The organism is Streptomyces violaceus (genome assembly GCF_036014075.1).
Classification (GTDB): domain Bacteria; phylum Actinomycetota; class Actinomycetes; order Streptomycetales; family Streptomycetaceae; genus Streptomyces; species Streptomyces violaceus.
Map to the genome: position 1 here is coordinate 1,880,143 of NZ_CP107911.1, position 56,932 is coordinate 1,937,074.

Annotated in this window: 53 protein-coding genes (2 of these 53 running past the window's edge); 20 read left to right on the forward strand and 33 right to left on the reverse strand. The window is 71.9% G+C overall.

Features of this window, described 5'->3' with window-relative positions; all coding sequences use genetic code 11:
- The 8 genes from OG542_RS08440 to OG542_RS08475 all read right to left on the reverse strand — a co-directional run.
- A protein-coding gene (locus OG542_RS08440) for a GvpL/GvpF family gas vesicle protein (protein WP_328409562.1) crosses the window boundary here: on the reverse strand, positions 1–86 show its 5' portion. 736 nt of this gene lie to the left of the window's left edge; the window shows 86 of its 822 coding nt (coding positions 1–86); the start codon lies at positions 84–86; its stop codon lies off the left edge, out of view.
- Positions 83–445, reverse strand: coding sequence for a gas vesicle protein (locus tag OG542_RS08445; RefSeq protein WP_184589127.1), 363 nt, complete (start codon positions 443–445; stop codon positions 83–85). Before OG542_RS08445 ends, OG542_RS08440 begins: the two co-directional genes overlap by 4 nt.
- Positions 442–693: a gas vesicle protein GvpG gene (locus OG542_RS08450; protein ID WP_311128363.1), complete on the reverse strand. Its 252-nt coding sequence runs from the start codon at positions 691–693 to the stop codon at positions 442–444. Before OG542_RS08450 ends, OG542_RS08445 begins: the two co-directional genes overlap by 4 nt.
- A gap of 11 nt (positions 694–704) precedes the next feature.
- Positions 705–1,424 carry a GvpL/GvpF family gas vesicle protein gene (locus OG542_RS08455; protein ID WP_311128362.1) on the reverse strand — a complete coding sequence of 240 codons (720 nt, stop codon included), beginning with the start codon at positions 1,422–1,424 and terminating at the stop codon, positions 705–707.
- Positions 1,421–1,816 (reverse strand): gas vesicle structural protein GvpA, encoded by a 396-nt coding sequence (locus tag OG542_RS08460; protein ID WP_385867139.1) that lies wholly within the window; start codon positions 1,814–1,816, stop codon positions 1,421–1,423. Before OG542_RS08460 ends, OG542_RS08455 begins: the two co-directional genes overlap by 4 nt.
- A gap of 125 nt (positions 1,817–1,941) precedes the next feature.
- Positions 1,942–2,238: a gas vesicle protein GvpO gene (locus OG542_RS08465; protein WP_328409565.1), complete on the reverse strand. Its 297-nt coding sequence runs from the start codon at positions 2,236–2,238 to the stop codon at positions 1,942–1,944.
- Between the two features lie 58 nt (positions 2,239–2,296).
- Positions 2,297–2,671, reverse strand: a complete 375-nt coding sequence (locus OG542_RS08470) for a nuclear transport factor 2 family protein (protein WP_328409567.1) — start codon at positions 2,669–2,671, stop codon at positions 2,297–2,299.
- On the reverse strand, positions 2,664–3,212 hold the full coding sequence (locus OG542_RS08475) for a DUF1697 domain-containing protein (RefSeq protein ID WP_328409569.1): 549 nt from the start codon (positions 3,210–3,212) through the stop codon (positions 2,664–2,666). The genes OG542_RS08470 and OG542_RS08475 overlap by 8 nt, the downstream gene beginning before the upstream one ends.
- A gap of 329 nt (positions 3,213–3,541) precedes the next feature.
- Here OG542_RS08475 and OG542_RS08480 point away from each other — a divergent pair, with 329 nt between their 5' ends.
- Positions 3,542–5,794: an MMPL family transporter gene (locus OG542_RS08480; protein WP_328409571.1), complete on the forward strand. Its 2,253-nt coding sequence runs from the start codon at positions 3,542–3,544 to the stop codon at positions 5,792–5,794.
- Between the two features lie 73 nt (positions 5,795–5,867).
- On the opposite strand, the gene OG542_RS08485 is transcribed toward OG542_RS08480, so the two are convergent.
- Positions 5,868–6,188 (reverse strand): hypothetical protein, encoded by a 321-nt coding sequence (locus OG542_RS08485; protein ID WP_328409573.1) that lies wholly within the window; start codon positions 6,186–6,188, stop codon positions 5,868–5,870.
- 200 nt (positions 6,189–6,388) lie between these two features.
- On the opposite strand from OG542_RS08485, the gene OG542_RS08490 reads away from it, so the two are divergent.
- Complete coding sequence (locus tag OG542_RS08490) at positions 6,389–7,339, forward strand: zinc metalloprotease (RefSeq protein ID WP_328409575.1); 951 nt, start codon at positions 6,389–6,391, stop codon at positions 7,337–7,339.
- Positions 7,340–7,364: 25 nt separating this feature from the next.
- Here OG542_RS08490 and mgt read toward each other — a convergent pair whose 3' ends face one another.
- The 4 genes from mgt to OG542_RS08510 form a co-directional block, all read right to left on the reverse strand.
- Positions 7,365–8,564 carry a macrolide-inactivating glycosyltransferase gene (mgt, locus tag OG542_RS08495; RefSeq protein ID WP_328409577.1) on the reverse strand — a complete coding sequence of 400 codons (1,200 nt, stop codon included), beginning with the start codon at positions 8,562–8,564 and terminating at the stop codon, positions 7,365–7,367.
- A 72-nt stretch (positions 8,565–8,636) separates the two neighbouring features.
- The gene (locus OG542_RS08500) at positions 8,637–9,212 is read right to left on the reverse strand and encodes a hypothetical protein (protein WP_328409579.1); all 576 of its coding nucleotides are present in this window, start codon (positions 9,210–9,212) and stop codon (positions 8,637–8,639) included.
- Complete coding sequence (locus tag OG542_RS08505) at positions 9,209–10,657, reverse strand: sensor histidine kinase (protein WP_408057854.1); 1,449 nt, start codon at positions 10,655–10,657, stop codon at positions 9,209–9,211. The genes OG542_RS08500 and OG542_RS08505 overlap by 4 nt, the downstream gene beginning before the upstream one ends.
- Before the next feature lie 56 nt (positions 10,658–10,713).
- Entirely contained in the window at positions 10,714–11,409 is a 696-nt protein-coding gene (locus tag OG542_RS08510) for a response regulator transcription factor (protein ID WP_311128354.1), read from the reverse strand.
- A gap of 133 nt (positions 11,410–11,542) precedes the next feature.
- On the opposite strand from OG542_RS08510, the gene OG542_RS08515 reads away from it, so the two are divergent.
- The gene (locus tag OG542_RS08515) at positions 11,543–12,430 is read left to right on the forward strand and encodes a DUF3152 domain-containing protein (RefSeq protein WP_408057736.1); all 888 of its coding nucleotides are present in this window, start codon (positions 11,543–11,545) and stop codon (positions 12,428–12,430) included.
- A gap of 23 nt (positions 12,431–12,453) precedes the next feature.
- Here the strand turns inward: OG542_RS08515 and OG542_RS08520 are convergent, their stop codons facing one another.
- Genes OG542_RS08520 through OG542_RS08530 form a run of 3 tightly spaced genes read right to left on the reverse strand, consistent with a single transcriptional unit; the run spans position 12,454 to position 15,493 of the window.
- On the reverse strand, positions 12,454–13,728 hold the full coding sequence (locus tag OG542_RS08520) for an ABC transporter substrate-binding protein (RefSeq protein ID WP_328409586.1): 1,275 nt from the start codon (positions 13,726–13,728) through the stop codon (positions 12,454–12,456).
- Entirely contained in the window at positions 13,728–14,561 is an 834-nt protein-coding gene (locus OG542_RS08525; protein ID WP_311128351.1) for a carbohydrate ABC transporter permease, read from the reverse strand. Before OG542_RS08525 ends, OG542_RS08520 begins: the two co-directional genes overlap by 1 nt.
- The gene (locus tag OG542_RS08530; protein ID WP_328409588.1) at positions 14,558–15,493 is read right to left on the reverse strand and encodes a carbohydrate ABC transporter permease; all 936 of its coding nucleotides are present in this window, start codon (positions 15,491–15,493) and stop codon (positions 14,558–14,560) included. The genes OG542_RS08525 and OG542_RS08530 overlap by 4 nt, the downstream gene beginning before the upstream one ends.
- Positions 15,494–15,661: 168 nt before the next feature.
- Between OG542_RS08530 and OG542_RS08535 the strand changes: the two genes are divergently transcribed.
- Positions 15,662–16,525, forward strand: coding sequence for a phosphotransferase enzyme family protein (locus OG542_RS08535; RefSeq protein WP_328409590.1), 864 nt, complete (start codon positions 15,662–15,664; stop codon positions 16,523–16,525).
- A 29-nt stretch (positions 16,526–16,554) separates the two neighbouring features.
- Here the strand turns inward: OG542_RS08535 and OG542_RS08540 are convergent, their stop codons facing one another.
- The 4 genes from OG542_RS08540 to OG542_RS08555 all read right to left on the reverse strand — a co-directional run bounded on the left by OG542_RS08540 (position 16,555) and on the right by OG542_RS08555 (position 20,961).
- Positions 16,555–17,277 (reverse strand): 3'-5' exonuclease, encoded by a 723-nt coding sequence (locus OG542_RS08540; RefSeq protein WP_328409592.1) that lies wholly within the window; start codon positions 17,275–17,277, stop codon positions 16,555–16,557.
- Between the two features lie 152 nt (positions 17,278–17,429).
- Positions 17,430–18,671, reverse strand: coding sequence for an SAV2148 family HEPN domain-containing protein (locus tag OG542_RS08545; protein ID WP_311128348.1), 1,242 nt, complete (start codon positions 18,669–18,671; stop codon positions 17,430–17,432).
- Positions 18,672–18,785: 114 nt separating this feature from the next.
- Positions 18,786–20,108, reverse strand: a complete 1,323-nt coding sequence (locus tag OG542_RS08550) for a copper amine oxidase (RefSeq protein ID WP_328409595.1) — start codon at positions 20,106–20,108, stop codon at positions 18,786–18,788.
- A 46-nt stretch (positions 20,109–20,154) separates the two neighbouring features.
- Complete coding sequence (locus OG542_RS08555) at positions 20,155–20,961, reverse strand: Tat pathway signal sequence domain protein (RefSeq protein WP_328409597.1); 807 nt, start codon at positions 20,959–20,961, stop codon at positions 20,155–20,157.
- 181 nt (positions 20,962–21,142) lie between these two features.
- Between OG542_RS08555 and glgX the strand changes: the two genes are divergently transcribed.
- Both glgX and treY read left to right on the forward strand, forming a co-directional pair.
- Positions 21,143–23,302 (forward strand): glycogen debranching protein GlgX, encoded by a 2,160-nt coding sequence (glgX, locus tag OG542_RS08560; protein WP_328409599.1) that lies wholly within the window; start codon positions 21,143–21,145, stop codon positions 23,300–23,302.
- Between the two features lie 126 nt (positions 23,303–23,428).
- Positions 23,429–25,798: a malto-oligosyltrehalose synthase gene (gene treY / locus OG542_RS08565; RefSeq protein ID WP_328409601.1), complete on the forward strand. Its 2,370-nt coding sequence runs from the start codon at positions 23,429–23,431 to the stop codon at positions 25,796–25,798.
- 147 nt (positions 25,799–25,945) lie between these two features.
- On the opposite strand, the gene OG542_RS08570 is transcribed toward treY, so the two are convergent.
- Positions 25,946–26,896 (reverse strand): LysR family transcriptional regulator, encoded by a 951-nt coding sequence (locus tag OG542_RS08570; protein ID WP_328409603.1) that lies wholly within the window; start codon positions 26,894–26,896, stop codon positions 25,946–25,948.
- Between the two features lie 83 nt (positions 26,897–26,979).
- Between OG542_RS08570 and lpdA the strand changes: the two genes are divergently transcribed.
- Both lpdA and OG542_RS08580 read left to right on the forward strand, forming a co-directional pair.
- The gene (gene lpdA, locus OG542_RS08575) at positions 26,980–28,416 is read left to right on the forward strand and encodes a dihydrolipoyl dehydrogenase (protein ID WP_328409605.1); all 1,437 of its coding nucleotides are present in this window, start codon (positions 26,980–26,982) and stop codon (positions 28,414–28,416) included.
- A 174-nt stretch (positions 28,417–28,590) separates the two neighbouring features.
- Positions 28,591–29,841, forward strand: coding sequence for a M14 family zinc carboxypeptidase (locus OG542_RS08580; protein ID WP_328409607.1), 1,251 nt, complete (start codon positions 28,591–28,593; stop codon positions 29,839–29,841).
- Positions 29,842–29,853: 12 nt separating this feature from the next.
- Here the strand turns inward: OG542_RS08580 and OG542_RS08585 are convergent, their stop codons facing one another.
- A complete protein-coding gene (locus tag OG542_RS08585) occupies positions 29,854–31,251 on the reverse strand; it encodes a M14 family zinc carboxypeptidase (RefSeq protein WP_328409609.1) in 1,398 nt (465 codons plus the stop codon).
- Between the two features lie 161 nt (positions 31,252–31,412).
- On the reverse strand, positions 31,413–31,979 hold the full coding sequence (locus OG542_RS08590; protein WP_328409611.1) for an FHA domain-containing protein: 567 nt from the start codon (positions 31,977–31,979) through the stop codon (positions 31,413–31,415).
- 173 nt (positions 31,980–32,152) lie between these two features.
- Between OG542_RS08590 and treZ the strand changes: the two genes are divergently transcribed.
- Positions 32,153–33,898, forward strand: a complete 1,746-nt coding sequence (gene treZ, locus OG542_RS08595; RefSeq protein ID WP_328409613.1) for a malto-oligosyltrehalose trehalohydrolase — start codon at positions 32,153–32,155, stop codon at positions 33,896–33,898.
- 21 nt (positions 33,899–33,919) lie between these two features.
- Here the strand turns inward: treZ and OG542_RS08600 are convergent, their stop codons facing one another.
- Both OG542_RS08600 and OG542_RS08605 read right to left on the reverse strand, forming a co-directional pair.
- A complete protein-coding gene (locus tag OG542_RS08600; RefSeq protein WP_328417838.1) occupies positions 33,920–34,876 on the reverse strand; it encodes an aminoglycoside phosphotransferase family protein in 957 nt (318 codons plus the stop codon).
- 46 nt (positions 34,877–34,922) lie between these two features.
- Positions 34,923–36,050 carry an aminopeptidase P family protein gene (locus OG542_RS08605; protein ID WP_328409615.1) on the reverse strand — a complete coding sequence of 376 codons (1,128 nt, stop codon included), beginning with the start codon at positions 36,048–36,050 and terminating at the stop codon, positions 34,923–34,925.
- A gap of 199 nt (positions 36,051–36,249) precedes the next feature.
- Here OG542_RS08605 and OG542_RS08610 point away from each other — a divergent pair, with 199 nt between their 5' ends.
- Entirely contained in the window at positions 36,250–37,005 is a 756-nt protein-coding gene (locus OG542_RS08610) for a phosphodiesterase (protein WP_328409617.1), read from the forward strand.
- On the opposite strand, the gene OG542_RS08615 is transcribed toward OG542_RS08610, so the two are convergent.
- From OG542_RS08615 to OG542_RS08635, 5 genes are all read right to left on the reverse strand, one after another.
- Positions 36,998–37,555 carry a PDZ domain-containing protein gene (locus OG542_RS08615; RefSeq protein WP_328409619.1) on the reverse strand — a complete coding sequence of 186 codons (558 nt, stop codon included), beginning with the start codon at positions 37,553–37,555 and terminating at the stop codon, positions 36,998–37,000. The genes OG542_RS08610 and OG542_RS08615 overlap by 8 nt on opposite strands.
- A 515-nt stretch (positions 37,556–38,070) precedes the next feature.
- The gene (gene cyc2 / locus OG542_RS08620; RefSeq protein WP_328409621.1) at positions 38,071–40,233 is read right to left on the reverse strand and encodes a germacradienol/geosmin synthase Cyc2; all 2,163 of its coding nucleotides are present in this window, start codon (positions 40,231–40,233) and stop codon (positions 38,071–38,073) included.
- A 104-nt stretch (positions 40,234–40,337) separates the two neighbouring features.
- On the reverse strand, positions 40,338–41,522 hold the full coding sequence (locus tag OG542_RS08625; protein ID WP_328409623.1) for a damage-control phosphatase ARMT1 family protein: 1,185 nt from the start codon (positions 41,520–41,522) through the stop codon (positions 40,338–40,340).
- A gap of 44 nt (positions 41,523–41,566) precedes the next feature.
- Complete coding sequence (locus OG542_RS08630) at positions 41,567–42,214, reverse strand: ScbR family autoregulator-binding transcription factor (RefSeq protein WP_328409625.1); 648 nt, start codon at positions 42,212–42,214, stop codon at positions 41,567–41,569.
- Positions 42,215–42,472: 258 nt separating this feature from the next.
- Positions 42,473–44,272, reverse strand: a complete 1,800-nt coding sequence (locus tag OG542_RS08635; protein WP_328409627.1) for a S8 family peptidase — start codon at positions 44,270–44,272, stop codon at positions 42,473–42,475.
- Between the two features lie 352 nt (positions 44,273–44,624).
- Here OG542_RS08635 and OG542_RS08640 point away from each other — a divergent pair, with 352 nt between their 5' ends.
- Entirely contained in the window at positions 44,625–45,521 is an 897-nt protein-coding gene (locus OG542_RS08640) for a lytic polysaccharide monooxygenase (RefSeq protein WP_328409629.1), read from the forward strand.
- Positions 45,522–45,539: 18 nt separating this feature from the next.
- Here OG542_RS08640 and OG542_RS08645 read toward each other — a convergent pair whose 3' ends face one another.
- Entirely contained in the window at positions 45,540–46,181 is a 642-nt protein-coding gene (locus tag OG542_RS08645) for a Tat pathway signal sequence domain protein (protein WP_328409631.1), read from the reverse strand.
- A 636-nt stretch (positions 46,182–46,817) separates the two neighbouring features.
- Between OG542_RS08645 and OG542_RS08650 the strand changes: the two genes are divergently transcribed.
- The 9 genes from OG542_RS08650 to OG542_RS08690 all read left to right on the forward strand — a co-directional run bounded on the left by OG542_RS08650 (position 46,818) and on the right by OG542_RS08690 (position 55,765).
- The gene (locus tag OG542_RS08650; protein ID WP_311128329.1) at positions 46,818–47,489 is read left to right on the forward strand and encodes a DUF6230 family protein; all 672 of its coding nucleotides are present in this window, start codon (positions 46,818–46,820) and stop codon (positions 47,487–47,489) included.
- The gene (locus OG542_RS08655) at positions 47,489–47,944 is read left to right on the forward strand and encodes a DUF6114 domain-containing protein (protein ID WP_328409634.1); all 456 of its coding nucleotides are present in this window, start codon (positions 47,489–47,491) and stop codon (positions 47,942–47,944) included. The genes OG542_RS08650 and OG542_RS08655 overlap by 1 nt, the downstream gene beginning before the upstream one ends.
- 143 nt (positions 47,945–48,087) lie before the next feature.
- Complete coding sequence (locus tag OG542_RS08660; protein ID WP_328409636.1) at positions 48,088–49,344, forward strand: cytochrome P450 family protein; 1,257 nt, start codon at positions 48,088–48,090, stop codon at positions 49,342–49,344.
- A gap of 170 nt (positions 49,345–49,514) precedes the next feature.
- Entirely contained in the window at positions 49,515–50,330 is an 816-nt protein-coding gene (locus OG542_RS08665; protein ID WP_328409638.1) for an SAM-dependent methyltransferase, read from the forward strand.
- A gap of 212 nt (positions 50,331–50,542) precedes the next feature.
- The gene (locus tag OG542_RS08670) at positions 50,543–51,547 is read left to right on the forward strand and encodes a substrate-binding domain-containing protein (protein WP_193476640.1); all 1,005 of its coding nucleotides are present in this window, start codon (positions 50,543–50,545) and stop codon (positions 51,545–51,547) included.
- A 191-nt stretch (positions 51,548–51,738) separates the two neighbouring features.
- On the forward strand, positions 51,739–54,387 hold the full coding sequence (locus OG542_RS08675; RefSeq protein ID WP_328409640.1) for a nitrate- and nitrite sensing domain-containing protein: 2,649 nt from the start codon (positions 51,739–51,741) through the stop codon (positions 54,385–54,387).
- Positions 54,388–54,401: 14 nt separating this feature from the next.
- Entirely contained in the window at positions 54,402–54,833 is a 432-nt protein-coding gene (locus tag OG542_RS08680; protein WP_020271575.1) for a roadblock/LC7 domain-containing protein, read from the forward strand.
- 1 nt (position 54,834) lies between these two features.
- Complete coding sequence (locus tag OG542_RS08685) at positions 54,835–55,194, forward strand: DUF742 domain-containing protein (protein ID WP_328409642.1); 360 nt, start codon at positions 54,835–54,837, stop codon at positions 55,192–55,194.
- A complete protein-coding gene (locus tag OG542_RS08690) occupies positions 55,181–55,765 on the forward strand; it encodes a GTP-binding protein (RefSeq protein WP_184589215.1) in 585 nt (194 codons plus the stop codon). The genes OG542_RS08685 and OG542_RS08690 overlap by 14 nt, the downstream gene beginning before the upstream one ends.
- A gap of 55 nt (positions 55,766–55,820) precedes the next feature.
- On the opposite strand, the gene OG542_RS08695 is transcribed toward OG542_RS08690, so the two are convergent.
- On the reverse strand, positions 55,821–56,777 hold the full coding sequence (locus OG542_RS08695; protein WP_328417840.1) for an ABC transporter substrate-binding protein: 957 nt from the start codon (positions 56,775–56,777) through the stop codon (positions 55,821–55,823).
- Positions 56,778–56,840: 63 nt separating this feature from the next.
- On the reverse strand, positions 56,841–56,932 hold the 3' end of the coding sequence (locus OG542_RS08700) for an ABC transporter permease (RefSeq protein WP_328409646.1). The gene runs 574 nt beyond the window's last position; 92 of the gene's 666 nt are visible here — the last part of the coding sequence; its start codon lies off the right edge, out of view; it ends in the stop codon at positions 56,841–56,843.

Below are 56,932 nucleotides of genomic sequence, written 5' to 3' on the forward strand. Positions count from 1 at the left end.
ACTCCGCGCAGGTGCGTCACCGCCGCGGTGGCCTCGGGGGTGCGGCGCAGGACGGCGTACGTGTACACGAGGTTCGGGTCGGTCATGGCTCCGGGCTCCTCTCGGCCGCCTTGAGTGCGGCGATCTCGGCACGCAGTCGTTCGTTCTCGTCGGCCAGGGACCGCTCGGGCCGGGCGGCCCGGGAGGAGAGGGAGGGGTCGTGTTCCCACCAGTCGATGCCCATCTCCTTGGCCTTGTCGACGGAGGCGACGAGCAGGCGCAGCTTGATGGTGAGCAGTTCGATGTCGAGCAGGTTGATCCGGATGTCGCCGGCGATGACCACGCCCTTGTCGAGGACCCGTTCGAGGATGTCGGCGAGGTTGGCGGTCTGGGCGCCGGGCCCCTGGTCGTAGGGGGAGGGAAAGCGGGGCGGTCCGGCGAGTCCGCCTGCTGCCGGGTGGGTCATGCTCTTGGGCCTCGTCTCCGGGCGTTGATCTCGTCGAGCCGGTCCAGCAGTTCGTCCTCGCGGCGGTCGTACTCGGCCTCGTCGATCCGTCCCTCGAGCAGGGCGCGCTCCAGGTCGACGAGGGCCTGCCGGACGGGGGCCGGGTCGTAGTACTGCGCCTCGGCGGCGGCCTGAAGCTGCTCGGCGGCCCAGAGGGTGGTGCGCAGGGGCGCGAGCGGGAGGGTGAGGATGCCGGTGAGCAGGCCCATGGGTGGTCCCGTCAGGCGGCGAAGCTGTAGGGGGGCAGCGGGCCGCGCAGCCGGAAGTCGTAGGCGTCGCCGTAGTCGTGGGCCAAGCCCCGGCCGGCCGCGGTGAACTCGTCGGCGCGGGCGCGTTCGACGAGGAAGGAGACGTTGAGGAAGTCGTCCTTGGACGGGTCGGCCACGACGCTGGCCCGGGCGAGACCGGACAGCCGCCCGACGATCTCGTCGGCCTGCCGCCGCTGCCGGGCTTCGACCTGCCGGGCCACCAGTTCACCGAGGGCGAGGCGGTCCTCGTAGGCGCCGCTGCCGTCGCGGGTGTGCTGGTTGAGCCGGCGGGCCTCCTCCGACTCGTCGAGCACCTCACGCAGCAGGTCGTCCTGGGAGCGGGCGGCCTTGAGGTTGAACTCGGCGGTGCCGTGCAGTTCGCCGAGCCTTCGGGCGTAGTCCTCGCTCTTCTCCTCCAGGGCCGTCCTGACGGCGGTGTCGTCGGGGGCGAGCAGGCCGAACCGCATGGGGAGGACCGATCCGTCGGCCATGAGGCGTTCCTGGAGTTCCTGGTGGGCGGCGAGGTCACGGCGTTTGGGCCGCAGGCCGGGGGGTGCGGCGCTGACCACGGCGGCGAGCGGGCCGTGGACGAGCACGCGCGGGGAGTCGTCGGTCCCGCCGACCGTGCGCAGGCCGTCGAGCCGCAAAGGGTGGTCGGAGCGGGTGACGGCGTAGACGTAGACGCCACTCACCGCTCCTCCTCCCTGCGGTCCTTGTCGTCGCGGTCGAAGATGTCGCCGATCGCGTCGATGGCCCCGCCGATCGCGCCGCTGCTCTTGCCCCGGGCGCCGCTCTCGACGAGGTTGCCGACGATGTCGGTGAGCTTGTCGGGGGCCTTGCGGCCGGCCTCCAGGTCGAGGCGGTTGCAGGCCTCGGCGAACCGGAGATAGGTGTCGACGCTCGCGATGACGATACGTATGTCGATCTTCAGGATCTCGATGCCGACCAGTGAGACCCGGACGAACACGTCGATGACGAGCCCGCGGTCCAGGATCAGTTCGAGGATGTCGAAGAGGCCGGCGGAACCCGAACCGCTGGAGGTGGCGGCGGGTTGCATCCCGCCGGACTGCGTCATGACGGTCACGTGGGCGATTCCTCTCGCGAGACTCGTTCTCGTGCCGTCCGTAGGTACGGGGGTGGTGGCGGCGGTGTTCACGTGAACGCCAAAAGAGTTGTCGCGAGCGGGAGTTGGGGAGAGGTCGGTCGGTGCTAGCGCTGCCGCTCGAGCTGGCCGCGGGCGTAGCGGCGCACCCGCTCGTAGCCGAGCAGTTGGCCCTGCGGGTCGAGGGTGACGCGATAGGTCGCCATGATGGTCATGGTGTCGGGGACCCGCTCCAGCTCCACGACCTCCACGTCCGCGGTCCAGCCGTCCGGGGTCGGGCGGACGGCGGTGACGGAGTCGGGCGTCGTGCCGAGCAGTTCGGCGAGCTGGGCCGCCGCTCCGCGCATGGCCTGGACGGCCGTCGTACGACCGGATGGAGTCGTCGGGTGATCGGTGCTCGTCATGGCCCTACGGTGCCAAGGCCCCGGGCCGCGTGGGGGTGATTCGGCCAAACGTCCGGTGTCACCTTGCCTGTTCGCTGAACGGTGTCGCCTGGTGGAAGTAGAGCAGCCACCCGGCCTCCGTCCGCCGCCACAGCGAACTGCGGTGCGCGCGTCTGCCGTCGTGCTCGGTGTCGAAGGTGAGGTGGACGAGGTCGGGCGCCAGCCGTACGCCGTGCATCCGGGAAGTGACGACAGGCGGGGACTCCGCGTCTGTGGTCTCGGCCAGGAGGGCGATGATCGCGGCCCGGCCCCAGTGTCGTCCGGAGGCGCCGAACTCGTGGAAGTCAGGGTGCAGCAGAGCCCCGACCCGCTCGGGCGAGCGGCGGACCTCCGGGCTGAGCAGGGCCAGTTCGCGATCGATGGCGGACTCGACGGCGGGGTCGTGCTCAGGCACTGGTCATCTCCACCAGCTTGACCACGGTGTTCCAGTTGCGGGTCGTGGCGATCACGCCCTTGTTGATGCGCGGTTTCGACAGGTGTTCGGCCAGCTTGGAGCGGCCGAGGCCGTTCGGGGCGTACAGGTACAGGGCGCGGTCGCCCAGGCGGAACTCCTCGGGGAGGTAGGCGGCCTGGTCGATCTCCGCGAAGCGGTCGGGGGCCACGGGCGCGGAGAAGTAGGTGACGTGGAGCTGCTTGGCCTCCAGATCGGCGGCCGGGAAGGGGCACGCGTCGGCGATCGCCTTCAGATAGGCGTGGTCGCGCACGATCACATCGACGCCGAAGCCGAAGTGCTTCTCGATGGCGTGCGTGATCTCGGCCGCCGGCGACTCGGCGTCACCGTGGCCGGATGTGAACACCGCCTGGCCGCTCCGCAGATACGTGCGTACGCCCTCGTAACCGAGGCCTTCCAGGAGCGTGCGCAGGTCCGCCATCGGGACCTTCCTGCTGCCGCCCACGTTGATTCCGCGCAACAGTGCCGCATAGGTCGTCGTCATCCGCACACCTTAGGGCGGCCGTCGTGCCCCGTGGGGGTGGGCACGAGGGCCGCCGCCGGGCAGCTGCCCGGCCCCGTAAATTACTCATCGGTCACCGCGGGGCACAACCTTCTGCTCAGGATCCACACAGACGGGGGGCCCGATATGTGTAAGGGGCCACGGTCATTCGCGGTCCTCCCCAGTGGGGAGAGAGCGAGGTCCAGGGGGATGAGTTCCGGCCCCGCCACTTCACCGGGCAGCACGACGAGATGGCTTTATCCGGCCCATACCTTCGAGACGAGAGGGGGCGGCAGGGGGCCGCCACCGCATCTCGAGGGGGCAAGCCCGTCATGGGGAACGGAGAAGCACGGGTGCGGGGCCTGGCCGCGCGGGCCGGCGGCTGGAGCGCCCGGCACCGATGGGCTGCCGTCGGCATCTGGGTACTGTTCGTCGTCCTGGCGATGGGGCTCGGTTCGGCGGCGGGCCGGGCCGACGTCAAGGACAGTGACCAGCTGAAGGGGGAGACGCACACCGCCGCGAGGATCATCGAGGACGCCGGGATCGACGAACCGGCCGGTGAGACCGTCCTGATCCAGGCCAGGAGGGGTGGCCTGAAGGCCACGGACGCCGAGTTCAGGGACGCCGTCACCGCCGTGGTCCGGGCCGTCGAGGGGACCGGCCGGGTCACCGAGGTGACCTCGCCGTACGACACGAAGACGATCTCGAAGGACGGGCGCAGCGCGCTCGTGCAGTTCGACATGCGCGGCGAGGCGGACACCGCAGGCGAGCGGGTCGAGCCGGTGCTGAAGGCCGTCGAGGGCGTCCAGAAGGACCACGGGTCGCTGCGGATCGAGGAGATCGGCGGCGCCAGCATGATGAAGACGTTCGACGACGCGTTCGGGGACGACTTCAAGAAGGCCGAGTACTCAGCGGTGCCGGTGGCCTTCGGCATTCTGCTCATCGCCTTCGGCGCGCTGGTGGCGGCGCTGCTGCCGGTGGCGCTTGCGGTCACCGCGATCATGGCGACGATGGGCCTGATGGGCATCGTCAGCCATCTCCAGCCGATGAGCGACACCGCCAACTCCGTGATGCTGCTGGTCGGCATGGCGGTCGGCGTCGACTACTGCCTGTTCTACCTGCGCCGGGAGCGCGAGGAGCGCGAGGCCGGACGGGACGCGCAGACGGCCCTCAGGATCGCCGCCGCGACCAGTGGCCGCGCGATCGTCGTCTCCGGTGTCACGGTCTGCGTGGCCATGGCGGGCATGCTGTTCACCGGGCTCGCCGAGTTCGAGGCGATGGGCCTGGCCTCGCTGATGGTGGTGGCCGTGGCCATGGTGGGGTCCGTGACGGTGCTGCCCGCGCTGCTGTCGCTGCTGGGCGGGCGCGTGGAGAAGGGCCGCATTCCCTTCCTGCGTCGGCGCAAGGCGGGCGGCAGCCAGGACAGCCGGTTCTGGACGGCCGTACTGCGGCGCGTCCTCGCCCGGCCCGTGATCTCCGCGGCGGTGGCGGCCGGGGCGCTGCTGGCCATCGCGGCTCCCGCGCTCGGCATGAAGACGCAGCAGCTCACGCTGGACCAGGAGTTCGGCGACTCGCTGCCGATCGTGCAGACGTACAACCGGCTCAACGACGCCTTCCCGGGCGGCTCGGAACCGGCCGAGGTGGTCGTCAAGGCGGACGACATCAACGCGCCGGAGGTGAAGTCCGCGCTCGCCGGCTTCCGTGACCGTGCGATCAGTTCGGGCGCCTCGCGCGGCCCGGTGGAGGTCAGGCTGCACGACGCGCAGAACGTCGCGTTCGTCTACGTCCCGCTGGTCGGCGGCTCCGACCTGGACCGGGCGGGCGCGAGCCTGGACAAGCTGCGTGACGAGGTGCGTCCGGCCACGCTCGGCAAGGTCGACGGCGTCGAGGCGCCGATCACGGGGCAGGTCGCGGGCTCGAAGGACTTCAACGACCAGCTGACCGGAGCCGTCGTTCCGGTCTTCGCGTTCGTCGTCGTCTTCGCCTTCCTGCTGATGCTGCTGTCGTTCCGGTCGCTGACGATCGCGCTCACGTCGATCGTGCTGAACCTGCTGTCGGTGGGGGCGGCGTACGGCGTGCTCGTCGCGATCTTCCAGCACGGCTGGGGCGCGTCCCTGGTGGGCGCGGAGGGCGTCGGCGCCATCATCACCTGGCTGCCGCTGTTCCTGTTCGTCATCCTGTTCGGCCTGTCGATGGACTACCACGTGTTCGTGGTCTCCCGGATACGGGAGGCGCGACTGCGGGGTCTGGCGACGAAGGACGCGATCCGGCACGGCGTGGTCACCACGGCGGGGGTCGTCACCAGTGCCGCGGTCATCATGGTCGCCGTGTTCGCGATCTTCGGGACGCTGTCCATGCAGTCCATGAAGCAGATGGGCGTGGGGCTCGCGGCCGCGGTGCTCATCGACGCGACGATCATCCGGGGTGTGCTGCTGCCGGCGGTGATGGCGCTGCTCGGGGAACGCAACTGGTACCTGCCGAAGTGGCTGCACCGGCTGCCGGACCTCACGCACGACGAGGCGCCGGGGGCGGTCGTCGCCGGACCTGCGGCGCGGGACGACGAGGGCGAGCCCCTCAAGGTCTGATCCCCGCCGCGAGTCCTGATCTCCGCCGCTGTCCGAAGGGCCCGTTGGTTGCCGGGGCAACCAACGGGCCCTTTCAGTTCGTGAGTCGGCGCACGTGCAGCACGGTCTCGTCGCAGCGCAGGATCTCCAGCTCCCGGTCCGGGCGGGCGCCGTCGAAGGTGAGCGCGATATGACGGTCCGCCACGAGCCGCCAGCGGCCGGGCACGGCCCCGGGAGCGTCACCGCGTCCCAGCGGGTGGTCGACGAAGGCGCCGTCGGGCGCGAACTCCATACCGCGGCGCCCGCGCGCCGGCGGGAAGGGGTAGTCGTCGGGCCGGTACACCCGCACGTCCTCGTGGTCCTCCTCGTAGGAATGGATCCAGGAACGGAACAGGTCCGACGAGGGCTCTCTCATGACCCGGCCCCCTCACTCGCCCAAAGCCGTTCACATTGCCGGTTTTATGCCCAAGTGGCTAGGATTATCAGTGTATGGGTTCGGAGGGAACGGGCAACCGACCGCTCCGCCCGGTGTCGCCCGGCCCTCGCGGCGCGTGTCAGACGCGCACTTCCGCAGCCGCGTGCGCGGCACACCCTCAGCCCCCGAGAGGGGCAGTCATGTCCGACGCCCAGTCCTACCTTCGCGTCACCTCCGCCGACTACAGCCGCTGGTGCGGCGCCATGGAGGTACACCGCAGACTCCTCGACCTGAACCCGGAGTACGCCGAGAACCGGGCCCTGATCGAGAACACCGCGTTCACCTACGAGCAACTGGAGCGGGTCACCGGCCGGCAGAGCCTCGTCGACATCCCCGTCGTCGTGCACGTCGTGCACAGCACCCCCGAGCAGAACGTGAGCGACGCCCAGATCCAGAGTCAGATCGAGGTGCTCAACCAGGACTTCCGGGCCGGCAATCCGGATGTCAACAAGGTTCCGGCGGCCTGGCAGGACCTCGTGGCCGATGTGCGCCTGCAGTTCCACCTCGCCCGGACCGACCCGCTGGGCCGCCCCACCAGCGGCATCACACGGACCCAGTCCTCGACCCCGGACTGGGGCACGGACGACCTGGTCAAGTTCAGCCTGAGCGGGGGCCGGGACGCCTGGCCCGCGGACATCTACCTGAACCTCTGGGTCTGCCCGCTGCGCCGGGGGCTGCTGGGCTACGCCCAGTTCCCGGGCGGCGCCGCCTCCACGGACGGGGTGGTCGTCACCACCTCCGCCTTCGGGACCACCGGCACCGCCAAGGCGCCCTTCGGCGGCGGCCGCACGGCCGTGCACGAGATCGGGCACTGGCTGAACCTGCGGCACATCTGGGGCGACGACGACGAGGGGTGCAGCGGCAGCGACTTCGTGTCCGACACCCCCAACCAGGCGGGGCCGAACCTCGGTTCACCCGACTTCCCCCAGGTGACGTGCGGCAACGGGCCGAACGGCGACATGTTCATGAACTACATGGACTACACCGACGACGCCGCGATGTTCATGTTCACCAAGGGGCAGGCGGCGCGCATGGACGCCACGCTCGACCAGGCCCGCCAGACCCTCACCCGCCAGGCCGTCGCGGTGTGACAGCCCGGCACTTCCATGGGACCGACTAGCCCTGACGGGCGGGCAGTTCGGCCTCGATGAGATCGGCAGCGCGGCGGGTGCCGCCCTCCCGGAGCAGCTCCGCCTGGATCTTCAGGCGGCGGGCGACCTCGGGGTCGCCGACGAGGGCGAGGGCCGCCTCGCGCAGGGCCTCGCCGGTCGCCTCCTCCGTGGGGAGGTACCGGGCGACGCCGAGGCTCCGGAGCATCTCCGCGTTGCCGAACTGGTCCGCGGCCTGCGGTACGGCGATCATCGGCGTGGCGGTGGCAAGTCCCTCCTGGCTGCCGCCCGCACCGGCGTGCGTCACGAACAGGTCGGCCTGCTTCAGGATCGCCAGCTGCGGCACCCAGGAGCGCACCTCGACGTTCGCGGGGACGTCCCCGAGGCCGGCCGGGTCGACGTGCTTGCCGATCGACAGCACCAGGTGCCAGCCGGGCAGGTCACCGAACGCCTTGACGCACTCCCGGTAGAAGCCGGGCTGCTTGGTGAAGGCGGACCCGAGGGAGACGAGCGCGACCTTCTCGGCACCGGGCGGGCGCTGCCAGCCGCCCTCGGCGGGGCGATCGCCCTGGCAGGCTACCACGAAGGAGTACACGGTCTCGTCGACGCGGTCCGCGTTCGGCTGGAGCGCCTTGGGGATCAGGACGATCGAGCGGTCGGGACGGCCCGCGAACGGGTCGGGGTGCCGGGTGATGCCGTTCCCCTCCAGCCAGGCCTGGAACCGGGCGTAGTAGGCGCGGCCGCGCTCGGTCTTCTTCGGCTCCGCCCACATGGGCTCGGCGACCTCCTTCTCGTACCCCTCCCAGGCCACCATGGCCGGTGACAGGGAGACCGCGGGGACACCCCAGCGGTGGGCGAGGACGCGGGCCGGGTAGGAGGCGATGTCGTGCAGGACGAGGTCCGGCTCGTCTCCCTCGTACGCCTCGATCAGCTGCGGCAGCGCCTGGATCGCGTCGTCGAGGAACGGCTCGACGTTGTCCAGCAGCGTGCTCCCCCACGCCTCGGGGTCGTCGTCGGGCGAGGGCAGCGTGGAGTTCCAGGGCTTCACCTCGGCACCGGTGTCCGCGACCTTCTCCGTGAAGACCGGCGGGATGGCGTAGGTCACCCGGTGGCCGCGCGCCACGAGCTCGCGGATCACCTCGAGGCTCGGGTTCACGTGGCCGTGGGCGGCGATGGAGAACATGGCGATGTGCGCGCGACTGGTCATGCGCCGACCTTAGGCGAGACGATACGTCTCGTGCAACCTCTTGGCCGGGTGTCCGCGGGCCGAGCGCGCCGGTCACTCAGCGGTGCAGCGCGCCGCTGTGCCCTCGATACGGCGGCCGTCCTGTCCGGCGACCGCGGCCGTCACCTCCTCGTCCCCGGGGCCGGCGACGCGGTGGGCCTCGACGGCGGTGCAGATCAGCTGGGTCACCGCGAGGTCGGGCAGATCGCCGGCGGAGGACAGGGACAGCTCGATGGACACCCGGTGGCCCCGCGTCGTGACCTTCGCGAAGTCCGTCGCTTCGACAGCCCGCGGGACCTCCGTGGCCGGCGGCCGGTCAGGGTCGGCCGGGACGGCCGTCGGCAGGTCCGCCCCGGTCAGAGGCAGCAACGACTTCAGTCCCACGGCCTGTTCTTCCGCTGTGGGCCCTTGCAGCAGCACCTCCACGGCCGACGCGGCGCCGATCGGGGTGACGACCCTGCGCGAGACGGGCGCGGGCTTGCCGTCCGCCACGAAGTAGACCCGTACCGTCGGTACGACCCCGCCGGCGGGACCGCCCGCCTCCACCACGCCGGTGGCCGGGATGCCGCAGGAGGCGAGCCCGCACAGCGCCGGGACGACCAGCAGCGCGGCTCGGCGCCGGGCCGTCACAGGTACTCCCCGCGGGCCGGCTCGTCCCGCCGCAGCGGGAGTTCGACGGTGAAGACCGCGCCGCCCTCCGGACGGTTGGCCGCCCGGACGCTGCCGCCGTGCACCCGGACGTTCTCCGCGGTGATGGCGAGACCCAGACCACTGCCCTCGGTCCGGGTGCGGGCGGTGTCCGACTTGTAGAAGCGCTCGAAGACGTGCGGCAGGACGTCCTCGGGGATACCGGGACCGCTGTCCAGCACCTCGATGACCGCCGACCGCCCGCCGTCCGCGCGCAGGCGCAGACGGACCGGCCGGGCTCCGTGCCGGAGCGCGTTGCCGACCAGGTTCGCCACCACGACGTCGAGCCGGCGCGGGTCGACGCGACCGCGCACGGCGTCCGGCGGCGGCAGGTCGGCGTCCACCATGCCGGCCCAGGCGCGGTCGGCGAGGGTGCGGCGCAGCGACTCGGCGAGGTCGATCTCGTCCAGGTGCAGCACCGCGGCGCCCGCGTCGAAACGGGAGATCTCCATCAGGTCGTCCACGAGACGGGCCAGCTTCACGGTCTCCTCGCTGATCAGCCGGACCGCGGTGGCGGTGTCCGGGTCGAGACGGGCGGCATCCTCGTCGAGGACGTCGGTGACTGCCGCCATGGCGGCCAGCGGGGTGCGCAGTTCGTGCGAGACGTCCGCGGCGAACCGGCGGGCCCGGGCCTCCATGCCGCGCAGTTCGGCCACCGACTCCTCCAGGGCGGCGGCCGTCTCGTTGAACGTGTGGGACAGATCGGCGAGTTCGTCGGAGCCGTTGACCGCGAGCCGGGTGTCCAGCCGCCCTTCGGCGATGCTGCGGGTGGCGTGCCGCAGTGCGCGCACCGGCCGCAGCACCCCGCGCGCGGCGAGCAGCGCGAGCAGCACGGCGACGCCCAGCGCGGGTACGGTGGCCCGCTCCACGGCGGTGACCAGGGCGTCCACGTACCGCTGTTCGGTGGCCTGCGGCACCGTGAGGAAGACCTGGACCCCCGAGGCGATCCCCCGGTTCTCGTCGCCGGCGAAGGTGACCGACATGCCGACGACGAGTGAGGTGTGGTCACCGGTGTTCACCCGCTGGAAGACGGTGGCCGCACTGGAGTCCACGGCTTCGCGCAGATCGGGCGTCAGCTCGTCGAACGGGTCGTCCGGGAGGGACGTGGCGCTCAGATCCTCGTAGCCGACCAGCACCCGCCAGCTTCCGGACGGCTCGGCGCGGGCCACATCACCGGCGAAGCGCCGAAGTTCGGCCTCGCCCGGGGGGAAGGAGAGCTGCGGGGCGAGCCGGTCGACCTGGGTGCGCAGCAGCTTGATCACGGTGTCCTGGCTCTGCTGGAGCACACCCGTGCGCGCCTCCCGGAAGCTCAGGGCGCCGGTGGTCGCCGCGGTGAGCGCGGCGACGAGCGCGAACGCCACCACCAGGCGGGTGCGCAACCCGCGCAAGCGTGGGAACAGGCCGCGCAGACGTGGGAACAGGGCGTTCCTCGCGGAGAGGTTCCTCACGGGGACACGAATCGGTAGCCGAAGCCGCGCACGGTCTGGATGTAGCGCGGCTCGCGCGAGGGCTCGCCCATCTTGGCCCGCAGCCGTCTGACGCAGGCGTCCACCAGGCGCGCGTCGCCGTGGTAACTGTGTTCCCAGACCGCTTCCAGGAGTTGCTGCCGGCTGAACACCTGGCCGGGTGCGGCGGACAGCGTCAGCAGCAGCCGCAGTTCGGACGGGGCGAGCGGGACCGGGACGCCCTGCCACGTGACCGAGTGCCCGGCGCGGTCGATGGCCAGCTCTCCGTACGTGTCGATCTTCGGTATCCCGCCGTCGGTCGCCGCCGCGGCCGTCGCCCGGCGCAGGACGGCCCGGATGCGCGCCTCGAGGACCCGGGCCTGCACGGGCTTGACCACGTAGTCGTCGGCTCCGGCCTCCAGCCCTACGACGATGTCCACGTCGTCGCCGCGCGCGGTCGCCATGAGGATCGGCAGCGTCTGATCCAGGGCGCGCATGGCGCGGCACACGTCCAGGCCCGGCATGCCGGGCAGCATCAGGTCGAGCACCACGACGTCCGGCCGGAAGGACCGCAGCCGCTCCAGCCCCTCCTCCCCCGTCTCGGCGGCGGCGACGTCGTGCCCGTGGCGGCGCAGGGCGAGGGCGACTCCTTCCCGGACGGCGCGGTCGTCTTCGATCAGCAGAACTCGTGGCATGGGCTCAGTATCCGCAGGCCCGCGCACGGTCCGGGCTCCTGTTACCGGATGATCACACAGGCCCCCGGCAGATCTTCGTTACGTTTTTGTTACCATTCGCGCCAGATTCGATCACATGACCCTCGCAATCTGAATGACCATGACCGCGCACTCCGTACCTCCGTCCCGCGGCCGCCGCAGAGGCCGCCCTACGCACTCCGCCGGGCGGCGCGGCCGGAAGGGCCCGCTGTTAGCGGGTCTGTCCGCGCTGGCGCTGCTCGGGGCCGCCGGTCTCGCGGCGGTGGAATGGACGTCGGCGAAGCCCGGAGGAACGTCGGCCGAGGCCGGCCCCGGCCCGGGGACCGAGCCCGCCCCGGACTCCCCGGCCACCACCGCCCCGGCCAGGCCCCTCACCCCGTCGGAACCGTCCTCACCGTCCGCCTCGCCCTCCCCCTCCCCCTCCGCACGGCCGGAGATCCCGGCCACGGGCCCCGGCACCTTCACCGTCGCCCCCGGCTCGGGCCCCAAAGTGGGGCAGGGCGCGACACTGCGCTACCGGGTGGACGTCGAGGACGGCATCGACCTGTCCGCCTCGGACGTCGCCGAGCAGGTGGAGGACGTCCTGGCCGACCGGCGCGGCTGGACGGCGGACGGCCGTTCGGCGTTCCGGCGGGTGTCGAGCGGGCCCACCGACTTCGTCGTGAAGGTCGCCACCGCCCGGACCGTGGACAAGATCTGCGGGCAGTACGGCCTGGACACCGGCGGCGAGGTCAACTGCAACGTCGCCAAGAACGTCATGGTCAACCTCAAGCGCTGGCTCCTGGCAACTCCCGTCTACGCCAAGGACGTCAAGGCCTACCGGGCCCTCATCATCAACCACGAGGTCGGCCACTTCCTCGGCCACGGCCATGTCGGCTGCCCGGGCCCGGGCAAGCCGGCCCCCGCGATGATGCAGCAGATCAAGGGCATGCGCGGCTGCGCGCCCAATGTCTGGCCGTACGACGAGGAGGGCCGGTACCTCACGGGACCCGCCGTGCCTTGAACGGAGCCGGACCGGCGACGCCGTCAGCGCTGATAGCGCGCCAGCACCAGGTTGCCGTCCTCCTCCAGCCGTTCGCGCAGTTCGCCGAGTCCGATGGCTCCGCTGTAGTACTCCTGCAGGGCCGGGGTCGCCACCTTGTCCTTCCACTCGGGGTAGCCCCGCACCGTCTGCGCTGGCGCCGGCCGCAGGTGCCCGGCGAGGGCGGTGCCGGTGGCCCAGCCGTGCTCGGACGTGCGCAGGGCCGGGTCGCCCAGCGCCCGGGTGCCGGTGGGCAGCATCCAGTCGCCGAGGGCGAGGCGGACCATGTTCGGCGGTCTGAGGAGGAAGTCGATGAAGGCGGCGGCCTCCTTCTTGTGCGGGCAGTCCTCGGCGACGGAGAGGGTCTGCGGGCTGACGCCCTGGGTGAGCCCTCCGGCGCCGGCCGGGGCGGGCAGCACCTGCCAGTCGAAGCCCTTCGGCGCCTGCCGCACGATCTGCTGACGGTAGGAGAAGCCGAGCGGGACCATCGCGTATCTGCCGCCGAAGAACCCGGGCAGGGTGTCGGAGCCCCCGCTGCCCAGGGTCGTGGGCGAGGCGCTGCGGTCGGTGCCGACCTGCTCGTGGATGGTGCGCGGCACCACCTGGTCGGCCGTCCCGAAGCGGACCGTCACCTTGCCGTCCGCCCCGCGGTGGAAGAGCTGTCCGCCTGCCGACAGGGAGAGGTTCAGCGTGGCGGAGACCGGTTCCTTCAGAGGCCAGGCGATGCCGAACTTCCCCTGACCGCTGAGGTGTTCGGTGATCCGGCGGAATTCGGCCCAGCTCCATGGCTTCTCCGGAGTCGGGATCCGCACTCCGGACTGCCGGAGCCACTTCGCGTTGGCGATCAGCACCCGCGGTTCCTGGAGGAACGGCACACCGTAGACGCCGTCCCCGAAGGTGGTCGTCGCCCAACTGCGCCGCGGGATGTCCGACTTCAGTCTCGCGGGCAGCAGGTCGGTGAGATCGGCCAGATAGCCGCCGTAGGCGAAGTCCGCCAGGTCGTCGGAGGCATCGTGGATGATGTCGGGAGCCTCGCCGCCCTCGAAGGCGGTGAGGAGCTGGTCGTGGACGCTGTCCCAGGTGCCCTGGACGTACTCGACCCGGACGTCCGGGTGGGTGGCGTTCCACTCCTTCACCAGCGCCTTGTTGGCCTCGACGGACTCCTCCTGCCAGGCCAGGGACTGGAAGCGCAGGGTGATCCGGCCGTCGTCGCGGGTGCCGTCGGAGGAGCAGCCGGCGAGGAGCAGCAGAAGGACCAGGGCCAGCAGGCGGGCGCGCATCAGCTCTTCACCGCCCCGGTGAGCATGCCGCCCGTGATCCGCCGTTGGATGAGCGCGAAGACGACCAGTGAGGGCAGCGTCGCGAGGAAGGCGGCCGCGGCGAGCGGGCCGAGGTCGGCGACGCCCTCGGCCCCGATGAAGTGGGTGAGCACCACCGGCAGGGTCTGCTTCTCCGGTGTCTTGAGCAGCACCAGCGCGAAGAAGAACTCGTTCCACGCGGTGATGAACGCGAACAGTGCCGTCGCCACGATGCCCGGCGCGAGCAGCGGCGCCGTCACCGACACCAGCGTCCGCACCCGGCCGGCCCCGTCGACCGCGGCGGCCTCCTCCAACTCGGTCGGCACGGCCCGCACATACCCGGCGAGCATCCACAGCGCGAAGGGCAGGGCCCACACCACGTACACCAGCACCAGCCCCGGCACGGAGTTGATCATTTTGAGGTTCTTCAGCACGAGGAACAGCGGGATGATCAGCAGCACGAACGGGAACGCCTGGCTGACGACCACCCAGCCCGTCACCGCCTTCGCGAGCCGGGTGCGGCGCCGGGCGACGACATAGGCCATCGGCGTCGCGATCAGCACGGCGATGACCGCCGCTCCGAGCGCGGCGAGCAGCGAGTTGAGGGCGGCGTGCAGCAGCGGCTGTTCGTCGAAGGCCTGCCGGAAGTTGGCGAGGGTGGGGTCCTTCGGGATCCACGTCGGATGCAGACTGCCCAGCTCGCGCGGCGGCTTGAACGCCGTGGAGACCAGCCAGAGGAACGGGAAGGCGAGGAAGACGAGGTAGGCGAGCAGCGCGGTGTACTGGCCGGCGCGGGCCGGTCTGCTGGTCCTCACGCGTCGTCACCTCCCCGGAGGCGGCCGGCGAGGAAGACGGCCAGGGCGATCGAGATCACGGCCACCATCACGCAGCCCATCGCCGCCGCGTAGCCGAACTGCCCGTAGCGGAAGGCCTCTTCGTAGGCGAAGAGCATGGGCAGTCGGGTCCGGCCGCCGGGGCCGCCGTTGGTGAGCACGTAGACCAGGGCGAAGGAGTTGAAGTTCCAGATGAGGTTGAGTGCCGTGATGGCCAGGGCGATGGGTCTGAGGGCGGGCCAGGTGACCGTGCGGAAGCGGCGCCAGGCGCCCGCGCCGTCGACGGCCGCCGCCTCGTGCAGTTCGCGCGGGGTGTTCTGCAGCCCGGCGAGCAGCGCCACCGTCGTCTGGGGCATGCCCGCCCAGACTCCGACCAGGATCACGGCGGGCAGCGCGGTCGCCAGCCCGCTGAGCCAGTCGCGGCCGCCGCCCAGGCCGGCATCGCGCAGGGTCTCGTTGAGGATGCCCGCGTCCGGGTTGTAGACGAGCCGCCACATGATGCCGACGACGACCTCGGGCATGGCCCACGGGATGATCGCCAGGGCACGGGCCAGCCAGCGCAGCCGCAGGTCCTGGTTGAGCAGCAGGGCGAGGCCCAGCGCGAGCAGGAACTGCGGCACGGTCACCCCGACCGCCCACACCAGCCCGATCCGGAACGACTCCCAGAACAGCGTGTCGTGCAGCAGGTCCCGGAAGTTGAGGCCGCCGATCCACTGCGTGGGCTCGGTGCGGCCCGACTGGGCGTCGGTGAAAGCCAGCAGGATCCCGTACAGCAGCGGGCCGACGCTGAGGACGAGGATGGGGATCAGGGCGGGCAGCACCAGGAACCAGGCGCCGTGGTCCACGGCCCGGCGGGGCCGAGCCCGGCCTGGTGCCGGATCGGCCGGTCTCCTCACCTCGGTCACCGACGTCACGGCATCAGCCCCTTCGCACAGCTCGGACGGGCCACGTCATGGTCGTGAAGGCGGCCTGCGTCGTCAAGGCACCGCGCACACGGTCCGACCTGTGTGAATGCGACACTGACGGACGGATGGCCAGAACCCGACGGTGACGTACTGGAACCGGGACCACGGAGGCGGACGATGGACGAGGCAGGGGCGCGGGACGTACTGGCCGTGGCGGGCGTGCCGGGCGGCGCGGCCCGCGAGGCGCGGCTGCTGGCGCTGGGCGAGAACGCGGTGTTCGCCGCCGGTGACCTGGTCGTCAAGGTCGGCCGCGACGCCGAACTCCTCGACCGGGCGCGCCGCGAACTGGACATCGCGGTGTGGCTCGCCGAGGCGGGCGTGCCCGCGGTGCGGGCGGCCGAGCCGAACGCGCTGCTGGTCGAGGGGCACCCGGTGACGGTGTGGCACCGGCTGCCCGATGCCGTACGGCCCGCCGAGCCGCGGGATCTGGCCGAACTGCTACGGGTCGTGCACGCCACGCCTCTTCCTCCTTTCGAACTGCCGGCCCGCGATCTGCTGGGCGGCGTTGAACGCTGGCTGCGGCTCGCGGGCGACGCGGTCGCCCCCGCGGACGCGGCATATCTGCGCGAGCGGCGGGACGGCTTCGCCGCGGAGGCCGCCGCGCTGACGCCGCATCTGCCGACCGGGCCGATCCACGGCGACGCGCTGCCCCGCAATGTGCATGTCGGCCCGGACGGGCCGGTTCTGGTCGATCTGGAGACGGTCTCCGCCGACCTGCGCGAGCACGATCTGGTGGTGATGGCGCTGTCCCACGACCGGTACGGGCTCGCGGACGAGGCGTACGAGTCCTTCACCGGGACGTACGGGTGGGATGTCCGGGAGTGGGACGGGTGCTCGGTGTTGCGCGGCGCCCGGGAGACGGCCAGCTGTGCGTGGGTGGCTCAGCACGCGCCGAGCAACCCGAAGGCGCTGGCCGAGTTCGAACGGCGGGTGGCGTCCCTGCGGGAGGGCGACGAGACGGTGCGGTGGTATCCGTTCTGAGGGCCTGAGGGTCCTTGAGCTATGCCAGCTCAGACCGGCTCGTCCGCCAACTCCCGCAACGGCCACGCCCCGTCCACCAGGGCGGTCGCGTCGCCCTTGCGGCGCAGGAAACCCTGGAAGTCCGCCGCCCACTCCGCGTACCACTCGATCTGGCGGTGGTGCAGATCCGCCGGGCCCAGGCTCGCGATCTTGGGGTGGCGGTCGGCTATCGCACAGGCCAGCCGGGCCGCCGCCAGGGCGTCGGCCGTGGCGTCGTGGGCGGAGTCGAGGACCACGCCGTACTCCGAGCAGACCGCCTGGAGGTTGCGTTTGCCGCGCCGGTAGCGGTCGACCCAGCGGTCGATGGTGTACGGGTCGATGACCGGGGCGGGGTCCACGCCGCCCAGGCGGTCACGCAGGGACGGCAGTCCGTACCGCCGCAACTCGGCGGAGAGCAGGGTCAGGTCGAAGGCCGCGTTGTAGGCGACGACCGGCACGCCCGACTTCCAGTAGGAGGTGAGGACATCGGCGATGGCTTCCGCCACCTGGTCGGCCGGTCTGCCCTCGGCCGCCGCGCGTTCGTCGCTGATGCCGTGCACCGCCACCGCTTCCTCGGGGATCGGCACCCCCGGGTCGGCCAGCCACTCCCGGCGCCCCATCGGCTCCCCGCCCCTGACCTCGATCACGGCCCCCGTGACGATGCGCGCCTCGCGCGGATCGGTGCCCGTCGTCTCCAGGTCGAAGCCGATCAGCAGCTCCCGGTGCCAGCCCATGGGCGGTCCCCCTTCTTGTGGTGCGTCCCCCGGTGGTGTCCCCCAGTGGTCTCCACCTTCGCATGCACCACTGACAATCCGAGGAGCGCGTTCCGCTTACCCCCGGCGGCAGCCGGGTGAACCACCACAACCGCCGCACAGCGGGGCACCGTTCACGACACGGGCCGCGAATCCGCCCACATCACCTCGAACTCTTCCCGGTACGTGGGGAAGAGGCCGCTTTCGTCGATCTCGCCCGACTTGACCACCTTGCTGCCGTTGCGCAGCACGAACACCGGTGCCTCCATGCCGCGTGTCCGGCGCAGATAGTTCTGCACGACCGCGATGCCGTCGGCCCCGTCGCCGTCGACCAGATACGCCGTGAAACGGGGTGTCTCGTCGAAGACCTGGATCTCGAAGGCACCCGGGTCGCGCAGCCGGGCGCGCACCCGGCGCATGTGCAGGATGTTCATCTCGACGGCCCGGCTGAGCTCGCCGCGCTTGATGCCCAGTTCGCGCTCGCGCCGCTTGACCGCGCTGGAGGCCGGGTTGAGGAACAGCAGCCGCACCCGGCAGCCCGACTCGGCCAGCCGCACCAGACGGCGGCCGGAGAAGTTCTGCACGAGCAGGTTGAGGCCTATGCCGATGGCGTCGAGGCGGCGGGCGGCGCCGAAGATGTCCTCGGCCGGGAACTGGCGCATCAGCCGCACCCGGTCCGAGTGGACGGCGACCACATCGGCGTACCGGTCGCCGACCAGGTCCTCGACGGCGTCGACGGGCAGCCGGCGTGCCGACGGCACGTCACCGTCCGCGCCGAGCATCTCCAGCAGCCGGGCCGAGGCGCGCTCGGCCTGGTTCAGGACGGCCTCGGACAGGGCCCGGTTGCGGGAGACGACGTTCCGGGTGACCTCCAGCTCGTCCAGGGCGAGCTCCACGTCCCGGCGGTCGTCGAAGTAGGGCTCGAAGCAGGGCCAGTGCTGCACCATCAGCTCGCGCAGCTGCGGCAGGGTGAGGAAGGACAGGACGTTGTCGTCGGCCGGGTCGAGCAGATAGCCCTTGCGGCGGCTCACCTCGCGTACCGCGACGGCGCGCTGCACCCATTCCTGCCCGGCGGGTCCAGCGGCGGCCACCACCCAGTCGTCGCCGTGGACGGGTTCGTAGATGGGCCGCAGTACGGCGGCGACTACCGAGCGCAGCCGCTGTTCGACGAGGTTCAGCCAGATGTAGGCGCGGCCGGCCCGCTGGGCGCGGGTGCGCACCTCGCGCCAGGCGTCGGCGTCCCAGTCCAGTTCCGGGCCGATCGAGCCCGTCGCGTCCATCGGCCGCGCCAGGGACACGGCACCGGTCGGGACGTCTGCGGAGTTCCCCTCGTGACCCTCGTCACCAGGGGGCAGCTCCAGCCCTCCCGAGCCCACCCGCGCACCGCCTTCCGCTCCCCCGAGCCTCCCGAGGGGCCTGGCCCCACCCAACGATCAAGGAAGGGTACTCCGGGAGCGGTCGGCGGTGCAGCCGGATGGGCCGGGCAGTTCTCAACGGCGCGGCTGCCAGTGCCCGTTCTGCCAGCCGAGTTCGGCCGGAGTGAGCGGGTTCATGGCCGTGACGTCGCGCGGGGCGATGGAGAATCCCTGCCAGTGGACGGGCATGGGCTGCTGGTCCTCGTCCCGGGCTATGTGGTGGAAGCCGATGTTCGTCCAGACCACCGGGTGCTTGAGGTCCTGCCCGTTCACCCACTTGTCGACGGAGGTGCCGGCTCCGGCACCGCAGTCGCCGGGGTTGTGGCTGGCGAACAGCTCGCACTTGTTGTACTGGGTGACGTACACGTCGTGCTTGGTGTAGCTGCGGCCCGGGTACTTGGTCGTCGGGCCGGGGACGATCTCGTAGGAGCGCGGGTGCCCGTCCTTGTTCTTGCCCGCCGCGCTCACCACACGCCACCAGCGGTAGTTCTTGCTGTCCCCGGCCAGTTCCTTGTCCACCTTGGTGCGGGTCGTCTTGGTGGTCGGGGCGCGCTGGCCCCTGGCCGGGGCGGTGACGGTCGAGTCGTACTGCTCGATCTTGTTGGCGGTGGAGCCGTCGAGGGCGAAGTCGAGCCGCCAGAAGGCGTTGTGGCTGTGGCTGGTGGCCTTGGCGCTCGCGTTCTTGCCGATCGGCCAGCCGCGGCCGTCCCCGGCGTCGTAGTCGTCCCACGACAGGCTGCCGGTGGCGCCGACGTTCATGGTGATCGTGCCGTCGTCCTGGAAGCGCCACTCGGTCATGTACTCGTACCAGCCGACCTGGTTCACGGTGTAGACGAGCAGGTCCTTGCCCTGGGCCTGGTAGACCTTGTTCGCGGTGTCGCCCTGCATGCGGTAGGCGTGGCCGCGGGAGCGGGTGGTGGTGCACAGGCCCTTGACGTTCGGGTCCTCGTTCCAGGAGTCCGGAACCTTGATCGTCTTGATGGTGCCGCCGGGGCACTCACCGGGCGCCAGGTTCATCAGGCCCTGGGCGAAGTCGAACCCGGTCAGGTCGTCGTACTCGATGTTCCCGTCGTCGTACGGGACGTGGATCTGGCCGAGCCTGGCGCTGTTGAGGACCTTGATCGGCTTGGGTTCGCCCTTGGGCTGGTACGAGATGTTCTCCAGGACGAGGCCGGCCTTGCCGTCGTAGCGCCAGCACATCCGCCAGGTGGTGCCGGTGGAGAGCTTCTGCTCGATGCGGTGGGCGGCGCCGCAGTAGGGCGCTGCCGGCGCCGCGGGGGCGGCCTTCGGCTGGGCGGTCGCCGGTCCCGCGCCGGCCGTGACGCCGGCGGCGAGCGCGGCCACGGTCAGCCCCACGGCCGCCCGGGTGCGGACCTTGCTGTGTCTGTTCACGCGCATGACGAGATGACTCCCTGACAGTGACAGTAAGAGCGAGGCGAGCGGGTCAGCGGTCGAGCCTGGCTGCCTTGCGGGCGCTCAGGTCGATCACGATCGACCTCGCGTCGACCCAGGGCCCGTTCTTGATCTTCGGGAACAGCCGGACGCAGCGGTGCTCGCCGCAGCGGTCGAGCACGTCCGGCTGGGCGCCCGGCGCGGCCCGGTAGACGGCGCCGCTGAGCTGCAGCTGGTCCGGGGAGGTGAGCTCCTTGCCGGTGGCGTCCCGGTAGTCGGCCTTGAGGCCCGCGCCGAGCGGGTCGGCGATCAGCAGCCTGGCCGCCTCGGCCTTCTCGTCGCCGCTCAGGGGCGGCTGGACACCGCGCCGGCTGCCGGTCCGCACCACCTTCCCGGTGCCGAGGTCGACGGTCCTGGTGACGAGGGTGTCGTCCCGGTAGTCGTAGAACGTCACGTCGGCGCGCCGCGGCGCGCTTGGGTCGCCGACCTCGTCGGCCTCCGGTTCGGCGAGGTCGACGCCGAGACGCTGCGGGCCGCGCTCCCCGTCGACGCTCTCACTGCCCTGGAGCAGCTGCCGGTTCAGGGCGATCTTCGCGACCCGCTCCATCTCGTCGTCGGTCAGCGGATCGCGGCCCGTGCCCTTCTCCCCTTCGGCGGGCGCCTCCTCCACCACCCCCGGCGCCACGGACCGGCCCGCCTCCTGCCGCACGGACTGCCCCGCCTGCCCCGCCCTGGTCCCCGTGTCGTCCGCCCCCGCCGTGCCCGGCAGGGTGATCCCCACCATCACGGCTGTCCCGGCCACGGCGATGGCCGTACCGGCCACCACCTTGCCCAGGTGGCGATGCACTACATTGCGCACATCTTCCCCCTACTCCCCCAACGGCCTCGGGAGTACGTTCTTGCCCCATTGGTTCGGCATTCCGCGTATGCACTGGTCACCGGGTAAGAGGGACATAAGTCATAGGAGGTTCCCTCACTTTCGGGGAGACTCGGGGCCAAGGCGTCCCCACCGGCGCCACACACCTGAAAGAGTCGTATCCATGCAGGTCTGGCCTGGAGAGGCGTATCCACTCGGTGCCACGTACGACGGCGCCGGTACCAACTTCGCGGTGTTCTCGGAGGCCGCGGACCGAGTAGAGCTGTGTCTGCTGCACGACGACGGCTCGGAGACGGCGATCGAGCTCCGGGAGAGCGACGCGTTCGTACGGCACGCGTACGTGCCGGGCATCATGCCGGGGCAGCGGTACGGGTTCCGGGTACACGGCCCGTACGCCCCTGAGCGCGGGCTGCGCTGCAACTCCGCGAAGCTGCTGCTCGACCCGTACGCGCGTGCGATCAGCGGTTCGATCGGCTGGGGCGAGGAGGTGTACGGCTACCACTTCGACGAGCCCGACCAGCGCAACGACCTGGACTCGGCGCCGCACACGATGACGTCGGTCGTGGTCAACCCGTACTTCGACTGGGGCGACGACCGGCTCCCGCGCACCGAGTACCACCACACCGTGCTCTACGAGGCCCACGTCAAGGGCCTCACCATGCGGCACCCGGGCCTGCCGGAGGAGCTGCGCGGCACCTACGCGGCCCTCGCGCACCCGGCGGTCATCGAGCACCTCACCGAGCTCGGGGTCACGGCCCTGGAGCTGATGCCCGTCCACCAGTTCGTGAACGATCACCGCCTGGTCGACATGGGCCTGAACAACTACTGGGGCTACAACACGATCGGCTTCTTCGCCCCGCACAACGCCTACGCGTCCTGGGGCGACCGCGGCCAGCAGGTCCTGGAGTTCAAGTCGGCGGTAAAGGCGCTGCACGAGGCCGGGATCGAGGTGATCCTCGACGTGGTCTACAACCACACCGCCGAGGGCAACCACCTGGGCCCGACGCTCTCCTTCAAGGGCCTCGACAACTCGCGCTACTACCGGCTGACGGACGACCCCCGCTACTACATGGACACGACAGGGACGGGAAACTCCCTGCTCATGCGGTCCCCGCACGTACTCCAGTTGATCATGGACTCGCTGCGGTACTGGGTGACGGAGATGCACGTCGACGGGTTCCGCTTCGACCTGGCCGCGACGCTGGCCCGGCAGTTCCACGAGGTGGACCGGCTGTCCTCGTTCTTCGACCTGGTGCAGCAGGACCCGGTGGTGTCCCAGGTGAAGCTGATCGCCGAGCCGTGGGACGTGGGCGAGGGCGGCTACCAGGTGGGCAATTTCCCGCCGCTGTGGACCGAGTGGAACGGCATGTACCGGGACACGGTGCGCGACCTGTGGCGGGGCGAGCAGCGCACGCTCGCGGAGTTCGCCTCACGGCTGACCGGCTCGTCCGACCTGTACCAGGACGACGGGCGGCGCCCGCTGGCCTCCATCAACTTCGTGACCTGCCACGACGGCTTCACGCTGCACGACCTGGTGGCGTACAACGACAAGCGCAACGAGGCCAACGGCGAGGACAACCGGGACGGCGAGAGCCACAACCGGTCCTGGAACTGTGGCGCCGAGGGCGAGACCGACGACCCGGACGTGCTGCGGCTGCGGGCCCGGCAGATGCGGAACTTCATCGCGACGCTGATGCTGTCCCAGGGCGTGCCCATGATCAGCCACGGCGACGAGTTCGCCCGCACCCAGCGCGGCAACAACAACGCGTACTGCCAGGACAACGAACTGGCCTGGGTCGAGTGGCCTCAGGAGGGCGAGGAGAGCCAGGACGGCGAGGACAGCGAATACAGCGAGGGGCGCCTTAGCCGGGAGCTGCTGGCCTTCACCCGCGCGATGGTCTGGCTGCGCAGGGACCATCCGGTCTTCCGCAGGCGGCGCTTCTTCCACGGGCGGCCCGTGGAGGGCACGCACGACGACCTGTCCGACATCGCCTGGTTCACTCCGGAGGGCCGGGAGATGACCCAGCGGGACTGGGACTCGGCGCGGGCGTCGGCGCTGACGGTGTTCCTCAACGGCAACGCGATCTCGGAGCCGGGCGCGCGCGGGGAGCGCATCTCCGACGACTCGTTCCTGCTGATGTTCAACGCCTCGCCGAAGGCGCTGGAGTTCGTGGTGCCGGTCGACCACGGGCGGCAGTGGCAGGTCGTGGTCGACACCGCCCGCGCGGACGGTGTTCCGCCGGACGCCGGCGAGAAGGTGCAGGCCGGGGACCGGCTGACCCTGACGGACCGGAGCCTCACGGTGCTCCAGCGGCCCGTGTAGCCGCCCCTGCCGTCTCGCCTGGGAACGCCGCCGCGTCGTCCGGACAGGGCCACTCGTCCGGGCGACGCGCGGCGCACCTGGCGCGGGCGATGACACGAACGGCGGCGGGGCGGGTACGTAGGGTTCATGACACCTGAGCGACCTGACCCGGTGGTGCCCACGGCCACGTACCGGCTGCAGCTGCAGCCCGAGTTCCCCTTCGGGGCCGCGGCGGACGTCGTGCCGTACCTGGCCTCGCTCGGCGTCTCGCATCTGCACCTGTCCCCCGTCCTGGAGGCGGTGCCGGGCTCGACGCACGGCTACGACGTCGTCGACCACGCGCGCGTGCGTGATGAGCTGGGCGGCGAGGAGGGGCTGCGGGCGCTGGCCCGCACGGCGCGTGAGCACGGGCTCGGCCTGGTGGTGGACATCGTCCCGAACCACATGGCCATGGCCCCGCGCCACAACCGCGCCCTGTGGGAGGTGCTGCGCGAGGGCCCCAAGTCGCCGTACGCGCGATGGTTCGACATCGACTGGGAGGCGCAGGACGGCCAGGTGCTGCTGCCGGTGCTCGGCGGGCCGCTGGGCGAGGTGCTCGGGGAACTGCGCGTCGACGGTGACGTCCTGCGCTACTACGACCATGTGTTCCCGCTGCGCGAGGGCACCGAGGACCTGCCGCTGCCGCATCTGCTGGACGCCCAGTGGTACCGCCCGGCGTGGTGGCGGCTGGCCCGGACCGAGCTCAACTACCGGCGGTTCTTCAGCATCTCGGAGCTGATCGGGGTGCGGGTGGAGGACCCCGAGGTGTTCGAGGCCACCCACGGCAAGATCCTCCGGCTGCTGCACGAGGGCGTGATCGACGGGCTGCGCGTCGACCATCCCGACGGTCTCGCCGACCCCGACGGCTACCTCCGGACGCTGCACGAGGCGACGGGCGGCCGCTGGACGGTCGTGGAGAAGATCCTGGCCGACGGTGAGCAGCTGCCGGCGTCCTGGCCCGTCGCCGGGACCACCGGCTACGACGCCCTGCGGCACGTGGACGGGCTCTTCACGGACCCGGCCGGGTTCGGGGACCTCCTGGGGCAGTACCGGCGGTTCGCGGCCCCGCAGACGGACCGGGGCGGGCAGTGGGAGGCGACGGTGCGGCGGGCGGCGTACAAGGTCCTCACGCACGAGCTGGCCACGGAGATGGACCGGCTGACCCGGGTGGCGGTCCGGCTGTGCGCGACCTCGCCCGAGCCCGCCCTGCGCGACCGCGCGCCCTGGGCGCTGCGCACGGCGCTTCAGGAGCTCCTGGTGCGCATGGACGTCTACCGGCCCTACGAGTCGGCCGACGCCGCGTCCGTGGTCACCGAGGACGCCGCGGCCGAGGCCCGGCAAGCTTTCGCCGTGCCCGAGGAGGCCGGCGCTGTGGACGTCGTACGGGACCTGATGCTGGGGCGGTACGGCGACGGGCCCGCGCAGGTGGAGTTCCGGACCCGGTTCGCGCAGACCGCGTCCGCCCTGCGGGCGAAGTCGGTGGAGGACACGGCGTTCTACCGGTACGTGCCGCTGCTGTCGGCGACCGAGGTGGGCGGGAATCCGGGCTCCCCGGCGCTGTCGCCGCAGGAGTTCCACGCGTACTGCGCGCGCGTGCAGCGCGACTGGCCGGTGAGCGGGACGGTGGCCTCGACGCACGACACCAAGCGCAGTGGCGATGTCCGGGCGGCGCTGAACGTGCTCACCGAGTGCCCGGACCGCTGGGCGGACGTCCTCGCCGAGGTGACGCGCACCGGCGAGGGTGTGCCGGACGCGCAACTGGCGTGGGCGGCCTGGCAGACGGTGTTCGGGCTGGGCCCGGAGCCGGGGTCGCCGGAGCGGGTGCGGGGGGCGTTGCTCAAGCATGTGCGCGAGGCGGGCATGTACACGAGCTGGACCGAGCAGGAGCCGCCCTACGAGGAGGCGGTGGCGCTGTTCGTGGCGGCCGGGCCGTGCGGGGCGCCGGGCGAGCGGATCGCCGAGTTCCGGGAGTCGCTGGAGGCGCACATCCGGGCGAACGTGCTGGGCACGGCCCTGGTCCAGCTGACGATGCCGGGCGTTCCGGACGTCTACCAGGGCACGGAGGCCGAGTACCGGGCGCTGGTCGATCCCGACAACCGGCGGGCGGTGGGCTTCCCACCCGAGGAGTCCGGTGGCACCTCCGGCGAGAAGGCCGCGGTGACGCGGGCGACGCTGGGGCTGCGGGGGCGGCGGCCCGGCGCCTTCGGCGACACGGCGACGTACGCGCCGCTGACCGCCGAGGGCCCTGCGGCGGCGCACTGTGCGGCGTTCGTCCGCTCCGGCGAGGTGGTCACGGCCGTGACGCGGCTGTCCCTGCGGCTGGCGGAGGCGGGCGGCTGGCGGGACACACGGCTGCCACTGCCGCCGGGGCGCTGGGCGGATGTGCTGCGGCCGGGGCGTGAGTTCACGGGGCACGCACGCGTGGAGGAGCTTTTCGTGGGGCTGCCGGTGGCATTGCTCGAGAGGGTGGGCGATTGAGGCGGGGCTGATCGCGGCACGGCATGCGGGCGCGCCGGGCACGGCAGCGCGGCACAGACGCGTGGCCGGGCACTGGGGCGGCTTTGGAGGCGCGCTGCGGCGCGGCGCCGCACGCGCGCGGGCCCGCGCCTGCCCCCAGCGCCTCGCTCAGGCGGCCGCCGGGCCGTCCTCGGGGCAGTCCTCGTACGCGCGCAGCGGTGCGGCGGGAGCCACGCCTGGGTAGGGCCAGGCCGAGCGCAGCAGGTCGATGAAGGCCGCCGCCGCGCCGGTCGGTGCTACGCGGGAGAAGACCGTCAGCGTGCGCTTCCAGGGCGGGTCGTGGGACAGGACGGCACAGTCCTCACCGACCGCGTCGCGTACGAGGTGGGAGGGCACGGCGCAGACGCCGACCCCGGCGGCGGCCATCCGCACCGCCGTGGAGCTGTGCTCGGTGAACACGGCGGTGCGCGGGGTGAATCCGGCCCGGTCGCAGGCCCGGTCGAGGAAGCGTTCGCCCTGGACGACGGGTTCCATGGCGCAGCGCACCCAGGGGCGGTCGGCGAGTTCGGGCAGCGTCACCGTCGTCCGGCCGGCGAAGCGGTCGTCGAAGGGCACGACCAGGACGATGTCCTCCTCGCCCACCGGCACGACGGTGCCGGGCCAGTCGGCGGGCGCCGGGCCGACGGCGAGGTCGGCCGTGCCCCGCTCGACCTGTTCCTCCAAAGCCTCGGAGGAGGCGTACTCGTGGAGGTGCAGCAGGACGCGCGGGTGGGCGGCGCGCCAGCGGGCGAACACGTCCGGGAGGACACCGACCGCGACGGAGTGCACGGCGGCGATGTGCAGTTCTCCGCCCTCGGCGCCGGCGGCGGCGCGGGCCGCGCGGCGGGCCTGGACGGCGCTGCGCACGGCGAGCTCGGCGTGCGGCAGGAAGGCCCGTCCCATCGGCGTCAGGCGCACGCCGCGCGGCAGGCGCTCCAGGAGCGCACCGCCGACGGAGCGTTCCAGGGCCTTGATCTGGTGGGAGAGCGCGGGCTGCGACACATGGAGCAGCTCGGCCGCGCGGGTGAAGGACGCCTCCTCGACGACGGTCACGAAGTACTCCATCTGCCGCAGGCTCAAGACCCCTCCCATAAACGCCCTGCATCGATTCCACAAGAACATTGCCTTGGACGCATGGCAAGGGGCGGGCGGAGGCTGAGGGCATGAACTCATCGGACGTCAACTCATCGGACGTCATCGTCATCGGCGGCGGCACCGGCGGTTACAGCACCGCCCTGCGTGCCGCCGCCCTCGGTCTCGACGTCGTGCTCGTCGAGCGGGACAAGGTCGGCGGGACGTGTCTGCACCGCGGCTGCATCCCGAGCAAGGCGATGCTGCACGCGGCCGAACTCGTCGACGGCATCGCCGAGGCACGCGAGCGCTGGGGTGTGAAGGCGACCCTGGACGCCGTCGACTGGCCGGCGCTGGTGGCCACGCGGGACGACATCGTGGCCCGCAACCACCGGGGGGTGGAAGCCCATCTCGCGCACGCGGGCGTGCGGGTGGTGAGGGGCAGCGCCCGGCTGACGGGGCCGCGTTCGGTGCGGGTCGAGGGCGATGGCACGGACCAAGGCGCGCAGGACTTCACCGCCCGCCGCGGCCTCGTGCTCGCGACCGGCTCACGCCCGCGCACGCTCCCGGGGCTCGAGCCGGACGGCCGGCGTGTGGTGACGAGCGACGACGCCCTCTTCGCGCCCGGGCTCCCGGCGTCCGTGCTGGTGCTCGGGGGCGGCGCGATCGGCGTGGAGTACGCCTCGTTCCACCGTTCCCTGGGCGCGGAGGTCACCCTGGTCGAGGCCGCCGACCGGATCGTCCCGCTGGAGGACGCCGACGTGAGCCGTCATCTGACCCGCGGTCTGAAGAAGCGCGGCATCGACGTCCGGGCCGGCGCCAGGCTCCTGGACGCCGAGGTCCTCGACGGCGGCATACGCGCACGCGTGCGCACCGCCCGCGGCGAGACCGTCACGGTAGAGGCCGAGCGGCTGCTGGTCGCGGTCGGGCGGGCCCCGGTCACCGACGGCCTGGACGTGGCCGCCGCGGGCCTCGCCACGGACGAGCGGGGATTCGTCGTACCGGCCGACTGGGACCGGCTGGAGACGGCCGTGCCCGGCGTCCACGTCGTGGGTGACCTGCTGCCGCCGCCGTCGCTCGGACTGGCCCACGCGTCCTTCGCGGAAGGGCTGCTGGTGGCCGAGACGCTGGCCGGTGTGCCGTCCCTGCCCGTGGACTACGCGGCCGTGCCCCGCGTCACGTACTCGTCGCCGCAGACCGCGGCCGTGGGGCTGAGCGAGGCCGAGGCACGCGCGCGTGGGCACGAGGTGGAGGCCAACAGCATGCCGCTGACCGCCGTCGCGAAGGGCATGGTGCACGGGCAGGGCGGCATGGTGAAGGTCGTCACGGAGGCCGGCGGCGGGCGCGTGCTGGGCGTGCACCTGGTGGGCCCGCACGTGTCGGAGATGATCGCCGAGAGTCAGCTGGTCGTCGGCTGGGACGCCGAGCCGTCCGACGTGGCCCGGCACGTCCACCCGCACCCGACCCTGTCGGAGGCGGTCGGCGAGGTGTTCCTGACCCTGGCCGGACGCGGCCTCCACCAGCAGTGACACCGCGCCCCTGACGCCACACCACCAGCAGCGCCGGCACACCGCCCGTGGCGCCTGCCGCACACCCGCCGTCAGTGCTTCCGGGCGCCCCCTGGAGCCTCCCCGGCCGCGCCCTTGACACCGCACCATGGCCGTGGGGTACTGCGACTGCGAACTCGGGCGGATGTGACGGGGGTGAGTGTCCTGCCGGAGCTGCGCTACCCAACGGTGACCGAGCTGGTCTCTGCTGCCCGGGCGCTGGCCGCTCACCGCCCCGGAGTGTGCACCCTGCGGCAGGTGGGTGCCTCGCGGGCCGGCAGACCTCTGCACCTGCTGTCCGTGGGCCGCGCCCGCCGAGCCGTACTGGTGGTCGCCGGCGCCCACGCCAACGAGCCGACCGGCTCCTGCACCCTGCTCGCGCTCGCCCGGCGGGTGCTGGCGCAGCGGGAGTTGCGGGACGGCATGTCCTGGCACTTCCTGCTGTGCGCGGACCCCGACGGGGCGAGCCTGCATGTGACACCGGCGCCGCGCAGCCTGTTCGACTACCACCTCGGCTTCTTCCGTCCCGCGGGCCCGGAGCAGCCGGAGTGGGCGCCGTCCGTGCTGCCGCCCGACCGGCTGCCGCCCGAGACCCTGGCCCTGACCGGCGTCATCGACGAGCTGCGGCCCTACCTCCAGGTGACCCTGCACGGCACGGATCTGGGCGGCAGCTGGGTGCAGCTGACGAAGGACGTGCCCGGGCTGGCCGAGCCGTTCGCCAAGTCCGCGGCGGAGCTGCACATCCCGGTGGAGACCGGTGCCTCGGACGCCGCGGGCTGGCCCGCCTCCGGGCCGGGAGTGCATGTGATGCCCGCGCCCGGGGTCGGCCCGGCGTACCCGAGCCTGCCGGACGACGCACGGCACAGCACCTGGTTCCACGCCCATCGGTACGGCGGACTGACCGCGGTGGTCGAGGTGCCGATGTGGGCGAGCGACCTGGTGGACGACCCGGCTCCGCATCCGGCTCCGGCGGCGGCGATCGGCCGGCTCGCGCGCCGGCTGCAACGCGACGCGCTGGAGGTGACGCGCGTACTCGACGGCGCGCTGCCCCGGCTGGCGGACCTGGACGGGCCGTTACTGCGGGCCGCCAAGTGGGGTCTGGAGCTGGTGCCGGGGCTGGCCGCCGACCTGGTCCACACCCCGCCCGCGGACCGCACCATGGCGTACGTCGGCAGCGTGGACGCGTTCGTGCGGCGGGTGCCGCTGCGGGCGGCGGCCATGCTGCTGCGGGTGCTGCGCGGGACCGACGAAGGGGCGGCCAATCAGCTCGAGGAGCTCGTCGCGACCTGGAGCGACGCTTTCGCGGAACGGTTCCGTGCCCGCTGGGTCCCTTTGGAGCACCAGGTCGAGCACCAGTCCCGCACGGTGGTCGCGGCGGCGCTGCACGCGCGCGAGGGGGCGTCGTAGGCCCTGCGGCGTTCAGTCCCGCTGCATCGGCACCGCCGCGCCGGCCTCCCACCCCGGCTCAGCCGCACCCGAGCCGGAACCCGAGTCCGGCCCCGGACCCGAGCGCACGCGCGTGTGCCGCGCGGCCAGTTCGAAGGCGGAGAGCACCACGCGTGTCTGGTACTCCGCCTGGCGTGCCACCGGGATCCAGCGCGCTCCGCAGCCGTCGCGGTAGTCGGCGCACCGCTCGTCGATCAGCCGGTCCAGCTCCGGCAGGGCCCCGGCCGGGTCGCGGCCCGCCGCCCGCACGAGCTGGTGCAGCAGCCCCGCGGTGCGCAGCACCAGCCGTCGCCCGGAGATGCGCAGGGCGGCCAGGTGGGCGGTGCTCAGGGGCGGGAGGGGGTGGGCCGCGCCGTCGCCGGTCTCGGGGTCCCAGGCGTCGGCGAGGCCGGGGCAGACCAGTAAATAGTCGTCGACCGGGGCGAGCAGGCGCGCCGCGTCGGGCACGACGGCGAGGTGCGGGCGGATCCGGGCCAGGAGGTGCCGCAGGAGCCCCGTGTCGTGGCGCAGGGCGCGGCTGACGGCCCTCAGCACCGTGTCCCGGTCGGCGGGCGGGGAGCCGTCCGACACGGCCGCCACGCCCCACATGGGCGCCTCGACGACCGCGGTGACGGTGCCGTGGCGGTGCGGGTGGAACCACGTCGACTCGACGGCCGCCTCCGTGATGGCCGCGGCGAGGCCGGCCCGGCGCGGCGGCGGGATCCGGTAGACGGCGGGTCCGAGGCCCGGCCAGTACAGGGCGTCGTACGCGCCGAGTTCGCGGGGGACGCCGAGCCGGGCGGCGATGTGGGCGAGGCGCGGGGCGAGGCCGGGCAGGTCGCGGGTGAGCTCGACGAAGCCGCCGCCGATGTCCACGCCGTGCAGGGAGCACTGGAGGAACGGGCGCAGTTCGTCCTGGACGTCGAGCAGCGCACGGGTCTCGGGCAGGGCGGCGCCTGCCGCGCCGTCGGGCAGCCATTCGGGCTGTTCCAGGAAGCCGGGCCGGAAGAAGTTCCGGAAGTACTGGCCGAGGGTGTACGGGCCGGTGAGCCAGCCCTCGTTGCGGCGCAGCCCGTCCGGGTCCAGGCACAGCAGCAGGTTCCAGGTGGCGTCGGCGCCCTCGGTGTGCCGCGCGTCGGCCAGCACGCGCTCGGCCAGGCGCAGCACGGTGGCGCCGCCCACGGGTTCGTTGGCGTGCGGGCCGGCGACGACGAGGGCCTGGCGGCTGCCGTGGCCGACGGAGAGCAGCCACATGGGGGTGCCCGCGCGGGACGTGCCGATCCGGCGCAGCCGGGCGTCACGGGGGTGGCGGGCGACGAGGGCGGCGGCCCGGGCGCCCAGTTCGTCGACGGTCGGGTAGCGCGGGAGGGGCGGCAGGGCACACCTCCCCAATGCGGTGCCGTCGGTTCACCAGGTGTAGATGGCGTAAGCACAGTGAGTCACGACTTCAGGGGTACGTCAACACCATGGACGGCAACGGGATTTGAGCCACCCATGACGGACCGTCGGCCGACAACTCCCAGGCCGGCGCCGAAAGGCGCCTCGGTTTCAGGTCAGCCGGACGCCGGCCGGACTCCGGTCAGCCGGAACGTCATCTGCCCGAAGCCGACCTGGTCGCCCTCGCGGACGAGAGCCGCGCCGACGACCCGCCGGCCGTTCACCGTCGTGCCGTTGGTGGAGCCGAGGTCGCGCAGGACCCACATGCCGCCCTGGTGGCGGAGTTCGGCGTGCACGCGGGAGACGGTCTCGTGGCTGAGGCGCAGCCCGCTGGCGGGGTCGCGGCCTATGCGCAGCGGATGGCCGTGCGCCGGGTGGGGCAGCAGCAGTTTGGGCAGCCGCTCGGCCCGCCAGGCCCGGCGCAGCCGCACGGTGAACCCGGAGACCGCCTCGACGGTGCCGAACACCATCCGGGAGAGCCGGCTCTCCGTGGGCAGGTCGGCGGTGAGCACGGCGAGCTCGTCCGGGCGGCGGGCGGCCAGCGCCAGTTCCATGCGACGGACGAACGTGTCGTGGGACAGGCGGCCCACGGCGACGCCCTCACGGAGCACCTTCAGCGCCCTGTCACGCTCCACGTCGGAGAGCCGCGCGGGGTACGTGTTGAACTCGAAGGACGACGTCACGCTGGTGATTGTCGGGCAGCGCGGCCGGGCTGTCCAGAAAACGGGAAAACGGCCGCCCCGCGCGCGTACCCGGCGACACCCGCCGCAAAAGGGAGGATGCGCCAGCGGATTGATCGCGTTTGACGCACCATGGACGGGCTACATCACGGTGAGCAGACGAAGGGGAACCGTCCGTGCAGTTCGAGGTGTGGGCACCACAGGCCGGCCGTGTGACGCTCCGGTGCGACGAGGTCACGCGTGCGTTGGAGCGCGATCCGGAACGGCCGGGGTGGTGGCGGGGCGAGGCGGAGGCGCGCGACGGGTCCCGGTACGGCTTCGCGCTGGACGACGGGCCCGTGCTGCCCGATCCGCGCTCACGGCGGCAGCCGGACGGCCCGGACGGGCTGAGCGCGGTCGTCGACCACGAGCGGTACGCGTGGCGCGCGCGGTGGCCGGGGCGGCCGCTGCCCGGCGCGGTGCTGTACGAGCTGCATGTGGGGACGTACACGCGCGAGGGCACTCTGGACGCCGCCGCCGAGCGGCTCGGCCATCTCGCCGAACTGGGCGTCACGCATGTGCAGCTGATGCCGCTGTGCCCTTTCCCGGGCACGCACGGCTGGGGGTACGAGGGCGTGTCGCTGTGGGCGGTGCACGAGCCGTACGGCGGGCCCGAGGCGCTGAAACGCTTCGTCGACCGGGCCCACGAACTCGGCCTGGGCGTGGTCCTCGACGTGGTGCACAACCACTTCGGTCCGTCCGGCAACTACCTGCCCGTCTTCGGGCCGTACCTCACGGACACGCACCACACGCCCTGGGGCGCCGCGGTCAACCTGGACGCGCCCGGGTCGGACGAGGTGCGCGCGTTCCTCGTCGGCAGCGCGCTGGCGTGGCTGCGCGACTACCGGATCGACGGGCTGCGCCTGGACGCGGTGCACGCGCTGGTGGACACGCGCGCGCAGCACTTCCTGGAGGAACTGTCCTCGGCCGTGGACGCTCTGGCCGCCGAGGTGGACCGGCCGCTGTTCCTGGTCGCCGAGTCGGATCTGAACGACCCGCGGCTCATCACCTCCCGCGCCGGGGGCGGCCTCGGGCTGCACGCGCAGTGGAACGACGACTTCCACCACGCCCTGCACACCACGCTGACCGGCGAGTCGCAGGGCTACTACGCCGACTTCGCGCGCGCTCCCCTCGGCGGGCTCGCCAAGACCCTCAGCGGCGGCTGGTTCCACGACGGGACGTACTCGAGCTTCCGCGAGCGGCACCACGGGCGCCCCCTGGACCGCACCCGCGTGGCCGGACACCGGCTCCTCGGCTACAGCCAGACCCACGACCAGGTCGGCAACCGCGCCCAGGGGGACCGGCTTTCGGCCCTGCTCTCGCCCGGGCTGCTGGCCTGTGCGGCGACGCTGACGCTGACGGCGCCGTTCACGCCGATGCTCTTCATGGGCGAGGAGTGGGCGGCCGGCACGCCCTGGCAGTTCTTCACCGACCACACCGACCCGGAGCTCGCCGACGCCGTACGGCAGGGCAGGCGGCGGGAGTTCGCGGCGCACGGCTGGAAGGAGGAGGACGTGCCCGACCCGCAGGATCCGGCCACCCGGGACCGCTCCTGCCTCGACTGGTCCGAACCGGAACGCGAGCCCCACGCGCGCGTGCTGGCCTGGTACCGGCGGCTCCTCGCGCTGCGCCACGAGCAGCCCGACCTGACCGACCCCGATCTCGCCGACACCAAGGTGGCCTGCGACGAGCAGCGCCGCTGGATCGCCTTCCGGCGCGGGGACGTCCTCGTGGCGGTGAACCTGGCGCGGGAGCCGGCGGCGCTGTCGCTCGGCGTGCCGCACGCGCGCGTGCTGGCCGCGTGGGAGCCGGTCGAGACGCCCGGGGCCGACGGGGTGGTGCGGCTGCCCGGGGAGTCGGGCGTGGTGCTGTTGCAGGGGTGACGCACCCGCGACGGCGCTCGGCTACAGGGCGTCGTCGTCCGTCTCGCGCAGGTCCGTCACGCGTTCCAGCAGGATCGGCTCCCAGGCGTGGCGCAGCTGCGTCCGCGACACGCCGAGCCGGCCCACGTCCCCGCCGGTGAGGGCCTCGGCGAGGTGGACGACGGTGTCGCAGCGGGCGAGCCACAGGCCGCGCAGACAGGGCCGGGCGCCGTAGCCGGCGAGGGTGGCGGCGCGTACGGCGGCGGGTGAGCCGACGGCGAGCGCGAGGCCCGCGATGTCCTCGGCCGGGTCGCCGACGACCGCGCCGGCCCAGCCGAGGACGCCGCGCACCCGGCCGTCGGCGCTGACCACGAGGTGGCCGCCGGTGAGGGCGTGGTGGGTGAGGACCGCCGAGCCGGACTGGGCGGCGAGCTGGGCCGCGGCGGACTGCGTGAGCTGGTTCAGACGTGCGGCGTCGAACTCGTCGGCGTCGGCGCAGCGTTCGGCGGCGCGTACGGCGGCCCGGCGCAGCGCCTCCAGGGAGCGCGGCGCGGCGCGCGGCACACCGAGGGTCTCGGCCTGCCGGACCGGCACCTCGCGCAGCCCTGTGAGCAGCGCCGCGAGGTCGGCCTCGCCCACGGCGGACACGTCGTGCTCCTGCCCCGAGCCGCCCGGCACCTTGGTGTCCAGCGTGTAGGTCAGCCCGGCCGCCCACTCGCCGTGCGCCACGCTGGCCGGCACCGCCACCGGGATGTGCGGGCGGACGAGGTCGCGCAGGCGCAGTTCGCGGCGCTGGCGCACGGTGGCCTCTCGGTCGGGGGCGAGGCGCAGCACATGGCGGGTGCCGACCCACCAGGTGGCCGGTTCGGCGCCCTGGGTGGCGGGCCGGACGTCGGGGCCGGTGCCTTCCCCGCCCTGCCTGGTGTCCTTTCCGTCCTTGAGGAGGGACAGGACCAGCCGGCGGACGGTGTCCGCGGTGGGTGTCGGTGCCTGGGTCATGATCGCGCCGTTGCCGTTCGGGAGGCGTGGTGGGGACATGGTGGCGTCACTCCACTATGACCAGCTCGCGGGAGGTGGTGTTCAGGCGCCGCCCGCCGTCCTCGGTGACGGTCACGATGTCCTCGATGCGCACGCCGAACCGGCCCGGCAGGTAGATGCCCGGTTCCACGGAGAAGCACATGCCGGGCACGAGGGGCTGCGGCTCGCCCTCGATCATGTATGGCGGTTCGTGGGTGGTGACGCCGATGCCGTGTCCGGTGCGGTGGATGAAGTACTCGCCGTAGCCGGCGTCGGCGATGACCGCGCGGGCGGCCCGGTCGACGTCCTGGCAGGCGGCCCCCGGCCGCACGGCGCCAAAGCCGGCCTCCTGGGCCGCGCGCACGATGTCGTGCACGCGGCGTTCCTCGTCGGTGGGTTCGCCGACGTGGACCGTGCGGGAGGTGTCGGAGCCGTAGCCGTCCCGCAGGCCGCCGAAGTCGAGGACGACCATGTCACCGCGTTCGATGACGCGGTCGCCGGCCTCGTGGTGCGGGTTGGCGCCGTTCGGGCCGGAGGCGACGATGGTGAAGTCGACCTGCTCGTGTCCGTGCCGGCGCAGGTGCCGGTCGAGGTCCGCGGCCACCTCGGATTCCCGGCGGCCGGCGAACGGGACGTTCCGGATCTCCTCGAACGTCGCGTCGGCGGCGGCTCCCGCGGCCGCCATGAGCTCCAGTTCGGCCGCGTCCTTGACGGCGCGCAGCATCGGCAGGGCCTCGGTGAGCGAGGTGTAGGAGCTGCCGGGCATGGCCTGCCGCAACGCCAGCAGGTGCAGCGCCCAGGCGTTGTCGCTGATGCCGAACCGGCCCGAGGCGTCGAGCAGGGCGGCGGTGGCGGCGTAGGGATCCTTGCCGTCGGTCCAGTCGCGCAGGGTCAGGGCGGACGCTCCGGCCGCCTTGTGCGCGTCCGGGGCCTCCAAGGCGGGGACGACGAGGACGGGGTCCTGTCCGGCGGCGAGGACCAGCAGGGTGAGTCGTTCGGTCACCGCCGGGGGCGTGTACCCGGTGAGCCACACCAGGTCCGGTCCGGGGGCCACCAGCAGGCCCGCGAGACCGGCCTCGGCGGCCGTCCGCGCGGCGCGGTCCATGCGGGCCCTGTAGTCGTCGGCGGTGAAGGACGCGGCCGTGCTTGCGGTCATCCGGGCCTCCCAGGACGGGCGAAGGGGCTACGGGCAGACATCCTGCCCGGCCGGAGAGGGCGGCGCGAGCCGTCTGCGCACTTCACCTGAGCATCACTGCTAACGGCAAGGTATTTCCGAACCGTTAGATCTAATGCTTAGATTCGCTACACCCATTAATGGGCATCCATCACTCGTTCGAACGAGGGGGCGTGCGGCCGTGCTCGTACTGGCACACATCAGCGATCTGCATCTGGACGGGAGCGCGCGGGCGACGGAGCGTGCCGAGCGTGTCCGCGACCGGTTGCGGGAACTGCCGGGTCATGTCGACGCGCTGCTGGTGACCGGGGACATCGCTGACCACGGCACGGAGCCCGAGTACGAGGAGGCGGCCCGCCTGCTGGGGCTGCGCGACGGCGACGCCCCGTTCCCCGTGCTGACCTGCCCGGGCAACCACGACAGCCGCGCGCCCTACCGCAAGGCGCTGCTGGGCCTGCCCGGGGCCGAGGGGCCGGTCAACAGCGTGCAGGTCTTCGACGACGGCGCCGTTCTGATGTGCGATTCCAGCGTCCCGGGGAGCGACGACGGGGAGCTGGACGAGGAGACGTACGACTGGATCGAGGCGACCCTGGACGAACTCGACGGCGGCCTTCCGGCCCTGCTCGCCTTCCACCACCCGCCGGTGGCATTGCATCATCCGCTGCCCGACTCCTTCCGACTGCGTCACGCCGACCGGCTGGCCGCCCTGCTGGCACGCCGGCCCGAGATCGCCGGACTGATCACCGGCCACGCCCACACCCCCGCCGCCACCTCGTTCGCGGGGCGGCCGCTGGTCGTCGGCCCCGGAGTGACGTGGACGCTGCGGCTGCCCTGGGAGGGCGATCAGGTCGCGGACCGGGACGCGCCGCCCGGACTCGCCTTCCATGTCCTGGACGACACGGGACGGCTCACGAGCCACTTCCGGGTGGTCACGTGACGAGGGCAGGTACGACCGTCAGCTGCTGGTAGCCGCCGCGGTGCCGCACCGTCAGCCGGACCTCGACGCCGGGCCGGGCACGGGCGACGACTCGGGCCAGGTCGGCGGCCGTGTCGATGCGGGTCGTACCGAAGACGAGGAGCAGGTCGCCGCGCTCCAGGCCCGCCGCGTGTCCCGGGCCGGGGACATGGATCCCGACGACCAGGGCTCCCGGCTTCCCGGCGTCCATGACCTGCACGCCGAGGGTCACGGCTGCGGGCACGGGCGCGGCGGCGGACGGCGAGGGGCCCGGGGGCGACGGCTTGTGCCACCCTCGCGGGTCGAGGACTCCGCCCGTGCCAGCCACCGTGGCGCCCACCGCCCCGAGGCCGATCCCGGAGAGGACGAGCAGCGCACCCAGGAAGGCGGCGAACAGCGCTTTGACGAGCCTCCGGCCGCGCCGCCGGGCGACGCGCGGGCGCGGCCGGGCCGGACCGGCCTCGGTGGCCGGCGCCGCCGCGTCGGGTTCCTGACCAGGCATCGGCTTGGGTCGCAGCGCGGTCTGTTCCATGGCTCGCCTCCGGATGGTGCCGATCGCCTCCGGCGGACGCGGAACGATCACGGCTGGTGCTCTACCCGGCACCTCGGCACGCGACGAGCCACGAACGAGTGAGACTGACCGGCACCGGTGGGGGCCATGGGGCCTGCCACTGAGGCCTGAACCAGGGCACGGCTCGCACCGCGCCCGACGTGCCGGGCACGGTGCGAGGCGAGCGATCCGTCAGCCCGTGTGTCCCTCCCCGTGGCCGCCGTGGGCCCCGCAGTGGTCGACCGGACCCCGATGGTCGGGCCGGCACCTGACCGTCGTAGCCCCACATCAGGGTCAGCGGGAGCTGCGGGTGCAGGCGCACCCAGGCCGGGCGCAGGGCGATCTCGGTCTCGCGCAGGACGTCGCCGGAGGCGGGTCGCAGGACGGGCGGACGGGCAGCGGCGTGACGTACGGCGTCAGTTCGGCCGGTGCGGGTCCTGTGCCTGATGCCCCGTCTGCTCGGTGACGTCGAGTTGATCTGGCCGGAAAACGCCGCCTCAGCCGAGAGCGGGCACGGGCACGGCGGGGGCCCGGTCCGGGAGGAAGCCGTGGGCGCGCCGGGCCAGCCAGTGGGCCTTGTAACGGTCCACCTCGCGGTGCCAGTTCAGGATGCCCGCCATCCAGTTCTGCAGATCCGTCACGTACTCCCCCATGATGGCGCGTGCCTCCTTCGAGAGCTGGAAGTCCTCGTACAGGACGGGCAGTTCGTGCTCGACCACGTGCTCGAACTGCCGCATGCGCTGGCTCATGAGGTCGTGCACGATGCCGAGCGCGGCCGGGTAGTCGCAGCCGAAGAAGGACTGCACGACGAGGATCGCGTTGTGGATCTCGCCCTCGTACTCGATTTCCTTCTGGTACGAGAAGACGTCGTTGATCAGGCACGCGAAGTCGATCGCGGCGTTCTCCAGGGAGCGGACCGGGCCGCTGCGGTAGACCTCGGGCGGGACGGCCGGGCCATGACCCATCCGGCACAGGCTGAGGGTGAGGTCGGAGCCGAAGGTCGAGCGGCGCATCTCCAGGTAGTCGACCGGGTCGGGGACCCGGTTCTGCATCTGGTTGGACAGCTCCCAGACCCAGCTCTCGGTCATGACGTTCACCGCGTCCTTCAGGGTGCGCCGCGACTCGGGCGTCATGTCCGCGGTGGTGCGCAGCCACAGGTCGACCAGGCCGCGCTCCATGGCGTTGGCCGGGACCGGCGCCTGCTCGCCGGCGACCGGCATGCAGTCGGACAGGCGGGCCGTGGTCAGCCGGGCGGCGGCCAGGTCACGGCGGTGGCCGTAGACCAGCGGGTAGTAGTCGTCGCCGTAGGTGCCCCAGGCGAGCCACTGCGCGCTGAGGTCGAGTGCCTCGGGTGTGGCGTCGGGGTCGAGGCCCGCCGAGCAGAGCGGGAGGTCGTAGGCCCTGAGTTTGTCCTCGTCCCAGACGCCCTCGGCGAGGATGCCCATGCGGTCCACCCAGTGGCGCAGATTCCGGCGGGCGTTGTCGAGGTGCGGGCTGAGTCCCAGCGGGAACGGCATGCGGATGTCGGGGATCCGGGACGGCCCGACCTTCTGGTACGGCACGTGCGTGTAGGAGCGCAGCCGCTCGGCTCCGGCCGAGGCGAGCAGGGCGCGCACATCGGCGGCGGAGGTGCCCATGCCGCTGCAGCCCGGCCAGGGCTTGCTGCCGCGCGCGTTCTCGTTCATGTAGCGGCTGGAGCGCATGTGCCACTCGTGGCCTCCGGACTGCCAGTCCTGCAGCCCCTTCGTGTACGCCGCGACGGCCGCCACCTCGTCCGGGGTGAGGCCCTTGTCCAGGGCCACAGCGGGCACTTCGGTGAACGCCGTGTGCTCGAACTGGTGGAGGCGGGAGGTGAGGACGTCGTTGACGGTGTCGGCGGCCTCCTGGGTGGTGCAGCCGAAGAAGGTCTCCAGGACGAGCACGCCGTTGCTGAGCTCGCCCTCGTCCTCGACCTCCCGCTGGTAGGAGAACAGGTCGTTGCGCAGATGCACGGCGTCGGAGAACGTCTCCATCAGCACCCTCAGCGGCCTCGACCCGGCGACGGCGGCGGGCACTTCGGCGGTCGCGTACTCCACGAGCCCCGCCGACCAGGGGGCGCCGCCCACCTTGCGGCGCATCTCGATGTACTCGACGGGGTTGGAGATCCGCCCCTCGTTGATGTTGGACAGCTCCCACATGGACTCGTTCAGAAGGTGCTCGGTGGCCACGGCGAAGCGGCGCCGCCAGCCCTCCGACATCTTCGGCACGGTGCGCGCCCACAGATCGGCGAGGCCCGCCTCGACGGGGTTCACCGGTTCCGGTACGGGAGTCGAGAGGTCCAGCGGCATGAACAGCGGCAGCCGGTCCAGGTGGGCCTTGCCGGCGAGGCGGTCCTGGCTGCGCTTGTACATCTCCAGGAAGTGGTCGTCGAAGAAGAAGACCCAGACGTACCAGTCGGTGATGAGGGAGAGGGCGGGGCCGTCGCAGTCGGGGTGGGTGTAGGCGCAGAGCAGGCCGTAGTCGTGCGCGTCGAGGTCGGCCTGCTCCCAGACGCCGGATCCCTCCAGCATGCCCATCTCGCGAGCCCACTGCGACGAGTGGGCGCGGGCCTCGTCGAGATGGGGGTTCAGCCGCGCGGGGTGCGGCATGTAGAAGTGCGGGAGTTCGAACGGCTGCGTCATGGCCGGGCCCTACCCGGCGCCCCACGGCGGCATCCACGGGGCGGGACATGATCACACCATCGCGTGAATCGGGAGCGAACGCGGGAACTTTGAAAGCGGTCGGCCTACCCTGGCGTCCTCACCTGGATCAGCGCGTGTGTGCCGCTGGTGCGCCAGCGCTGATCCTCCGCCGCGACCAGTTCCGCCTCCGTACGGCGGTCGAGGCCGGTGATCACGTCGGACTTCAGGGTGCGCAGGGCGGCGACCGGGCCGGGGAAGTACGCGGTGACGTCCGTGAAGGAAGTCGTCGGGGACCAGAGCCGGTCGCCCACCAGGCGGCGGTAGTTGAGGTCGCCCTTGACGATGGTGAGCGTGGCCGAGGCGAATTCGGCGCGCAGGTCCCCAGGCATCTCCTCGTAAGGCAACGGGGCGCTGGAGAAGGGATGGGCGCGCAGGATGAGGCGGCCTTCAGCCAGGGCGGACCACAGGTGGCGTCCGTGGTCGGCGGCCGCTCCCCCGGCACCGGTCAGCCGGCGCAGTGCGTCGACGACGTCGGCGGTGGTGGCGTCGGAGACGTAGTAGGGGTACGGCTTGACGTGCAGGACCGCCCGTCCGATGCGGCCGTGGGCCAGGAGGTGGGCGATGAGCAGCAGGTCGGGTACGAGTTCGCGGCCCGCGTTGTCGGCGACCAGGCACAGGGTGCCCGTGCCTGTGCCGCCGAGCAGGGACCACAGCCGGTCACTGTCGTCGGCCACCAGACCAGGGGCGGCGTCCGCGTCCCGTGCGCCCTCGGCGGAGAGGCGGAAGCCGAGGTCGGCCCGGTTGCCCCAGAGGGAGCCGTGCAGCAGGGCCTGTGCCTGTTCACCGGCGGGCCGGTTCGCGAGGTCGTCGAGCGCGGCCAGTTCCTCGTCGGTCTCGGCGGAGTCGAGTTCGGCCAGTTTGAAGGGGCGGAAGGGGTCGATGCCCTGCCAGGGGCCCGGGCCGAAGTAGCCGACGGCCTGGAGCAGTCGGCGGTAGAACCAGCTCTCGGACCACAGCCACGGCACGTCGAACCAGGAGCGGCCGGTGTACTCGCGCAGCCCCCAGGTCCCCCAGAGGTCCCGGTCGTGCGCGTCGGCGGGGAGCGGTTCGATCTCGCCCTTGGTGCAGTTCGCCAGCAGGTCGTCGAGCGCGCGGTGCTGCCCGGATTCGTAGGGGAAGGCCTCGCGGACCTGCCGGATGATCGCGGGGTGCCGCTCGGCCAGCACGCTGTGGGGGAACGAGCCCGGCTGGTTGCCGAGGAGCAGGGGTGCGGAGGGGGTGTCGGGCATGCGGCTCACCGTAGCGCGCGGCCCTCATGCCCGGGTGGGGCCCGTCAGACCGGCGCGATCTCCCGCTCCAGACGGGCCGCCAGGCTGAGGTAGCGGGCGCGGCGGGTCACCGGGACCAGGCTGCGGAGGAGTATGTTCCACATCTCGGCCGTCCTGCGGGGCTGCCGCGCGACGGGCTCGCGGGAGCGGCCCACGACCCGGGTGCCGACGAAGAAACAGACCAGGGAGTGGGCCACGACGTCGATATCGATGTCCGGGTGGACGTCGGATTCCTTGACCGCGCCGACGAGCCGGTTCGTGACGATGTCCAGCCACTCCGTGAAGGGGTGACTCAGCGGCGGCCGCGGCTGGATCCCGCCCGTGGCGAGCCGCAGGCCGGCCCGCAGGACCGGGTCCTCGACGGACTTGCGGGTGATGCCGAACGTGAGGCGCATCAGCGCCTCCAGCGAGGTGTGGCCGCGGTTGTCGGTCTCCGTCGCCAGCCGGCGGGCGGTGTGCGACTGGAGTTCGAGGATCGCGTGGGCGAGATCCTCCTTCGCCGCGAAGTGGAAGTACAGGGCACCCTTGGTGACCTGAGCGTGCTCCACGATGTCGCTGAGACTGGTCGATTCGTAGCCGCGACGGTCGAACAGGTCAGCGGCGGCTGTGATGATCGTCGAGCGGGTCTGCTCGGCTCGCAACTGCCTCGCCATCGGCTGAACTCTCCCGGGACGGAAATGAACGGGTCATGCCGTTTGTTTTTACCCCCCGTACACGATAACTCACCCTCAGACGGCGTTCATCACACCAGTGTGCCGGAGTGCGGGTGCACATCCGGCAAAACAATCGCAACTGGTGAAAGAAAACAGCGCGTTCGGTATCTACCTGTGGGAGTTGTGCGGGCAGACGTAAAGGCGGGCCGGCCGGTGCCCCATCCGCACCGGTCGACCCGCCCGCTTGGTGATGGCGAATCAGAAGGTCAGCTTCCAGCTGTTGAGCGTGCCCGTGTCCTGCGCCGCCGTGTCCTGGACGCGCAGCTTCCAGGTGCCGTTGGCGGTCTCGCTCGACGCGTTGACCGTGTAGGTGGTCTTCACGTCGTCGGCGGAGTCCGAGGCGGCGGACTTCAGGCGGTACGTCGAACCGTCCGGCGCGACGAGGTCGATGACGAGGTCGCCACGGTAGGTGTGGGTGATGTCGACGCCGACCTGGAGGGCCGAGGGGGCGTTGCCGCTGCGGCCGGTGACGTTGATCGGCGACTCGATCGCCGCTCCGTTGTCCGGGACGGCGACGGCGGTGGTACTGGAGAAGGTCGTGCCGGTGGACGTACCGCCCTTGACGGCCTGGACCGTCTTGGCGGCGTCCGCGAGGCCGGCGCCGCAACCGCCCGAGCAGGTGCCGGGCAGGGTGCGGGCGTTGGCCTTGATGGCCGACTCGATCTGAGCCGGGGTGAGGGCGGAGTTGGCCGACTTCATCAGCGCGGCCAGGCCCGCGACGTGCGGGGTGGCCATGCTGGTGCCCTGGTAGTAGGCGTAGTTCTCGCTCGACGGCGTCTTGGTGCCGGAGTTCAGCGTGGACAGGATGCCGTTGGCGGTGGAGGTCCGGGTCTCGCCGCCGGGGGCGGAGATGTCGACGAGCGAGCCGTAGTTGGAGTACGAGGCACGGCTGCCCGCGCGGTTGGTCGCGGCGACGGAGATGACGTTGTTGCAGTTCGCCGGGGAGGAGTTGGAGACGTTCTGGTTCTCGTTGCCGGCCGCGACGACGACCGAGGTGCCGCGGTTCACCGCGCCGGTGATGGCGCTCTGGGTGGCGGTGGAGCAGGCGCCGCCCCCGCCGAGGCTCATGTTGATGACCTTGGCGACGTTGGTGTTGGCGGGAACGCCGGAGACCGTGCCGCCGGAGGCCCAGGTGATGGCGTCGATGATGTCGGAGTCGTAGCCGCCGCACTTGCCGAGGACGCGGACCGGGGAGATCTTCGCGCCGTAGGCGATGCCGGCGACGCCCTTGCCGTTGTTGGTGGCGGCGGCGATGGTGCCGGCCACGTGGGTGCCGTGCCAGGAGGAGCCGGAGGCCGGGATGCCCTGGCCGCACTCGTTGGCGTTGTACCAGTCGCCGGGGTCGGCCGGGTTGCTGTCACGGCCGTTGCCGTCGACGGAGACGGCGGTGTCGGAGATGAAGTCGTAGCCGCCGACGATGTTCGCGGCCAGGTCGGAGTGGGTGACGTAGCCGGTGTCGATGACGGCGACGGTGACGCCGCTGCCGGTGGTGGTGTCCCAGGCGGCCGGGACGTTCATGCCCGCGGTGGACTCGAACAGGTCCCACTGCTTGCTGTAGTCGGTGTCGTTCGGGGTGACGGCCGTCGGCTTGTTCAGGCGGTCCGGAACGACGTAGGCGACCTGCGGGTCGGCCTCGTACTGGGCGACGACGTCGGCGACGGACGTCCGGGTGGGGTTGGTGCCCAGCTCGACGAGGGCCGCGCCGGTGCCGAGGCGGCGCTGGAAGTCGACGTCCTCGCCCGTCTTCTCGGCCTTGGTCTCGGCGTCGGCGGCGGCCGCCTTGTTGGACTTGGCCTCGGCGGCGCCGGACTTGTAGCCGACGATGAGCCGCTCGGCCGGGGCGCCGGGCGCGGCCTCGGTGAGGGCGGCCGGGACGGCGGCGGGACGGGGTGCGGACTCCTGGGCGACGGCGACCGAGGCGGGGGCGGCGGTCAGCAGGGCGGCGGAGACGACGGCGACGGATATCAGCTTCCGTCTGAGCTCTGGGGAGGTACGCACGGTCGTTGCCTTTCGTGGCCTGACTCCGGGCTGGGCGGAGCGGCGGTGGAGTCGCTTCGTCGTCGAAGCGGAGGGGGGTGGTTCGAAAAGCGACGCGATGGCCGGCCAGGCGCAGAGAAGGCGAGCGGACCGTTCGGGGTTACCTGTGGGTCGGCTGTGGTCGAACGATAGGCAAAGGGAAGGTCATCGGGATACGGGGGAAACCCTCGATCGGGCCGGAAACCCACCCTCTATGGCGGGCAGTTGGGCGCGCCTGGCCCTTTTCGAACGCGCCGTGCGCGGTGAACGCGCCGGGGCGGTTTCCCGTACTGCACTACCGACGTTGCCGCCCCGGCCGAGGAGACGCAGAGGGATGCCTCGTACGACCGCACACCGCACCGCACTCGCGGCCGCCCTCGTGACCCCGCTGCTGCTGCCACTGTGGGCCGCCGGGCCGGCAGGGGCGCACGGCGCGCCGACTGATCCGGTGAGCCGGGTGGTGGCCTGCTCCCCCGAGGGCGGCGATCGCGCCGGCTCGGCGGCGTGCCGCGCGGCCGTGGCCGCGAACGGCGCGCCCTTCACGGCCTGGGACAACCTGCGGCTGGCGAACGTGAACGGCCGGGACCGGCAGGTCGTCCCCGACGGGAAGCTGTGCAGCGGCGGGTTGCCCGCCTACCGGGGCCTCGACCTCGCCCGCGCCGACTGGCCGTCGACCCGGGTGACGCCCGGCGCGACGCTGACCATGCGGTACGTCTCGACGATTCCGCACACCGGCACGTTCCGGATGTACCTGACGAAGCCCGGCTACGACCCGGCCGGGCCGCTGTCCTGGTCCGACCTGCCCGAGAAGCCGTTCGCGGAGGTGACGGACCCGGCCCTGACGGACGGCGCCTACCGCCTCGAGGCGACCCTGCCGTCCGACCGTACCGGGCGGCACGTGCTGTACACGGTGTGGCAGAACAGCAGTACACCGGACACCTATTACTCGTGCTCGGACGTGGTGTTCCCGGAGAAGGACACGGAGGACACGGTGCCCCGGGAGAGGACGGAGCGGAAGGCGAACAAGAAGGAAGACAACAAGGGGGCGAAGGAAAGGGAAGGGCCGGGGGAGAACGCCGCCGGCCCGCAGCCGCAGGGCGACCACACGCCGGTGGCCGCCACCTCCGGCTCCGGCCCGGGCCCTTCCACGCCCATGCTGGCGGGCGGCGCCGCGGCGGTGCTGTTGCTCACCGGCGGCGCCGCCCTGGCCGTACGACTACGGCGACGCTGAACTACCGCTGACGGACGGTCAGTTGACGTTGATCGCGACACCACCCTTGGTCACCGGGGCGTACTTGGCGGTGAAGAAGGCGTTACTGAAGCACAGCGACGAACCGGACGTCTTCGTGAACTGCTGCTTGGTGAAGGCGATGCTGTGGTCGGCGTTGCTCGCGGTGCCGGTCAGGCTGGGGGCCTGGTAGACGCAGGTGATGGTGCCGAGGAGGGTGCGCAGCTTGACCGTGGACTGGATGGCGGAGCTCGCGCCCGGGGTCACGGAGACGGTGCCGTCGGAGGACACGCTGGTGGCGTAGGGCAGGTTGTCGACGGTGATGCCGCTGACGCCGAGCACTCCGACGACGTTGGTGGTACAGCCGCTGGTGTCGAAGGTGTGTGAGGCGAGGGACTCGGTGGCGGTGCCGGGAGCGGCCGGGTTGGCGGTGACCTTGGCGGAGAACGCCGACGAGGCGCACGAGATTCCGCTGGTGCCGGTCGCGCTGGAGTAGAAGGTGGCGGCGGTGCCGCTCGCCAGGGACGCGTCGAGGACGTCGCCGACCGCGACGGCCGCACCGTCGGTCGTGGTCAGGACCGGGGTGTCGGCCGCCGAGGCGGGGGTGGCGAGGCCCAGGGCGGCGACGGTGGCGGTGAGGGCGATCAGGGTGCGTGTACGCATGCGGGTGTACCTCTTTCGGAAGCGAGGGTGAGGGGGGAACGCGCGTCGGCGTGCGCCGTTGCCGGCCCGTCACGCCTTCTCCGTACGTGACGGGCCGGCAACGGCAAACCGGTCACCGGCCGGAGGCACGCACGGGAACGCGGCTCCGGCCGGACCGGGCGGGGGGGTGGCTGGTGGCGCGGCTCCAGAGGAAGCGGCCGTGCCGTGGAGGATCGGACTCGGGCGATGGAAAGCCCGTGCGGAACGCACCGGGCGGCGAGATGCCCGTCCGGGACCGGGGGTCCGGGGCGCGCGGACGGCGCCGCGCGGTGGATCCGGCGCCACGGATCCGGTGAGACGAGGAGAGTTGTAGACCTACCGGCCAGTCAACGTCAAGGCATTGCAGGGGAGTTGTGCGTGCGCTGAGGGTTTCTGAACGCCATTGACTCACATGCGGCGCACATTCCACACTCTTTGTTCACACTTCCCTTGACCCTTCATGTAACCCCCGGTAACTTCCGAGTCGGCTACTGCGGCGTAACGAGAAAACCCTTGCAACCGCCGGGAGTTGCGGGGAGACGTACGTACGCGGTCGGTGTCCGCGCCAGGGCAACGTGCCACCGAAGTCCGATCCGCACCGACGCACCTGGAGCAGACATGACCTCCTCCGCCGAGCACACCCCCGAAAGACCGGACGGCCCCGCCGCCGTGGACGTCGGTGACGTTCCCGCGCGCCGCGGGCGGGTCCGGGCACGCCGGGCCGCGGTGATGGCGGTGCCGGCCACCCTGGTCGCCGCGGGCCTCGCGGTCCTCACCGCCGAGGGGGCCCTTGGCGTGCAGTTCGCCATCTCCGGCATGCCCTTCACGGTCACCGCCACCGAGCTGAAGGGCAACGGCTTCGCGCAGTTCGGCGGCCTGGACGAGATGGCCGAGGGCAGCCCCAACGCGGGTGAGACCGGCGGCCAGGTGCTGGTCGTCACGTCCGTGATCAAGGACGCGACCCTCACCAAGCTGTGCCAGAGCGTGGACCTGGGCGGCACGAACCTGATCATCAGGGCGGGTGAAGGTGCGAAGAAGGTCCGGGCCACCGACCTGACCACGGACTCCACGCAGCTCTCGGGCGACGCGGCCTTCACCAACATCGAGATCGGCAACGACGCCAGCAAGCTCAACAAGGCCGGCCCGCTGGGCAAGGGGCCGATAGGCGTCTTCAGCCAGCAGTCCGACACCGTGCGCATCAAGAACCTGAGGCAGACCAACTACGCCACCACGGCCGGTGTGTTCAAGCTGCCCGGGCTGAAGCTGGGCTTCAGCGAGTCGGGCTGCTGATGCCCGGCGGCTCACACGGGACGTTCCGGCCCGCCTTCCGCCGGTGGCGGGCGGGCCGCCCCTTCTGGGGCGGGCTGCTGCTCGCCCTGGGCGGGGCGGAGGTCCTGCTCACCCTGAAGGCGTCGCTGGACGTCATCCTGCACGTCGGCATGCAGGGTCTGGCCGGCTATCTGTTTCCGGCCGTGATGCTGCTGTGCGGCGTACTGATCCTCTTCAACCCCTCCCAGCGCCTGTTCTACTCGGTCATCGGGGTGCTGGTCTCACTGGCGACCTGGATGACCTCGAACCTGGGCGGCTTCTTCGTGGGCATGCTCCTGGGCATCGTCGGCAGCTGCCTCACCTTCGGCTGGCTCCCGGACCAGGAGCCGCGCGTCAGCCGGCGGCAGCGCAGGAGGGCGGCCAAGGCCGCGGCCGTGGCGCGGCCCCTGGAGCGGGAGGCCGGCCAGACCGTCTGAATCGGGCCAGTGCTCCCCTTCAGGCCAGTGATCCGCCACCCCCTGGCGTCGCCCGGCCGCGGCCACTTGGCTGGACGTGTCGCGCTCTCGCCCACGAGGCGGGCGCGCGGCGTACGAACAGCCTTCAGCCCAGGGAGAGTCCGATGGATCAGACCCACCCGATTGTGATCGACCCGACCGGCCGCGACATCCACGGCGAGGCGACCCGGATCCGCGAGCGCGGACCCGTCACCCCCGTCGAACTCCCCCACGGTGTCCCGGCCTGGGCGGTCAGCAGCACCCCGCTTCTGAAACGGCTGCTCACCGACCCGCGGGTGTCGAAGGACCCGCGCCGGCACTGGCAGCGCTGGATCGACGGCGAGGTATCGGCGGACTGGCCGCTGTTCACCTGGGTCGCGGTGCAGAACATGTTCACGGCCTACGGCACCGACCACAAACGGCTGCGCGCCCTTGTCTCCAAGGCGTTCACCGGCCGCCGCACCAACGCGCTGCGGCCACGGATCGAGGAGATCACCGCGGCGCTGCTCGACCGGGTCGCCAAGGCCGGGGCCGGCGGTGGAGCGGACGGCCACGCGGTCGATCTGCGGGAGGAGTTCTGTTACCCGCTGCCCATCCAGGTCATCGGCGAACTGCTCGGACTTCCCGAGGAGTTGGGGGCCGAGCTGCGGGTCGTGGTGGACGGCGTCTTCCACACCTCGGCCGACGCGGCCGAGGTCGCCGACATCTACGCCCGGTTCTACGCCGTCCTCGGTGAACTCGTCGCCGCGAAGCGGGCGGCGCCCGGCGACGACCTCACCTCCGCGCTGATCGCGGCCCACGAGGAGGAGGGCGGCACGCGGCTCAGCGAGCAGGAACTGCTCGACACACTGATGCTGATGATCAGCGCCGGTCACGAGACGACGGTCAACCTGCTCGACAACGCTGTCCACGCGCTGCTCACCCACCCCGACCAGCTCGAGCACGTCCGCAGCGGGCGCGCCTCCTGGGACGATGTGATCGAGGAGACCCTGCGGGTCGAGGCACCGGTGGCCAGCCTGCCGCTGCGGTACGCCGTCGAGGATCTGCCCCTCGGTGAACTGGGCGGCCCGGACGGCGCGGTGATCCGCAAGGGCGAGGCGATCCTCGCCGCGTACGCCGCCGCCGGACGCGACCCGGAGCATCACGGCCCGGACGCCGCCGTCTTCGACGTCACCCGCGCCGCGAAGGACCATCTGGCCTTCGGGTACGGCGTCCACCACTGCCTGGGCGCCCCGCTCGGCCGGCTGGAGGCGCGCGTGGCCCTGCCGGCCCTGTTCGCGCGGTTCCCCGGCCTCACCCTCGCCGTACCGGCCGAGGAGCTGCGGCCGGTGGACTCGTTCATCTCGCACGGCCATCGGACGCTGCCGGTCCTGACGGGCTGACGGGCACCGCGGAGGGCGCCGGATCCCGGAGACCCGGCTCTCCGGAGGCCGGTCCCCCGGCGCCCTCCTCGGAAAGCCGTTTCTTCCCCCGCGGGGCCATGAGTGATGGAATCGCGCCCATCGGTCCGGCTGTGGTCGGTGACAGGCGAGTTGCGTACTGGGAGGCCCGGATGCCGGAGCACCGCATCGACACCGAGAGCGCGCACTCCGCGCGGATCTACGACTACATCCTCGGCGGCGACGACAACTACCCCGCCGACCGGGAGGCGGGCGACGCCATGTGCCGCGAATGGCCCGCCCTGCCGGTCCACATGCGGGCCAACCGCGACTTCATGCACCGCGCCGTGCGGTATCTCGCCGCCGAGGCGGGGATACACCAGTTCCTCGACATCGGCACCGGCATCCCGACCCCGCCCAACCTGCACGAGATCGCCCAGGCGGCGGCCCCGGACGCGCGGGTCGTCTACGTCGACAACGACCCGCTCGTCCTCTCCCTCTCCCAGGGCCTGCTGGCCGGGACGCCCGAGGGCAGGACGGCGTACGTCGAGGCGGACATGCGCGACCCGGCGGACATCCTCGGCGCCCCCGGGTTCCGGGACACCCTCGACCTGTCGGAGCCGGTCGCGCTGACCGTCATCGCGATCGTGCACTTCATGCTGGACGAGCACGACGCCGTCGGCATCGTCCGCCGGCTCCTCGACCCGCTGCCGTCGGGCAGCTGCCTCGCGATGTCCGTCGGCACCGCCGACTTCGCCCCGGACGAGGTCGGCCGCGTGGCCCGGGAGTACGCCGCGCGCGGCATGCCGATGCGGCTGCGCACCCTCCCCGAGGCGGCGGAGTTCTTCGAGGGCCTCGACCTGGTGGAGCCCGGCATCGCGCAGGTCCACAAGTGGCGCCCGAACCGCACGGACGGTACGGAAAACTCCGGTCTCGGGATCCGGGACGAGGACATCGCGATGTACGGGGCGGTGGCGCGCAAGCCGTAGCCGGGGAAGAGGCCCTGACCTCGCCGTTCGGCCCGTCGGACGGATCATCACGATGCGGCAGCATCAACTCACGGCTTGTGGCCGCTCACTTGACGACCAGTGGTCACACACGGTTGGCTCCGAGCCAGCGAGAGTCATCGGGTCGTGCGGTTTTCGGCCCCGCTGTGCTCTCACCCTGCTCTTGCTCGGCCGCACAGCGAGGTCCACCCCCCATGAACACTCCTCCCCCGCAGCCCACCACCGTGAGACTCTCCCGAACCGTGGCCCTGGCCTCCGCCGCGTGTCTGCTGGTGTCCGGCTGCTCCGTCCTCGGCGCGGCCGACGACGCGGCGGATACGGCAGACACGTCCGGCGGCGGGATGAAGGTCGCCCTCGTCACGCACGGCGGCAAGGGCGACGCCTTCTGGGACCTGGTGCGCAGAGGCGCCGAGACGGCGGCCGCCAAGGACGGCATCGACCTGACGTACGCCGGGGACTCCGACCCGGCCGCGCAGGCCGCGCTGGTGCGGGACGCGGTCCGCGACAAGGTCGACGGGATCGCCGTGACGCTGGCCAAGCCGGCGGCGATGAGAGGCCCGGTCGCCCAGGCCAAGGCGGCCGGCATCCCTGTCGTCGGGCTCAACTCCGGCATCGACGCCTGGCGGCCGACGGGACTCCTGGAGTACTTCGGCCAGAACGAGTCCGTCGCGGGCCGGGCCGTCGGCGACAAGCTGGACGAGGTCAAGGCCAAGCACGCCCTGTGCGTGGTGCACGAGCGGGGCAACGTGGCGCTGGAGGCCCGCTGCGCCGGCGTGCGGAAGACGTTCCGCGGCGACACCGACAACCTGTACGTGGACGGCGCCGACATGAACGCGGTGACCGCCACGATCGCGTCCCGGCTGCGACAGGACTCGAGCATCGACGAGGTCGTCACCCTGGGCGCCCAGTACGGGCTCAGCGCGGTCAAGGCCGTCGAGCAGGCCGGCAGCAGAGCCGAAGTGGCCACCTTCGACCTCAACAAGGACCTGGTCAAGGCGGTCCAGGACGGCGATGTGCAGTTCGCCGTGGACCAGCAGCCGTATCTGCAGGGCTACCTCGCGGTGGACGCCCTGTGGCTGTACCGCACCAACGGCAACATCAGCGGCGGCGGGACGGCTCCGGTGCTCACCGGACCCGCGTTCGTGACCAGGTCGAACGTGTCCGTTGTGGCCCGGTTCGCCGCCGCCGGGACCCGGTGACCGGACACTTCCTGTGACGGTGTCGCCAAAGATTCGGTCAGGCCCGGTTCGCACGCCCACTTGTACGGATAACATCCTGCGCATCCCATGTGCCGTGCCCGGCACGCCCCCACCCCCGCGCCCGTCCCCCACCCTCCCCGACCGTTCCGCTTCCCCGTTCCTCGCTCCCCGCTGATCGCCCTAGGACGACGATGTCTCGACGGACAGGTGCCCGGCGCCGTCTCGGTTCCATACGCCTCTCCCTGTGGCTGCTGGCCCTGGTGCCCGGCGTCACCCTCGCCGCCATGTGGGGCGTGACGACGATCCAGATGTTCTCGGAGGGCCTGCGGCTGCGTGACCAGACGGAGCTGAGCCGGTCGACCGGCGCCATGGGCACCGACGCGACGCTGGCGCTGCAGCGGGAGCGCAGCCTGTCGGCCGCCTGGCTGGCCTCGCCGCACGGCTCCCGGACCGCCCTCGACAACCAGCGCGAGGACACCGACAAGGCGGTCGCGAAGCTGGTCGGGCAGGCGGACGCGATCGAGAAGGCGCCCTCCCGCGTCTCCGACCGGCTGTACTCGGTGCTGGGATCGGTCGGCAGCCTGGAGTACTACCGGGACCAGGTGGACAACCCCACCGACATCACAGCCCAGCAGGCGCTGGACCAGTACTCCTCGATCATCGACGAACAGATCCACGCCTTCCAGGAGCTCTCCCAGGTCGACGACGGCGACCTCACCTCGCAGGCCGGCCCGCTGGTCGCGCTGGAGCACGCGGCGGAGCTGGTCTCCCGGGAGGACGCGCAACTGACCCTGGCCTGGCCGTCCGGGCATCTGGACGACAAGGCGTGGGTGCAGTACGCGGAACTCGTGAACACCCGGCGCTGGCTGGTCCAGGACCAGGTCGTGCCCCAGCTGACCGGCCAGGCCAAGGCAGAGACCGAGCGGATCCTGGCGAGCCCGGAGTGGCAGACGCTGCAGTCGATCGAGGACCAGGTGCTGGCGGCCCGGAACTCCAGCGCCGACGCGGACCGGATCGCCCTGCCGGACGCGCAGAAGCGGTGGAACGCCGCCATGGACAAGCTGTCCGCGCACTACGCGACTCTCATCGAGCAGCAGACGACGGGACTGCTGGAACGCAGCGCCGACAAGGCGGACGGGACGCTGATCAAGGCGGCGTCCCTGAGCGCCGGCGGCCTGCTCGCACTGCTGCTGTGCGTCGGCATGTCCTGGCGGATCACCCGCTCGCTGTCCCGGCGGCTGCGCGGTCTGCGCCTGGCCACGCTCAGCCTCGCGAAGGAGCGGCTGCCGGACGTGGTGGCCCGGCTGGAGCGGGGCGAGACGGTCGACCCGGAGTCGGCGACGACCCCGCTGGACTACGGGCACGACGAACTCGGCCAGGTGGCCCAGGCGTTCAACACCGCCCAGCGCACGGCCGTGCACACCGCGGTCGAACTCGCCGACACCCGGCGCGGCTTCCAGAAGGTCATCCTGGGCATCGCCCGGCAGAGCCAGAACCTGGTCAACCTCCAGCTGAGCAAGCTCGACGCGCTGGAGCGCGAGCACAGCGATCCCGACATCCTCAAGGGCCTGTACGAACTGGACTCCACGGCAAGCCAGTTGCGCCGCTACGAGGAGAACCTCGTCATCGTCAGCGGCGAACGGCCGGGCCGCAGCTGGACCGAGCCGGTCGCGCTGATGGACATCCTGCGCAGCGCGGTCGGTGAGGTCGCCGAGTACCAGCGGGTGGAGGTGCACACCGAGGAGGAGGTGTACGTCGCCCCGCCCGCGGTCGCCGACGTCATCCATCTGCTGGCCGAGCTCATCGACAACGCGACCGCGTACTCCCCCGCCCCGAGCCCCGTCACGGTGCGGGCCGGGATGGTCGCCAAGGGCCTGGCCGTCGAGGTCGAGGACCGCGGCCTCGGCATGTCGGAGGAGGACTACGCGTCCTTCAACGAACAGCTCGCGGTGCCCCCGCAGTTCGACGTGGTCGCGCTCGCCGACGACCTGCGCCTCGGCATGTTCGTGATAGCCCAGCTGGCCCACCGGCACGGCATCGCCGTCACCCTGCGCGCGTCGCCGTACGGCGGGACCACGGCGATCGTGCTGATACCGCACGACATCGTGGTGCGGGAGATCCCGGACGCGGGAACACCCGGCGCCCGGAACGCCAAGGCCCTGAACGGCACGCACAGCCTCGCGGCCGTCGGCGGCCCTCGGGGGGCCGGCGTCCCGGCCGCGAGCAGGCCGAAGGACGGCGGAGGCGCGGAGGATGGGCGGGGCTCGGACGATGGGCGGGGCTCGGTGGACGAGAGCGGCTCGGGCGACGGGCAGAGCTCGGTGGACGGGCAGAACTCCGGAGACGGGCAAAGCCCCGGATACGGGCAGGACTCCGGAGACGGGCGAAGCTCCGGAGACGGGCAGGACTCCGGAGACGGGCGAAGCTCCGGAGACGGGCAGGACTCCGGAGACGGGCAGAGCTCGGTGGGTGCCGAGCGCGCCGAGGTCTCCGACAGCGCCACCGGTACCGGCGACAGCGCCGGCAACGCCGGTTCCGCTCGCGAGCCGCGGCCGCTCGCCGCGCCCCGGACCGTCCCCGCCGGTGCCTCCACCCCCCGCGGGGACGGTCTCGCCCCGCTCCCCCGCCGCGTGCCGCAGACCAGCCTGGTGGAGGAACTGCGCGAAGAGTCCGCGCCCGACGACGACAGCTCCCTCGACGACTTCACCGCGGAAGCCGCCGCCTCCTCCCTGGCCGGCTTCCAGCGCGGCACGCTCCGGGCCCGTGACGAGGACCCGGCCGCACCACCCCGGCAGGCCGCCGCCGACGCCGTCCCCTCGACTCCGCCCGCCGACCGCTGACGAAGGACACCGCAATGACACGCCCCATCCCCGCCACGCACACCCAGCTCGACCAGCTGCTGACCGGACTCGTGGAGCGGGTCGCCGACGTCAACCAGGCCGTGGTGCTCTCCGAGGACGGCCTGGTGGTCAGCAAGTCCACCGGGTTCCTGCGCGACGACGCCGAGCGGCTCGCGGCGACCGCGTCCGGCCTGATGAGCCTGAGCAAGGGCGTCAGCATGGACTTCCGGGGCGGTCCGGTGCGCCAGGCGCTCATCGAGATGGCCAACAGCTATCTGATCCTGACCTCCGCCGGGCCCGGCGCCCATCTGGTCGTGCTGACCGGGCCGGGCGCGGACGTCGGTGTGGTGGCGTACCAGATGAACATGCTGGTGAAGAAGATCGGCGAGCACCTCAGCGCGGCACCGCGGGGCATGGCCGGACCCGTCGTCGACCCAGGCGTGTGAGGTGGGCGAAGGCGACTCGGCGGGCCGGCTCGTCCGGCCGTTCGCGCTGACCGGCGGCCGGACCCGGCCCAGCCGTGCCGACTTCACGCTCATCGCGACGGTGACCGCGGTCGATCCGCCGCCGGCCGCCACGGCCCGGTGCCAGCCCGAGCACACCCGGATCCTCCGGCTGTGTGCCGAGCCGCTCGCCGTGGCGGAGCTGGCAGCCCGGCTCGACCTGCCGGTGAGCGTGGTCGTCATCCTGCTCTGCGACCTGCTGGAGGCGGGCCGGATCACCGTCCGCCCGCCGCGCCTCGTTTCCCGTACTGCTCCGGACCTGGACCTGCTGCAGAAAGTGAGGGACGGCCTTGGCCGGCTCTGACCCCGTCACTGACGCGTCCTCGGCACCCGACACGGTCAAGATCCTCATCGCCGGGGGGTTCGGCGTGGGCAAGACCACCATGGTCGGGTCGGTCAGCGAGATCGCCCCGCTGCGCACCGAGGAACCCCTGACCATGGCCGGTCTGGGCATCGACGACCTCGACGGCATCGAGGAGAAGCGGGCCACCACCGTGGCCCTGGACTTCGGCAGAATCAGCATCAGCCGGGAGCTGGTGCTGTACCTGTTCGGTACGCCGGGGCAGCAGCGGTTCTGGTTCATGTGGAACGACCTGGCGCTCGGCGCACTGGGGGCCGTGGTCCTGGTCGACGTCCGCAGACCCGAGTCCAGCTTCGCCGCGATCGACTTCTTCGAACGCCGGGAGATCCCGTTCGTCGTCGGGGTCAACGGCTTCCACGGGAAGCACCCGTATCCGGCCGAGGACATCCGGGACGCGCTCGCGGTGCCGGAGCATGTGCAGGTGCTGCTGTGCGACGCGCGGGACCGGGAGTCGTGCCGGGACGTGCTGATCGCCCTGATCGACCAGTTGATCGCGTCGGCCGTTCAGGCCTAGCGAGACATCGCGCGGCCCGGGCGGTGCGCACCGCCCGGGCCGTGGGACCGGAGCGTCAGGTCAGGCCCGCCGACTTCAGCCATGCCTTGGCCACGTCCAGCGGGTCCTGCTTCTCGAGCTGGACCTTCGCGTCCAGGTCGAGCAGCGCGGCCGTGTCGAGCTTGGCCGAGACCGCGTCGAGTGCCGCGGCACCCTCCTTGGACAGCTCGCCCTTGCGGACCAGCGGCTGCACGTTCTGGAAGCCGAAGAGGTTCTCCGGGTCCTTGAGGACGACGAACTTGTCCCGGGCGATGGTCGGGTCGGTGGTGAAGAGGTCCGCGGCCTGCACGGTGTTCTTCTTCAGCGCCGTCTGGGTCAGCGGGCCACCCGCGTCGAGGGACTTGAAGGACTTGAACTCCAGCCCGTACACCGACTTCAGGCCCACCAGGCCCTGGTGCCGGGTCTGGAACTCCGGCGAACCGCCGAAGTCCAGGTCCCCGGCGACGTCCTTGAGGTCCGCGATGGACGAGTCCGCGGTCAGCTTGTACTTCTTCGCGGTCTCCGCGTTGACCGTCACGGAGTCCTTGTTCTGCGCGGCCGAGGGCTTGAGCAGCTCCAGCTTGGAGTCGAGCTTGCCGTTGATGGCGGTCGTGGTCTCCTCGACCGTCTTCGGCTTGGCCTTGGCGTCGAGGTAGGCCAGCAGGGAGCCGTTGTACTCCGGCAGCACGGTGACGCTGCCGTTCTTCATCAGACCGTACGTGGTCTCCCGGCTGCCGATGTTGGGCTTGTAGGTGACCTTGATGCCCTTGGCCTTGAGGGCCTCGCCGTAGATGTCGGCGAGCAGGATGCTCTCGGCGAAGTTGTTGGAGCCGACGACGACGGCGCCGCCCTCCGCCCCGCCGCCCTTGAGCGGGTCGTCGGAGGTGCCGCCGGAGGAACAGCCCCCGAGAAGAGCTGCCGCCGCGGCCAGCGCGACCGCTGCCGCGCCGGGGTGCCTCGTTATGGACCGGGTGCTGCTCTTCCGTGTAGTAATCACCCACTGATCCAAGCCAGCGGATATTCGGTCAGTCAAGAGCAGCTTGGTCACCAATTGGCGTCATCTCCTGCGCACACCCGGCGACACCGCGATCCGGGCCGCCGCCCAGAACAGCGCGAGCGTGACCAGCGCGAGGACGGCCACCAGCGTCG

Bases quoted from the DNA above. Each gene is read 5' to 3' on its own strand.
- OG542_RS08485 (WP_328409573.1), bottom strand. From the start codon at position 6,188: ATGAGAGAGCCCTCGTCGGACCTGTTCCGTTCCTGGATCCATTCCTAC.
- OG542_RS08535 (WP_328409590.1), top strand. From the start codon at position 15,662: ATGGACGAGGCAGGGGCGCGGGACGTACTGGCCGTGGCGGGCGTGCCG.
- OG542_RS08605 (WP_328409615.1), bottom strand. From the start codon at position 36,050: ATGACCGCAAGCACGGCCGCGTCCTTCACCGCCGACGACTACAGGGCC.
- OG542_RS08640 (WP_328409629.1), top strand. From the start codon at position 44,625: ATGCCTCGTACGACCGCACACCGCACCGCACTCGCGGCCGCCCTCGTG.
- OG542_RS08480 (WP_328409571.1), top strand. From the start codon at position 3,542: ATGGGGAACGGAGAAGCACGGGTGCGGGGCCTGGCCGCGCGGGCCGGC.
- OG542_RS08665 (WP_328409638.1), top strand. From the start codon at position 49,515: ATGCCGGAGCACCGCATCGACACCGAGAGCGCGCACTCCGCGCGGATC.
- OG542_RS08510 (WP_311128354.1), bottom strand. From the start codon at position 11,409: ATGCCACGAGTTCTGCTGATCGAAGACGACCGCGCCGTCCGGGAAGGA.
- lpdA (WP_328409605.1), top strand. From the start codon at position 26,980: ATGAACTCATCGGACGTCAACTCATCGGACGTCATCGTCATCGGCGGC.
- OG542_RS08515 (WP_408057736.1), top strand. From the start codon at position 11,543: ATGACCATGACCGCGCACTCCGTACCTCCGTCCCGCGGCCGCCGCAGA.
- treY (WP_328409601.1), top strand. From the start codon at position 23,429: ATGACACCTGAGCGACCTGACCCGGTGGTGCCCACGGCCACGTACCGG.
- OG542_RS08655 (WP_328409634.1), top strand. From the start codon at position 47,489: ATGCCCGGCGGCTCACACGGGACGTTCCGGCCCGCCTTCCGCCGGTGG.
- OG542_RS08650 (WP_311128329.1), top strand. From the start codon at position 46,818: ATGACCTCCTCCGCCGAGCACACCCCCGAAAGACCGGACGGCCCCGCC.
- OG542_RS08465 (WP_328409565.1), bottom strand. From the start codon at position 2,238: ATGACGAGCACCGATCACCCGACGACTCCATCCGGTCGTACGACGGCC.
- mgt (WP_328409577.1), bottom strand. From the start codon at position 8,564: ATGACCAGTCGCGCGCACATCGCCATGTTCTCCATCGCCGCCCACGGC.
- OG542_RS08490 (WP_328409575.1), top strand. From the start codon at position 6,389: ATGTCCGACGCCCAGTCCTACCTTCGCGTCACCTCCGCCGACTACAGC.
- OG542_RS08660 (WP_328409636.1), top strand. From the start codon at position 48,088: ATGGATCAGACCCACCCGATTGTGATCGACCCGACCGGCCGCGACATC.
- OG542_RS08450 (WP_311128363.1), bottom strand. From the start codon at position 693: ATGGGCCTGCTCACCGGCATCCTCACCCTCCCGCTCGCGCCCCTGCGC.
- OG542_RS08680 (WP_020271575.1), top strand. From the start codon at position 54,402: ATGACACGCCCCATCCCCGCCACGCACACCCAGCTCGACCAGCTGCTG.
- OG542_RS08540 (WP_328409592.1), bottom strand. From the start codon at position 17,277: ATGGGCTGGCACCGGGAGCTGCTGATCGGCTTCGACCTGGAGACGACG.
- OG542_RS08645 (WP_328409631.1), bottom strand. From the start codon at position 46,181: ATGCGTACACGCACCCTGATCGCCCTCACCGCCACCGTCGCCGCCCTG.
- OG542_RS08520 (WP_328409586.1), bottom strand. From the start codon at position 13,728: ATGCGCGCCCGCCTGCTGGCCCTGGTCCTTCTGCTGCTCCTCGCCGGC.
- glgX (WP_328409599.1), top strand. From the start codon at position 21,143: ATGCAGGTCTGGCCTGGAGAGGCGTATCCACTCGGTGCCACGTACGAC.
- OG542_RS08625 (WP_328409623.1), bottom strand. From the start codon at position 41,522: ATGCCCGACACCCCCTCCGCACCCCTGCTCCTCGGCAACCAGCCGGGC.
- OG542_RS08615 (WP_328409619.1), bottom strand. From the start codon at position 37,555: ATGGAACAGACCGCGCTGCGACCCAAGCCGATGCCTGGTCAGGAACCC.
- OG542_RS08445 (WP_184589127.1), bottom strand. From the start codon at position 445: ATGACCCACCCGGCAGCAGGCGGACTCGCCGGACCGCCCCGCTTTCCC.
- cyc2 (WP_328409621.1), bottom strand. From the start codon at position 40,233: ATGACGCAGCCGTTCGAACTCCCGCACTTCTACATGCCGCACCCCGCG.
- OG542_RS08630 (WP_328409625.1), bottom strand. From the start codon at position 42,214: ATGGCGAGGCAGTTGCGAGCCGAGCAGACCCGCTCGACGATCATCACA.
- OG542_RS08600 (WP_328417838.1), bottom strand. From the start codon at position 34,876: ATGACCCAGGCACCGACACCCACCGCGGACACCGTCCGCCGGCTGGTC.
- OG542_RS08550 (WP_328409595.1), bottom strand. From the start codon at position 20,108: ATGCGCGTGAACAGACACAGCAAGGTCCGCACCCGGGCGGCCGTGGGG.
- OG542_RS08670 (WP_193476640.1), top strand. From the start codon at position 50,543: ATGAACACTCCTCCCCCGCAGCCCACCACCGTGAGACTCTCCCGAACC.
- OG542_RS08675 (WP_328409640.1), top strand. From the start codon at position 51,739: ATGTCTCGACGGACAGGTGCCCGGCGCCGTCTCGGTTCCATACGCCTC.
- OG542_RS08475 (WP_328409569.1), bottom strand. From the start codon at position 3,212: ATGACGACGACCTATGCGGCACTGTTGCGCGGAATCAACGTGGGCGGC.